Here is a 57,486-nt window from a genome sequence, read left to right as displayed (position 1 = left end):
GCCATGTTAGGAGATCTCAGTACTTATACTGTGACAGCTTTTCAATTAGCTCTGGCATTTCCGACTGAGGTTGGAGGAGTTGTAGCATCATTTATCAAATTTGCTGGGATTTTCTCTTTCACACAAATTCCTTTAGCAGTGAGTGAGGGGCTATTAACAGTAGTAGTTATGAACTTGCTTGCAAAATACAATGTTCGAGAATTACAGCTATTAAATGTTCCAGTAGTTAGAATGAGTTCAAAAAAGGCTTAGAACAACAAGGTAGTTGAGCAAAAAGAGAAGTAACTCAATTAGTTATGCTACAGCCATTGTTTCACTTACATTTGAGTAACTGATATGTATGAAATGATTTTTATAGACTTTAACAAAGAAAAGCTGCTCTGAACTAATTATATTCTTGTTTAGCTTTTATTACGAAAAGCAACTATTAATGCGAAAACAGCTATTTGAAACAAGGAGGTATGTTAATTAATGAAAAATCTGATTTTGATAGTGTTGGTCATCTTGTTGGCTATTGTTCCTTTAGTAATACAGCGGGATGCTGAATTTGGTGGGGCAGATGGACAAGCTGAAGAAGCGATTGGTGAAATAGCACCTAATTATGAGCCTTGGTTCAACGTATTATGGGAGCCACCAAGCGGTGAGATAGAAAGCTTGCTATTTTCCTTACAAGCGGCCATAGGTGCAATTATAATCGGCTATGTTATCGGCTATGGTAGAGCACGAAAAAAATTCTCCACTGAATCTTCTAGTGAGGTGAAGCATGCTTCGGATTGACCAGCTTGCTTATTTGAATCAGCTACGACATGTTCACCCTATTGAGAAAGCAGTTTTCACATTTTTATTTTTGTTTTTCTGTCTTATTACAAAAAGTGAAGTTATTGCTGTTATAACTTTGTTAATCATGAGCATGGCAATAGTTTTTGGTGCGAAAATCTCAGTACGTGATTATATAAAACTACTTTTATTACCATCATTTTTTTTGGTTTCAAGTATTATACCTATTCTTATTTCGGTTGCACCGTATGACTACAAAGTAATTGATTCTTTATGGTCAATGACTTTTGGTACGTGGCAGTTGTATATATCTACAGATAATATATCAATCGTTACAAGCTTATTTTTTACCGTTTTCTCAACTGTAAGTTGCATGTATTTCTTAATATTATCTACGCCGCTTCATGATATTTTATGGCTTCTACAGAAAATGAAACTACCAACACTATTTATTGAACTCGTTGCATTCACATATAGATTTATTTTTGTACTCTTAGATAAAGCTCAAGAAGTCTATATCGCACAAGCTTCTAGACTTGGCTATCAACATTACCGTCTATCAATTTATTCTTTAGGTCAGCTAGTAGTAGGGGTGTTTGTAAAGTCTATGAAGTACGCAAAAGAACTACAAATAGCTGTAGATACACGTGGTGGACAAGATGGTAATTATGAAATTGAAAGCAGCTATAAATATCATCCACTGAACTGGGGGATCGTAGCGATATCAATGCTGACGCTTACATTCGTAGCATCAGCTATGTAAAAGGAGTTCTGTTTAATGAGTACACCAATTATAGAGCTTGAAAACATTACATACCAATATCCTGATGGGACTGATGCTATAAACAATATTTCTCTATCTATTGAACAAGGAAAGAAAATTGCTTTGTTAGGAAATAACGGGGCTGGAAAGTCAACATTGTTTTTACATTTCAATGGGATTTTACAACCGACGAGTGGTTCCATCTGTTTTCAAGGTGAAACGTTACGGTACAAGCGCAAAGAGATAAAGAGATTACGTCAACAGGTAGGGATTGTATATCAGGATTCTGACTCTCAATTATTCTCATCTAGTGTTTATCAAGATATAAAATATGGACCTAAAAATATGGGGCTTTCTGAGAGCGAAGTGGAGCTAGCTGTGGACAAGGCAATGGTGTTAACGGAAACGACTGCATTAAAAGAAAAGCCACCTCATTTTTTAAGCATTGGCCAAAAAAAACGAGTTGCCATTGCGGGAATTGTGGCCATGGAGCCGAAGCTCATGGTATTAGATGAACCGACAGCAGGGCTAGATCCATACTATGCTAAGAAAATTATGAATGTATTACATGATATTCAAACAGAGAACAAAACAATGATTGTGTCTACACATGATGTGAATTTAGCTTATGAATGGGCTGATGAGATCATTGTAATGAATGAAGGGAGGATCATAGCCCAAGACAAACCTGATCAAGTATTTCGAGACGATGCGATTTTACAAAAAAGTCACTTAGAGAAACCGTGGATCATTGATGTCTTCGAACAATTAAGAGTGAAAGATGGATTTAATTCATGCACTATTCCAAAAACAAAAAATGAAATAATGAAGCTTTTAGCAAAAATATAGAACTTTACATCTTTATTGAAGGGAGAGGATGAAATTGACGACATGGAATTTACAAGGGACGAAACACCACGTGTTGATATGTAATGGTTCAAGCTGTATGAGAAAAGGTGGTGAAGAAGCTACAGTAGCTATTCGTGAAGAAATTGAAAGACTAGGTCTCGATTCAACTGTTCATACGACAAGAACGAGGTGCAATGGTAGATGTAAGGATGCGTGTGTAGCAATCGTCTATCCAGAGGGTACGTGGTATGAGAAGGTTACACCAGAACTAGGTCGCCAGATTGTTTCCGAACACCTTGCGCAAGGACAGCCCCTTGCACATGCGATGAGCTATACAACAACAAATACGGGGATGCAGTTACAAGGTGATCGTCCACTTGGGATTTCGAAAGAAAAAGCAGTGGTAAATAAGTAAATGAAAAAGGAGGGGTTAGCTTGAAGGGAAAATTACTCATTGTCGGTTTCGGGCCAGGTAGTGAAGCCCATATAACTAACAGGGCCAAGGAAGCCATCGCTGAAAGTGATTGTATTATTGGTTATAAAACATATGTAGATCTTATTTCAGATCTTATAACAGATCAAGAGATAGTAAGCACAGGCATGTCAGAAGAAGTAAGTCGTGCACAAGCAGCGGTTAAGTTAGCGGAAGAAGGAAAATATGTAGCTGTAATTTCAAGCGGAGATGCTGGAGTATATGGCATGGCTGGCTTAGTATACGAGGTGTTAATTGAAAAAGGATGGTCAGAACTTGATGGAGTTGAGGTAGAGGTTGTTCCAGGGATTTCTGCAATTAATTCATGCGCGTCGTTGCTAGGTGCTCCTGTTATGCATGATGCTTGTACGATTAGCTTAAGTGATCATTTGACTCCTTGGGAGCTTATCGAAAGAAGAATTGAAGCAGCCGGTCAGGCTGATTTCGTCATCGCTCTTTACAACCCAAAGAGTGGGAAGCGAACGAGACAAATTGTTGAAGCGCAACAAATTCTATTAAAATACCGTTCTCAAGACACACCAGTTGGTTTAGTAAAAAGTGCATACAGAGATCGACAGCATGTCGTTATGACGACCTTACAGGATATGCTTGATCACGATATTGGTATGTTAACAACTGTGATTATTGGGAATTCCACTACGTTTATGTATGATAACAAAATGATTACGCCAAGAGGTTACCAAAGAAAATACACATTGCAAACACAAGAGCAGAAGTTGAAACCACATGAACGGCTAAAAAGAGAGAACGAGCCTTGGGCATTGCACGGAGGTAAAGAAGAGTCTCCTTCAGCGTTAGATATGGCAAATAAGGCAATTGCGATGGTTGATCAAGACAAAGGGGTAACGAATGAGAGGTCAACATATGTAGGAACAAATATTGAGTCAATTTTTGAAGTAGCTGTCAGTCCAGGTGTCGTTAACAAAAAGTTTACGCCGCAGCAAATGCTTGTTCTTGCAGATGTTGTCGGTGATAAAGGAACGATGGAGTATACAATCAATCACCAGATTTTACTTCATATTCCTACTTCAAGCCCTGAAACAGTCACAAATAAACTAACGGATGTTGGTTTTTTACTTGCACCGGTTGGTGATGTAGCGACTATGAAGGCATGTGATTTTTGTGATGGAGAGAAATTTGACTCCATACCGCAGGCTGAGGAAATACAAGCATTAATAGGTGGTATTGATGTTCCAAAGGAGCTTCATATCGGTTTTAACGGCTGTGCGATGGCTTGCTATGGTGCAGTGAATGATGATATTGGCATCGTATTTCGCAAAGGCAAATTCGATCTCTTTCTCGGGGCGAAAACCGTTGGTAGAACTGCTCATGCTGGACAACTAGTCGCAGAAGGGATTGAACCTGAACGTCTGGTTCCATTAATACAAAATATCGTAGGAGAGTATAAGGAGAAGGGGCATCCGAACGAGCGTTTTAACAAATATTATAAACGTGTAAAGGAAATACAGGGTTACCAGTATAAAGATGTGTCACCAGATCTATCAATTGAACCGGTACCGTGTGCTGATTAAAAGGAGGAATATCAATGAAGGCAGTGTTATTTGTTGGTCATGGAAGTAGAGATCCAGAAGGAAATGAACAAGTATTAAAGTTTATAGAAAATATGAAACCTAGTATAGATGATAGTTTATTAGTAGAAGCGTGTTTTCTAGAGTTTGAGTTACCAAATATACTTCAAGGGCTGGAAGCTTGTGTGAACAAAGGGGCATCGCATATTGTTGTCATTCCAATTATGCTACTTCCAGCGGGCCATTCAAAGATTCATATCCCTGCAGCAATTGATGAGGCAAAAGAGAAGTACCCTCATATTGCTTTTACATACGGTAGGCCGATAGGTGTTCATGACTTAGCACTAGACATCTGTATTAATAGATTGGTAGAGGCTGGAGAGAAGATAGATGATCCTAAAGAGCATACAGCAGTAATTTTGTTAGGTCGAGGAGGAAGCGACCCTGATGCGAATAGTGATTTGTATAAAATTACAAGACTGCTGTGGGAACGACTTAAATATAAGATTGTAGAACCTGCTTTTATGGGCGTCACTGATCCTCTTATTCGTGAAAGTATTGAACGATGTATAAAGCTAGGAGCCAAAAGAGTTGTTGTCGTACCATACTTTTTATTTACAGGTATATTAATTAAACGTCTTGAGCGGTTGATGGCAAATTTTCAAACAGAATTCCCATCAGTAGAATTTGTGTTAGCAGAATATTTTGGGTTTCATCCAAAACTTGAATTGATTTTGCATGACCGCATAGCTGAGGCGTTAAAAGATGAAGTTAAGATGAATTGCGATACGTGTCTGTATCGTTTAGAGGCGATGGAACATATTGATCATCACCACCATCACGATCATGATCAGGGTCACCACCATCATCACCATCATGACGTGAAAACGGAGCATGTTAAATGATTTTATGTTTAGCCGGTACTAGTGACGCAAGAGAACTTGCGATATCTATGAAGAATGACGGATACTCCCTGCTTACAACGGTTGTCACAGATAGTGCAGCGATAGAGTTAAGAAAAGCTGGACTTCCTATAAAGGTCGGGAGGTTAACTGCAGAAGAGATGGTAGAAGTTATTCAACAACAAAACATTGAAACGATTGTGGATGCTAGTCATCCATTTGCAGAGGAAGCATCTAGAAATGCTATACAAGCAGCTAGAGCTGCGAATATCCCGTATATAAGGTATGAGAGGCAGCCAGAGCTTGTTAAGTCAGAAGAAGTCATCTCAGTCGAGAGCTATGAACAAGCAGCAGAGGTTGCTGCTAGCAAGGGTGGCGTGATTATGCTCACGACGGGGAGTAAAACATTACAAGTTTTTTCTCAAAAGCTATTAAATTTACCAAATACTCGCTTGATTGCTAGAATGCTACCGCGCAAAGATAATATGGAAAAGTGTGAGCAGCTTGGTATTCCTCAGAAGAATATTGTCGCCATTCAAGGTCCGTTCACGAAAGAGTTTGATATAGCACTTTATAAACAATACGGTGTTACATTGATGATTACGAAAGAGAGTGGAAAGGTTGGGTCTGTTGATGAAAAGCTAGCTGCAGCTGCTGAGCTAGACATAGAAACAATCGTGATCAAACGACCAAGCATTGAGTACGGCCTTACTTTTTCATCTTTTGATGAAGTATTAAGGCAACTAAAAGAAATGGAAGTGCAGAACATATAAGGAGGACGATTTAATGGATTTTCGCACTGAATTTAAACCGGAAACTGTTCAGCCACAGCAAATCGAAGGAAGAAGCTTTGAAATGATCGATGAGGAGGTAGGGGAGCACCAGTTTTCCGAAGAGCAATACCCTGTCGTTCAACGTGTCATTCATGCTTCGGCTGACTTTGAACTAGGGAAAAGTCTTGTGTTTCATAAAGATGCTATTGGAGCAGGTATTCAAGCCATTCGGAGCGGTAAGAAAATTGTTGCTGATGTACAAATGGTACAAGTGGGTATTAGCAAGCCGCGCGTAGAAAAATATGGCTGCGATATTAATGTATATATATCAGATGCTGACGTGATGGAAGAAGCGAAAAGGCTTAACACAACACGGGCAATTATTTCTATGCGCAAAGCAATTAAAGAAGCTGACGGAGGCATTTATGCCATTGGAAATGCGCCAACAGCGCTATTAGAGCTTATTCGCCTAATAAAAGAAGGCGAGGCGAAACCGAGGTTAATTATCGGTTTACCAGTAGGTTTTGTTTCAGCTGCTGAATCAAAGGAGGAGCTGGCTAAGTTGGATGTTCCATTTATTACGAACATAGGTCGGAAAGGTGGAAGTACCGTTACCGTTGCAGCATTAAACGCAATTTCAATTCTTGCTGATAGAGGATAAGTATGAAAGATCAGAAACAGTCTACGGAAAAAAAATTACGACAAGGTTATACGACTGGATCGTGTGCTACAGCAGCTACGAAAGCAGCACTCACAGCATTAATTACGAAGGAAGAGCAAATCGATGCAACGATTTATCTTCCGGTCGGAAAGTTTGTTACCTTCCAAATGGAGCATTGTGATTTTCATGAGAACGGCGTAACTGCAGGTGTGATTAAAGATGCTGGTGATGATCCAGATGCAACTCATGGTGCCTTAATACAAGCAACAGTGAGCTGGAAAAATACCGCTGGAATTGAGTTGGACGGTGGAGCAGGCGTTGGTAGAGCAACAAAACCAGGGTTACCTATCGAAGTTGGAGAAGCGGCAATTAACCCTGTTCCAAGAAAAATGATCCGATCCACAGCTGAAGAAGTGTTAACCCAATTTCACATTCACCAAGGAATAAAGGTCGTTATATCAGTACCTGATGGTGTTGAAATAGCCAAAAAAACACTTAATGGAAGACTTGGAATTTTAGGTGGTATCTCTATTTTAGGTACAAGAGGGATCGTTGTACCGTTTTCTACTGCTGCTTATAAAGCGAGTATCGTACAAGCGATAAAAGTAGCTCGTGCAAGCGATTGTGAGCATGTTGCAATTACAACAGGCGGGCGTAGTGAAAAATATGCGATGCAACAGCTTCCTAATTTATCAGATGAGGCTTTTATTGAAATGGGTGATTTTGTCGGCTTTACCCTGAAGCAGTGTAAACGTCTAGGGATTAAGAAGATCTCTATGGTTGGCATGATGGGAAAATTCTCAAAAGTCGCCCAAGGAGTGATGATGGTTCATTCGAAAAGTGCACCTGTCGATTTTGGCTTTTTAGCACAAGTTGCATCCGAGGTGGGTGTGAAAGGGGAATTAATTGAAGAAATTGAACATGCAAACACCGCTTCACAAGTTGGGGATATGATGGTCGAGAATGGGTTTCATAGTTTTTTTGAAGTTCTTTGTAATTATTGTTGTCAGCAAGCTCTTCAAGAAATGTCCGGTGGAGTAGATGTCGATACAACTTTGTATACATTAAAGGGTGATCTGTTAGGAAGGGCGGAATGCTATGACGAGAGCGATTAAGATGATTGGTATAGGGGATGAAGGGAAACAAAGTCTCCTTTCTACATATGAACAATGGATTTATGAAAGTGAAGTGCTTGTTGGCGGAGAAAGGCAGCTCGTATTTTTTCCTGATTACTGTGGAGAAAAGGTAGTGATTAAGGGAGGGTTACGTTCACTTGTTGAACGCCTTGAAAGTGAATCGAGACGTATCGTTATACTCGCCTCGGGTGATCCGTTATTTTATGGTATCGGCAGTTATTTGGCAAAGAAACTTCAGCTAGAAATTTATCCATATGTTAGTTCAGTGCAGCTTGCATTTGCGAGAATGGGTGAGAGCTGGCAGGATGCATATATAACAAGCTTACATGGAAGAAAGATGCAAGGTCTAGCACAAAAAATAGACGGCAAAGACAAAGTAGCTATTTTGACAGATGAAACAAATACGCCTTCAGCCATAGCTACGTACCTACTTTTTTACAACATGGTAGAGTATCGTGCTTTTGTAGCTGAAAACCTTGGTGGAGAGTCGGAAAGGTGTGGCTGGTATGATCTTCATGAGCTCCATGACATGGTGGACAATGTTTTTTCACCTCTTAATATTGTCATTCTGAAAAAGGTGGCAGAAAGCCCCGCTTGGAGCTTAGGAATTAATGATAATGAGTTTGCCCAACGAAAGCCTGAAAAAGGGTTAATTACGAAAAAGGAAATCAGAACGCTAAGTGTAAGTGCACTACAGCTTAAACTAGATAGTGTCGTTTGGGATATTGGGACTTGTACTGGGTCAGTTGCTATCGAAGCTGCGAGAATTGCTCGAGAAGGGCAAGTGTTTGCGCTTGAGAAAAATGAAGCTGATATAGAAAATTGTTTGTTGAATATACGTAAATTCCGTACAGATATAACAGTAGTCAACGCAAAAGCACCTGATGGCCTCGATTCTTTCCCTGATCCTGACGCTGTTTTTATTGGAGGGACAGCTGGTGGCATGCGTAACATACTACAAATTTGTTGTAATAAATTACGAGAAGATGGAAGAATTGTGCTTAATGCTGTGACAATTGAGAACTTATCAGAAGCAAATGCCTTGTTTAACGAATATGGCTTTCATACTGAAATTATTTTGGCACAAGTCTCAAGGAGCAAGCCGATTTTGAACTTAACGAGATTCGACGCATTAAATCCAATATATATAATTACGGCTACAAAGAAGAAAGGGGCTTAAAGCTTATATGAATGGAACATTATACGGACTAGGAGTAGGGCCAGGTGACCCTGAGTTGATTACGGTAAAAGCTTTTCGTACTTTGCAGGAATCGCCAGTAATCGCTTATCCAAAGAAACGCAAAGGAAGTAAAAGCTATGCTCATCAAATTATCGATGTGTATGTGAATCCGAACGAAAAGGAAATGCTTGGGTTAGTTTTTCCTATGACAAAGGATAAGAGCATTTTAGAGCGTGAATGGAATTTAACAGCGGAAAAGGTATGGGAAAAGCTACAACAAGGAAAAGACGTCGCTTTTGTAACAGAAGGAGATCCGCTTTTATACAGTACTTTCATTCAAATGTTGAATGTGATGAAGAAACGATATCCAGAAGTAAAAGTTCATACGGTACCTGGTATTTCATCAATTAATGGTGCAGCTTCTAGGCTTGGTATTCCATTAGCTGAAGGAGATGATCATGTAGCAATCATCCCTGCTAGAGATGACTATGAAGCGATGAAAAAAGTGATTGAAGAAAATGATTGTGTCATATTTATTAAGGTTGCAAAAGTGATAGACCTTATGATCAACGTGTTAAAGGAATTGCAACTGTTAGATAAAGCTTCAGTGGTGACGAAGGTAACCTCAAATGAAGAAATTATTTGGAATGTAGAAGAACTCGAAGGTGTAGATCTTGAGTATTTAACGTTAATGGTGGTGAGAAAATGAAGCTATATATCGTTGGAGCAGGACCTGGTGCAAGTGATTTAATAACTGTCAGAGGCTTAAGGCTACTTCAAGAGGCAGATGTTGTTTTGTATGCTGATTCGCTAGTTAGTGAAGAGTTAATAAAGGAATCGAAGCCTACAGCAGAAGTGCTCAAAACAGCTGGTATGCATTTGGAAGAAATGGTAGATATCATGGTAAGCAGGTTGAAGCAAGGAAAAAAAGTAGTAAGGGTTCACACAGGAGATCCAGCCGTGTACGGAGCGATAATGGAACAAATTTCACTTTTAAAAAGTGAGGGAGTGGAAATAGAAATCGTTCCTGGTGTAAGCTCTGTTTTTGCAGCAGCTGCTGAATTAGGTGCCGAGTTGACAATACCGGATTTAACACAAACGGTTATTTTAACTAGGGCAGAAGGAAGGACACCTGTACCTGACCGTGAAAAATTACAAGATTTAGCTCGCCATCATTGCACGATTGCCTTCTTTTTAAGCGCAACATTAACTAAAAAGGTTATAAATGAACTACTAGAAGCTGGCTGGAGCAAAGCGACACCTGTTGCTGTAGTATACAAAGCAACATGGCCTGATCAAAAGATTGTTCGATCAACGCTGGAGCATCTTGATGAAGATATGAAAAAGAATGGTATAAGAAAACAAGCAATGATTTTAGCAGGCTGGGCGCTCGATGAGCATATACATGAAAAAGACTACCGATCAAAGCTATATGACAAAGAATTTTTCCACGGATTTCGCCCGGGGGTGAAATCGTGATTTTGTCGTTAGCGGAAGACAAGCTTCCAGTTATTAAGCATGTGAATACATATGCTGTTGTTGCTATAACAAAGCATGGGGTTGATCTAGCTAGAAAGCTCGCTTCTTCATTCTCAAATACGGATGTTTACTATATGAGTAAATTTGCAAAAGGGGACGAGGAGCAGCTAAACATTCAAATGTTTCAAGGTAGCGTAAGGCTGCTTCTTCCCTCACTATTTCAAGCTTATCAAGGAATTATCATGATTATTTCATTAGGTGCTGTCGTGCGAATGATTGCCCCACTTTTGAAGGATAAAAAAACAGACCCCGGTGTTGTTGTCATCGATGATAAGGGTGAGCACGTGGTCAGTGTGTTATCAGGTCATTTAGGTGGTGCAAATGAATTAACGAAAGAGGTAGCTGCTGTGCTTCAAGCTACACCAGTAATTACAACAGCTTCAGATGTTCAGCAAACAATTCCAGTTGACTTATTTGGAAAGCGGTTTGGTTGGCAATGGGAATCAGCAGAAAAGCTCACACCTGTAAGTGCTTCTGTCGTAAATGAAGAACAAGTAGCAGTTGTGCAAGAATCAGGTGAAAAGAATTGGTGGAACTACGACAAGCCCATACCCAATCATATTTCTATTTATTCGGACATAGCTCAAGCCTTAGCGAGTAATCCAGCAGCAGCCCTTGTCATTACTCATCGGCTGCTCACAACTAAAGAGCAGGCAATTTTAAAAAATGGCGTATTGTATCGCCCTAAAGTTGTTGTCTTAGGGATGGGATGTAATCGAGGGACTAGCTATGATGAAATAGAGCAAGTCATAGATGATACATTAGTAGAATTACAGATTTCAAAAAAAAGTGTTAAAGCAATTACCACAATTGATTTAAAAAAAGATGAAGTAGGCTTGTTGGAGGTTGTTGAAAAAAACCATTGGGATTTTACCTATTATACAGCTGAGCAGTTGAATAATGTATCAATCGAACAGCCATCAAATACAGTATTTAAATATACTGGGGCATACGGTGTTAGTGAACCTGCAGCAAAGCTGTATAGCGGAGCCGAGGAGCTACTATTAGTAAAGAAAAAATCAGGAAATGTGACGATATCAGTCGCAATTATTCCACATTGATTGATATGATGGCTAGTAATCTTGTTTTCCTAGCTTGTGAGTAGAATCATTAGGTTAAGACAGTAAAACCAAGAGTTCGGATAGTAAACAGAGTTAATTGGATAGTAAAGCAGAAGTTTGAATAGTAAATAGAGTTAATTGGATAGTAAAGCAAGAAGTTCGGATAGTAAATAGAGTTAATTGGATAGTAAAGCAAGAAGTTCGGATAGTAAATAGAGTTAATTGGATAGTAAAGCAAGAAGTTTGGATAGTAAACAGAGTTAATTGGATAGTAAAGCAGAAGTTTGGATAGTAAATAGAGTTAATTGGATAGTAAAACAAGAAGTTTGGATAGTAAAGCAGAAGTTTGGATAGTAAAGCAGAAGTTCGGATAGTAAAGCAAGAAGTTCGGATAGTAAATAGAGTTAATTGGATAGTAAAGCAAGAAGTTCGGATAGTAAATAGAGTTAATTGGATAGTACAGCAAGAAGTTCGGATAGTAAATAGAGTTAATTGGATAGTAAAGCAAGAAGTTTGGACAATAAATAGAGGTAATTTGATAGTGAAGCAGAAGTTCTGACAGATACATTCTTCCACAGTTGCTCACAGAATGTGGGCAAGTGTGGAATCGGGGTGCCTTTTGCATTTCTTATAAGGAGGCTACAAAATGAGCAAAAGATTTGTCATTGCTGGAACGGGAAGTGGAGTTGGTAAAACGACCTTAACGATCGGTTTGATGGCTGCCTTTCAGCAAAGAGGATTGAATGTACAAGGTTTTAAGTGTGGACCTGATTACATCGATCCTACGTATCATACCGCTGTTACAGGCAGACCATCAAGAAATTTAGATAGTTGGATGCTTTCTCATGAAGTCGTTCGTGAAATTTTCAGTCGTGGGAGTGATGACGCTGATATCTCAATTATTGAAGGTGTGATGGGTTTTTACGATGGCAAAAATCCACAAACGAATGCAGGGAGTACGGCAGAAATAAGTGTGATTACAAATACACCAGTTATACTCGTTGTCAATTGTGCGAGTATGGCTAGAAGTGCGGCAGCTATTGTGAAAGGTTTTCAAGTCCTTTCTCCAGAGCCGAATATTGTAGGTGTTATTGCGAATAGAGTAGGTAGCGAAGGTCATTATAAACTTGTGAAAACGGCGATAGAGCAAGAGTGTCATATTCCAGTAGTTGGCTATTTAAAAAGAGAGGATAATATTGAAATTCCAGAGAGACATTTAGGGTTAGTGCCGTCCATAGAAAGGGGAGAGCTGGATCATTTTTTCGCAATCTTAGGGAATCTTGTGTCAGAGACAATAGACCTTGATCTACTGTATGAGCTTGCTGAATCAAAAGGAATTGATCATCACCCGACTGGAATATTTGATATACAGCATACTCAAAGTGTTAAGATTGCCGTTGCGAAGGATGAAGCTTTTAATTTTTATTATCAAGAAAATTTAGATATTTTAAAAGCCTATGGAGCTGAGCTCGTCTTTTTTTCTCCGTTAAGAGGTGACCACTTACCTGAAGGGGTTTCTGGTTTATACATTGGAGGAGGCTTTCCTGAAGAATTTGCTAAGCAATTATCAGAACAAGCTGCAGTCAAAGATTCGATCAAACGTGCGATAACTAGTGGGATACCAACATTAGCAGAATGTGGTGGATTTATGTTTTTAACAGACATGATAGAATCTACAGAGGATGAGCGTTTTGAAATGGTCGGTATTATCCCTGGCAAAGTAAAAATGCAGCAAAAGCTTGCAGCACTTGGCTACCGTGAAATAAGTGGTGCACCAGGTAATTACCTATTACCAAATCACTTACATGCAAAAGGCCATGAGTTTCATTACTCGACCTTTTCATCAGCCACTAATGTACAATATGCCTATGAAACAAAGGGTATGCGAGGAGTGAAAAAGGAAGGCTTTATGAATAGTAATGTTGTAGCAGGCTATACTCATTTTCACTTTGCTTCATGTCCAGAAATGGTTCATAATTGGGTGACTAAATGTCGACAATGGGAGAAAGATAATTAGTCATACTATGGCAACAATAAGCAACATTAATTATGTGAAGAAAATCACAAAAAATACAAGTATGCTTTTTGATAGATAGAGGTTTGTCGTACAAGATGTCACTCTCATTTAGCTATTCAAATGTAAAAGGCTGTTTTCGCATTAATTGAGTTTTTTCGTAACACGTATACATCTTATCATTCGTGGCATCATTTGTTGTTATATAATAATGTCAACTAATGAAAAGTTATTTACTGTTATTTTAATTTTGTCACAATAGCTCAGTTTACGAACAGAGCTTTACATATAAACAATTCAAGGAGGTTTCATTATTATGTCTATTCATGTGACGATTCCACCATTAGCGAAGCAAAAAGGAACAGAAGTAAGTAGGTATGTTGATACATTAACAAAACCTCAAGGTAGTCTTGGTAGATTAGAAGAAATAGCGATTGCACTTGCTGAAATGACAGGAGAATCTTTTCCAACGGTAATGCCTCCTGGTGTGATCGTCTTTGCAGCAGACCATGGGATTGCCAAGGAGGGTGTATCTGCGTTTCCTCAAGAAGTAACATCTCAAATGGTTTACAATTTTCTAACAGGTGGAGCGGCTATAAATGTCTTTAGTAGACAAATAGGAGCAAAGTTTAAAATTATAGATATAGGAGTAGCAAATGATATTAATGGTGAAGGGTTAGTAAATAGAAAAATAAAGTATGGCACAGCGAATTTCCTACAGCAGGATGCAATGAGTCGTTCGGAAGCCGAGCAAGCTGTCAAGGTTGGCTATGAAGAGGCTGAGAAGTTTATAAAGGATGGGGTAAAATGTCTCATCTTAGGTGAAATGGGTATAGGAAATACAACAACAAGCAGTGCAATATTGGCTGTATTATTGGATGAGAATGTAGCTGAAATTGTCGGTCATGGTACGGGTATTTCAGATGATGGGAAAATTAAAAAAATTGAGGCAATTAAGCAAGCAATAGTGAAACGAAACCCAAATTCAACTGAAGTATATGATATACTGTCTAAAATAGGTGGATTAGAGATTGCTGGAATGACTGGTGCAATGCTTGCAGCTGCTCATCATCGAGTTCCAATTCTAGTTGATGGCTTTATTTGTACGATTGCAGCATGTCTTGCTAAAGTAATTGATCCTGCAGTTGTGGATTATATGATAGTTGGACACCAATCGGTTGAGCCTGGGCACAAAATTGCAATTGAGTTTTTAGGAAAAAAACCTTTGGTAAATCTTGGACTTCGGTTAGGTGAAGGAAGTGGAGCAGCAGTTGCATTTCCAATCGTAAAATCTGCCACACTAATGTTAAAAGAAATGGCCACCTTTACTCAAGCAGGTGTGTCTAATAAAGAAGAGTAAAGCTAACATAGTGGTACTATGTGAAGAATGACAATGGGGAGTCATGTGGAGGTCTGCTGCACATGAATGTAAGGTTCCACACAAAATGAGGTGTGAGTCTTAACCCCTTTATACAATATTTAAGATAAAGGGGAGACATCTATGAAAAAGGGAAAAGTGTATATAGTAGGAGCTGGTCCAGGAGACCCTAAACTTATTACTTTACGTGGATTAGAGTGTATTCAAGAGGCAGATGTGATTGCTTATGATCGCTTAATTAGTAATGAGCTTTTAAAGCATGCAAAAGATGGTGCAGAATTGATTTTTTGCGGCAAGCTTCCTGGCAAGCATGAACTAATTCAAGAGCAAATAAATGAACTTCTCGTTGAAAAAGCACTTGAAGGGAAAGTTGTAACTCGTTTGAAAGGCGGAGATCCTTTCGTCTTTGGTAGGGGTGGAGAAGAGGCAGAAGTGTTAGCCACAAATGACATTCCTTACGAGGTTGTTCCAGGGATTACATCTGGTATTGCGGCACCTGCTTATGCTGGAATTCCTGTTACTCACAGAGATCATGCATCATCATTTGCGATTGTAACTGGCCATGGTCGAGAAAGCAAAGGACAAGACATGATTAACTGGCAGGCGCTTGCTCAAGGAATTGATACGATTGCATTTTATATGGGTGTAGGTAATCTTAAACATATTTGTACACAATTAATAAATAACGGGAAAGATCCTTCAACACCGGTTGCCATGATTGAATGGGGAACAACAGCGGAACAAAGAACAGTAACTGGAGAATTACATTCGATTTTTGAAATCTCTCAAAAAGAGAATATTACTCACCCAGCTGTTGTACTCGTTGGTAATGTCGTTGGTATGAGAGAAAAAATTAAGTGGTTTGAAGCTATTAAATAATAGTGTTGTCTGCAGTCACTAGCTTTGTATATAACTTCTTGTGAATACAGTAATAAATACAAATTTTCATATGTAGTTAGAAGCCCCATAAACAGTCGTTTATGGGGCTTCGTATGTTCATTAAAAAAGTTTTAAGTTATGTTTAAAACTTTTATGCTGTCGATTTCGTTTAAGTTTATAGGTAAATACTAGTGATAAGTGAGGGTGTGAAAATTAGCGTGAAAATGAATAAAAAGTCTTTTATATATATTAGCATTGTCTTAATAGTAATCTTTTTTAGCTACTCTGTTTACACGAATGAAAATAACAATCAAACGTTAGTACAAGAATGTAAAGATAGGGGGATGTATCCTGAATATGAAAGAGGTTTTTTAACTTTTTCTTCTTCTGTTTCTTGTTTAGATAGGCTATCAAAATAAACTATAAATATTTGAAGTATTTCTATCGTAAAAACATATAATAAGAAGGCCAATTTCTCATTTAAATCTTGAGAGGTTGGTCTTTTGTTTTTACTTAATTATTTGCAGAACTTACATCATTTATTTCAAATAACAATTAACATCCTATTATTTACAATTATCTTTTTAAAACTTTTTTTATTATCATTTCGTTTAACTAACCGAGGTAACAAATACGAAGGACTAGTATACTACTAAAGTCATTTTTATCTGCACTGCAACATTGGTCAATATAAAGTTTGAAAGGTGTTTCACTTGAATTTAACAATTGAAAATATCTAACAGGTTTGGAGATAATTTTGCAGTAAATGATGTTTCATTTGAGTTATTAACACCGAACCTTGAAAATTTCTATTTATTCGAACAGGAGGCAGTACGATGAAACAACTAGTGAAATTTGAATTATATAAAATATTTAGACAAAAAGGGATATACATTTCGATGATACTTATGCTTCTCCTTTTTGGTATGATCATGTTTAACGAATCGAGAATCCCTAATAATTTAGATACTTCTGCTGTAGATATTAAGGAGGAACTGCAAGTAGTTGTAAAAAAGTGGGAGGGAAAGATAACAGAACAGAAGATAGAAGATGCCTCGGAAATTTCACAATCTCTTGAGGCCAAAGTACAGCAAAAATATGATGAAAATTACAGTGGAGTAATGACGGAATTAACATCAGAAGAAGTTGCTGAATACTTTATCTTAAATAGAATAAGTATTGCAAGATCATATTTAGAAGATTATAAGATCACTCTGAAAGAATTCGATGATAAATTAAATACATTAAATAAAGGTGATTTTTCTTATAAGGAAGCATTGTTAGAAAAGGAAATGTTAGAAAATTTGGTTGTAGATACTTTTAACTATAATGAAGGACCAAAAAATACAATTGGTTTCGCCAGTGATTATGCAGCTTATTTTACAGGATTAATTATGCTAGTTGGACTAGCTTCAGTTTTTGTAAATGAAACAAGTACTGGAATGGACCAATTGATATACAGCACACGCCATGGACGCAAAATAATTGTTACAGCAAAAATAATTGCTGCAACGGTTTTGATCTTAGTTATTACAATGTCATGGGTTATTTTTGATGTGTTAATGAACACATACATTTATGGAACTAGTGGATGGAGTTCATCTATACAAAATTTAGGATATCCACAATCACCTTATAGCCTAACGGGTCTAGAGTATTTTGGTATTCAAATCGGTGCTCACATACTCTCTGCATGTGCTTTTATGGCTTTTATATTCGCGGTGTCTGCAGTATCGAAAAATGTACTCGTATCTTTTATTATTAGTGCAATAGTCTTCATCTTGCCATCTATCTCTATGCCGACTCCATTATGGGAATATGTGAAGAAGTATAGCTTTGGAAGTTTTATGTCTGCTTCAGAATTTATAAACCCATTTCATGCAATAAATGTTGTAGGAGTTCCAATATTAGATCCCATTGTTCACTATCCACTCGTTGCACTACTAGGAATCATTTTCACTATTGTAGTTTACAACACGATTCGAAGAAAACAAGTTGCATAAGGAAATGGTCACAAAATAATGATTATGTAACTGGAAAACCAGCTAATGATTACGAGATTAGCTGGTTTTAGTTGTCCAATTATGAATGGGATAAGCTATTCTTCCTTAACATGATTGGTATCTTCTTGTGCTTTATGAATAATTCCGCTAATGCCAGCTGCAAGTTTTGAATCAACTATTTCAGCATCTTCAATATGCATGAGAATCGTTTCATTAATTTCATCAAAAACAAACTTAGTGTCATTTATTTGCTGAATGACCTCTTTAGAAAAGGCTGTTTGTTCATTAATTGCTTGAAGTACGTTATTGACTTCTTCTTGTTCTTGTTCCATTATTAGTAAATTATTGTTTATCTTTGAAGTTGTTTCAGCACTTAGTTCAATTCCTTTATCAACTAAAGAGGAGCTCTTTGTCGTTTCATTTAAAGCACTACTTATCTCGCCTTGTATATGACTCGTAAGTTCAGCAATGTTTTTAGTACTTAACGCTGTGCTTTCAGCTAGTTTTCTAACTTCTTCTGCCACGACAGCGAAGCCTTTACCTTGTTCACCAGCACGTGCTGCTTCTATAGATGCATTTAACGCAAGTAAATTTGTTTGATCGGCAATATCGTTTATGACATTGACGATATTTTCAATTTCTTTAGATCGAATACCAAGCTGTGTCATACTCTCAGAAGCATTATTCGTCTGTTCTCCCAATTGTTTAATTAGAGCTTCTACTTCAATTACTGAATCTCTACCTATTTTTGACTGCTCGACCATTTTGGTTGTTGAGGCAATAAGTGATTCGCCTTTATCGATAACAGATGTAGAGATATCGTTGGATTGAATGCTTAAATTTTGAACTTGTTCAAAACGGCTTTTTATTGTTTTTACTAAAGAATCTAATACCTGATGTTGATCATTCACCACTTGATGCTGATCAACCGTCGCAACCAAGTCTGTTTGTAATTGTGTTAGAAACTCATTTGTCATCAATTCTCGTTGTTGTTTTTCTAATTCTAGCATTCTTACTTTTTCTTCAAGTTCATCTATGTGTTTTTGTAAATCTTTTGTCTTTTTCGTTTTTATTAACATATCGGTGTGCCTCCTGAGCTTTTTTCCTACTAAGTTATATTTTGTCATATTATGTGTGATTTTGTCGAGATTAAGAGAACATGTAATTTTAATTTAAATGATTTTGCATGAAGGGAATATTTATAAATTGGAGAAAATGTCATAAAGAAGTAGTGATGAATAAGCTAACATGAAAATTGAACTTGTAAAACATTTTATGAAAGAGCAAGAGGGTTCAGGTTCACCATCAATCGAGTTTACGGTAATTATTACAGTCAATGCTAGTGAGGACAACGAAATAATCAAGCTAATTGAATGATGTAATTAGCTAATAAGCTTATAATGATATGAATTAAAACAGAGAGTAGCAAATTCACTAGGGGAGCTGTGGTGGAACTCTTTAGAGTCAAGAAGGGGTTTGGCAACCTGGTTAGAGGAATAATAGGGTTTATCGATGAGTTTAGCACATACCGATTTGGAGGCTAACGATCACTCAAAAGGGAACTTTGGCAAAGAGTTTAACTCTAATGAAGTGATGAGAGCTAAACTCTTGATCTTCCCCTGCATACCTTTTGGGAGATTTTTTATAGTTAAAACAAATCTCGTAAACTTATTTTTTATTAAAAATGGACGATTGATGAGTTTTACATGAGCTCAATAATTGTAAAGGTAGCAAGATGCAAGAACGCTAGTCGTATACTATACCTTAGAATAAAAAAGCAACAATTAATTTGAACTTATTTTTATGGAGTGAACTGAATTTCCTATATTTGTTAAATGATCTTCGTTCTTAAATACAACACATGCATTTTCGTCAATCCCATAGCCAAATGGAATGGAAGTCTGATTCAAAGCACTATGCAAATATGGTTCCTGCTTGTCCTCTGTATAATGTACACTGATAAGGATATTGGAAAGTAGACCAATACCTTTAATCATTTCAATCTCCTTAGTTTTAGATTCGTCAGGTGAGATAAAACTTTCTGTTAATGAAATGAGTGCACCAGCAGAACAGGCTGCGACAGGAACGCCATTGTAATAATGTTCTTTTATTAGCTGTTTTATTGGTGACTTTGTGTATTGTTTATGGTATTCGTATGTACTTCCACCACCTATGAAAATCCCCGTAGATTGAGTTAATGTATTTGTAGCTTGATCGTAATCTAGTTGATTATTTTCGTCTGGCATAATGACAGAATAGCTATTAATACCTATCTCCTCCCAAGTCTGAACGTAGAACGGTAAGTATTCTTTCCACTTAGGAGAATAAGTGATCAATAATGCAATATGAGCTTTTTTGCCCCCACATTTTTGAACAAACGTTTGATTAGCTTGTAATAATGAAGGGTTTCCACCAAATAAAAATAAATATCTATCTTTCATTATATTTTCACTCCGAGCTGGGTGTGTTTTTTACTAGGCTATTTACGTAAATTTTGTTGCGTAAACAACCTTTTACTAAGACTCTTTTCGTAGACTTTGTTGCTATTGAGATTAATTTAAGACAGCAATATTTTAAATGAGAAAAGGTGCCACGAGTACGAACAGTCTTTATTAAATAAGATATTTTTTTCTGTAGAGAAAAATATCAATTAAACATCCAAATAAATGTTGCTTCATCTATCGTAACATAGCCATATCATCCTATGGCTACTTACTCTAAAGGTATATGTCGTTTAAATCGCCAAGGATTTTTTTCATTTCTATCATTAGTTCCTCTGGTCCTTCAACTCGCGCGTGTTTACCTAAACTAATAAAAAAAGAAGCGTAATATTCTAGATCAGGTTTGGTGATTTGAGTATATAAGCGACCGATGCCATCTTGTTCTACGACAATACTCTGTTCTAAGAATGGGTCGTTTTTACAAATTTTCACACCTTCACGACTAAGCTTTACTTTGAGTGAAACCTTTTCAGGCTCTTTCCCCATATATGACCAATTGTGAATGTTGAACTTACTTAAGTTCACACCCTCATGTTCTTCAACGATGGTTGCATTTATCATGCGATCAGCTCTAAATAAGCGTGTATCTTCTCTCTTGAAGCAATAGGCAGGACAGTACCAATGCCCGTTTTGTGAAAAAACACCAACTGGCTGAATTGTTCTAGTTGATTTTCCTTTAATTGAATCATAGGTAATTTGAACAACCTGTTGATTAATGGAAGCATCTAGTAGTAATTGTAAGCAAGGAGATGACTGCTGTCTTTGTTGTGTATAAAAGACAAAACGTTGTTCCATTTCCTCAATTCGTTTTTTAACATCACTCGTTAAGTAATGATGAAACTTGTTTAATGCAGATTTAGCATCTGTTTCAAAGGGAAGATCGTTATAGTATTGGAGTGACTGGTTTGCAAAGAACATTGCAATCGCTTCATTTTCTGTAAAGGCAATTGGAGGAAGAATGCGTTCTTTGATAATTTTGTATCCTCCTCCTGCACCAACTTCTGAATATAGTGGGACACCTAGCTCTTGTAGATCAAGTAAGTCCCGTTGAATTGTACGAAGTGATACGCCAAATTCATCTGCTAACTCCTTTGCAGTAAATACCCGCTTGGAGTTAATGACCATCATTAATTCGACTAACCTCTTCGATTTATTCATTTAATACAGCCCCCTGATTAGTCCCGCCTTTATATGCTTAATATATCATATTAATACGTCAATAATTGTCGTAATTATAAGATAAGATCTAAATGAAGGGAGATAAATATATGTATTATATAGTAGCAAGGAGTCATAAAACGAATTATCCCAAGCCTATTACTTTGATGAAGGGTCAGGCAATTATTGTAAGTGAAAAAAGAGAGGGATATTGGATCTATTGTAAAACTACAGACGAGGCAATGGAAGGATGGGTTCCAGAAAGCCTTATTAAAATTGATGGAAACACAGCATTTGCCTCGGAAAATTATACAGCAAGGGAACTAAATATAGACGTAAATGAAAAGGTTATTGGAATAAAAGAACTTTATGGCTGGTTATGGTGCCGTAACGTTAGCAATGATGAAGAGGGTTGGGTGCCAATTGATCATCTAAAACCAATAGTTTAAAAAACTATTAGTCTGTTGGATTCGTACAAAGTGCTACTCTCATATTAATTTTCACATAAGTCGTGGCATCTTTTCATCTTAAACACGAGAAAATCGAGATTAGTTAGTGAACATAGTAGCAAAGTTAAGTAAACAACTTCTTAAAAGCTTGTTATTAATAATGGGTCTAAAGTTAAAATCCTTATATGTCTATCTGCACATAGTCACAACGTGCCTTCATGTGGAGTGTCTCCAGTGTTTGTCTCGGATAACTTAAATGAGGGGTCTTTGCTTACGGCTTAAGATGAATAAGGGAATTAATCTTAATGTTAATATTTATTGTTTTTTCACGTTATTTTGAGTAACTGATATGTATTATGTAATTAGTCTTTGGAGAAAAAGGTGCCCTAAATATTAGTTTGCCACTTTTAGAGATATGAAGCTAATAAATAATTTGGAAAAATATAATAAATACGACATTAGATGTCGCTATTATTAACTAAGATGAAAGTGTAAAAGAAAAGGAGGAATAAATAATGAATAATAAAACGAATGAAATGAAGCTTGAACCGACAATTAAAGAGATGGACGAGATGGTGGTTGTAGGACTAGAATGTCGTACTTCAATGACTGAAATGCAAAAAAATAATCCGATTCATGGTTTATGGATGGATTTTATGTCTTTGGAAAATAGTATTCCTTTCCGAAAAGACAATAATGTGACGTATGGCGTTTGCTATGATGAAAATAAAGAAACAGGTGAATTTGTTTACGCTGCCGCTGTTGAAGTAGAAAAGGTGGATCAATTGTCAGATAAGCTAGTGACAAAAACAATTCCTGCGCAACGTTATTTAGTCTTTACTCATAAAGGGCTAATTAGTGAGCTTGGTAAAACATTTGGCTATATTTTTGAAGCTTGGCTGCCGCAATCTAATTATGAAGTCGTTAGCTCAGCTTCATTTGAGTTATATGGTGAGAGATTTCTTGGGCCGGATAATGATCAATCGGAGACAGATATTTACATCCCGATAAAATAGCAACATTTGTATGAAGTAATGATCATGAAAAAATATATGTTGTTTATCTTACTAATAAACAAGTAGAGCTGATGATTGCACAGCTCATCATTGCCCATGTTGACTATTTAAAGAAGCTAAAAATAGATGGAGTCTTATTATTTTGTGGTCCTCGTATTGATGGTACTGCTTTAATGGTTATTAAAGCTCGCTTCAAATAGAAAAAAAATATGTAGAAGAAGACCCGTTTTCAAAAGAAGATTACTATTTGAAGTTGATGAGGCAAATGCGCACAATAACTTTCTGTTAAATGATGTGTTCGCAAATTTGTCTTCAAAGAGATCGGGATCAAGTACATTTGATATCGATGAATCAGCTGAAGGTTTGTAATTGTCAATATCAATTATAGAGTTAAGGGGCTTTAAGCCCTTAATAGCCGAAGATCTACAACAAGGGTGACTCACATAAAGATAACTAATTTGAGTCACCCTTATGCTATGAAAGGAAGGTTATAATATGAAAACAGAAACTATCAATGAGCGCATCAACAGTTTTGAAGAGTTTATTCATTTTGTAGAATCCTTACGGAATATGGAGAATGGGAAGTGGGAGCTGCCGATTGCTGAGGGAAAGTGGACTGTGAGAGACATCATTGCTCATATTATGCTTTGGGACAAATATTTTCTTGAGAATGCTATACGTAAGATAAAATTACAACAACCTTTAACTAGTCGTCATGTTAATTTTGATGAATTTAATAATAATGCGGTTCAATATGGGAAGACTAAAGATAAAGATACACTTATTAGTGAGACAATAAGTTATCGTCGAGAAATTATTGATCATTTAACTTCCATACCACGTGAAAACTATGAAAACAAGTATGTAGATGAAGACGGGAATCATTTTACTATCAAAAGCTATCTCGATGGCTTTATCCCCCATGATAGCCACCATAAATCTCAAATTGAACAATATTTAAATAAACCATAATTAATATCTCTGTATAAATGAGGTAATACTGTAAAACACCTATTGTTAGATCACACTTATAATATTTAGATAGAGGAGGCTTTTTGATGTCTAACACACTTACAAAAAGTAATGTTATAGCAAGAGAAGGTTTTGATTTCGTAGGCAATTGTACAAGAACAACTAATAAAGTTGAAATGACAGCAGATAGACGAATCCCTAAACTATGGGACGATTTTTACAAAAATGAAGTTTTAGAAGCTATTACTCATAAGAAGAATTCGAATGTATTAGCAATCTATACTGATTACGAGACAAATGAACATGGTGCTTATACATTTGCATTAGGAGCACAAGTCAGGGACAACAATCTAGTGCCGAATGGGATGGAATCAATACAAATTCCTGATCAAAAATATATTGTATTTACAACTCGAAAAGGTCCTTTACCGGGAGTAATCATAGAGGCTTGGGAGGAAATTTGGAAATGGTCGGAGAAGCGTGAAAGAGCTTATGGAGCTGACTTTGAACTATACGACGAAAGAGCAATGGACCCAAATAATGGTCAGGTTGATATTTATATATCTGTGAAATGAACTACAAAACACTTAACTAGTATTGAAGAGGGAAACTAAAAGCTTACGTAACTAGCAGTTAAGAAGTTGCTCTTTATAAAATAAGACTTGTACGTACATTCCCACGTTCTCTACTTTAGCTTGGTCTTCAGACCTTTGGTGAGCGTGGGTGAAATCCTACAACACACCTTCATAGCTTCAGTTCTGAATGAGTAATCTGTAATGATAGGCTGAAGTAAATATTTATTCTCCTTTTATACATCTGTGCACTCCGTATTGTTTCCGATTTAAATTGAGGTTAAAATGACAAAAAAATGATAAAATATGGTAACCTAATATATATAGGAATTTATTAGTACTAGTATTTTCAAACGAGAGGTATAGATAATGATATTGTTAGAACATGAAATATAACAACTTTGTTGCTATCCTAGAGGACCTCCTCCCTAAATTGTAATACTGTTAAATTTCGAAAATTTAGGAGGAGAAATAATGGTGGCAGTAAAATTTGAAGAATATATAAACGACGTGAATGAGAATTTTTCGGGTTGGGATTTTTCCTTTATAACTGGAACTGGGCGAATGAAAAGCAATCTACTTTCCTGGTCTTATGGAAGCATGGCTAGACAATTAATAAAGCATGCAAATTCTATGTTAGATATGGGCACAGGTGGTGGAGAATTTTTGTCAAAGCTTCAACCATTTCCTGAGACAGTTTATGCTACAGAAGGGTACAAACCAAATATTCCGATCGCAAAAAAACATTTAGAGCCTATAGGAGTTAAAGTGGTTTCAGTTGAAGAAGATTCCAATTTGCCATTTAACGATAATCAGTTTAATGTCATTTTAAATCAACATGAATCTTATGGTCCTGAAGAAGTTAGAAGAATAATAAATTCTAATGGGGTATTTTTAACTCAACAAGTCGGTGGCTTGGATTGTTTAGGGATTAATGAAGCGCTAGGGTCTTCGGTAAATAATGAATTTAAAGACTGGAATCTGACTACGGCAATGAGTGACTTGGTGAACAATCATTTTGAAATTTTGTATTGTAAAGAAGAATTTCCAACACAGCGTTTTTTTGATATAGGTGCCCTTATGTATTACTTAAAAGCAGTACTGTGGCAAGTACCAGATTTTAGTGTGGAACAATACTATGAAAATTTATACACCATTCATAAACATATACAATCTGAAGGTTTTTTTGATGTAAACCAGCATAGATTTGTCATTAAAGCTCTTGCAAAATAAAAAATATAAGTTTAATAGTATATTTGCTGTTACACAAGGTCTTCTTAATAAGAAGACCTTGTTATATATTCAGAAACTCCTTCAACAAAGGGTAGTGTACAGGGAGCATAATAAATAAAGGAATGTAATAATCATTCTACAGAGGAAGGTAATGAATGTTAACTAGAGCTTATAAAGTATGGAAGGCTGATCTTGAGAATTTTTTGCTAAGATTAACTGGAGGGCAGCATCAAAACTCCTTAGAAATTGCACATCCAGCTACAGAAGATGAAATAAAGACTATAGAGCAACAATTGGGGAAACTTATTCCACTGGATTTTCGGCATGTATTGCTTCATTTTTCTAAACACCTTCACTTTTATTGGTTTTTGAATAATATAACCTATCCAATAACACAACAATCAAATTACATTGATAAGACCTTCTTTAATATGGGGAATGTAGACCAACGTATTATTGATTGTGGAGGGATATTTGACAGTCCATTGTGGTCCATACAAAACCTTTTAAGCTATGAAAATGACAGAGAGACATACGAGTTTTTAGATGACGATGATGCATTCGAAAAAAAATATTGGGAAAATTGTTTACTGTTTACATCGTTTGGAAATGGTAGTTACTTAGGAATTGATCTAAAGTATAATGTTGGTGAAATTATCTATTTAACGACTAGTTATCATATGCATGGCTTAAGGTTAGGTGGAAATTTCTATAAGTTTTTTAATAACTGGATAAAACTAGGTTGTGCAGGACATTGGGGAGAAGATTTTTACTTATTTAGTACAAAAGATAAGCCATATGTAAATGAACAATCTGTAAATGCTACTGGATGGAAAAAATGGATAGGTATCATTTAAGAAGCTATTAAGGAGTTGAGCTAAATGGCAGTATCATTAGATCCGGTTTTGCAAGAACAAAAGCACGTATTAAAAAATCTCTATTCACTCTACCTACATGATTTATCAAAATTTACTTCTAGTTTAAATATTACTAGTGACGGAATATTTGAGATGGAGGAGTTGAATATATTTTGGGATACAGCTGGGTTTTCTCCATTTTTTATAAAACAAGATGAAATGACTATTGGTTTCGTTTTACTTTTAGAGAGGCCTTTTTTAAAAGGACAATACGATTACTGTATTAATGACATCTTTATACTTAATAAATATAGGGGAAAAGGAGATGGAATAAATGTAGTAAAAGAGCTTTTTGAGCAGAAGAAAGGGAAGTATTATGTAATTGAGCTTGTTAGCAATGAATCAGCTGTATCTTTTTGGAAGGGTATTTATAACAAGATGAATATTAAATATGAAAACAGCAGAGATTTGATAGATGATGAGGAATGTTTTGTTCAAACTTTTCAAGTTTAAGAAAATACTTGTTAAGTTCAGATAGGGCAAAAGTCTTGAAAAAATTATTATTAATATTTTCAGAATATAAATCTTTTATGGTTATAACCTTAAATTTGGTATTTTACTACTTAAATAGTAGTGTTTTTTTTGTTTATATTGACGGAATTTTTGTATTTTTATAAAATTTATTCATAGGTTTATACATTTCGGCCGAGATGTATTTTTATTTTTTTGCTTTAATATAACTATTTCTATGAGAAAACTATACTTTCGAACATAAAAACTAGAATACAAAGAGGTGTAAGGATGAAAAATAAGAAAAAATTAATGACTACTGTATTAGCAAGTTCATTAGCATTAGGCACTTTTGTTGCGCCTACGGTAAGCTATGTATCAGCAAAGTCTATTAATCAAGTAGAAAAGGCCGCTGAAAAGGTAAACTGGAGTGAGAAAGTTAATGCACCTGAATTCATTTCTGGTAAATTGACAGAACCTTCTAATAATAATTCAGAAGATATACTTTTTAGCTATATTGATAGTAAGAAAGATATTTTTAAAATTGATGCTGTAGCGAAGAATTCGTTTATCGTTAAAGAAAGTAAGAAGGATGATTTAGGCTACACGTTTATCCGTTTGCAACAAGTATTTAAAGGTACGCCAGTATTTGGTGCTACGTTGACAGCACATATTGATCAAGATGGTGTTTTGACAGCAATTTCTGGAACCGCACTTCCAGAGCTAGAAAAAAAGAATTCATTAAAAAAAGAGCAAAAAGTAGCTAAAAAAGACGCGGTTGCGATAGCGGAAGAGAACTTATTAGCATCCTTAGCTGACGCACCTGAATACGAAAAAAACCCGAAGGCAGAACTAGTCATCTATTCTGATGGTGAGATTGCTAACTATGCATATGCAGTAAACTTCCTTTTCTTTTATCCTGAGTTAGGAAACGTTGATTATTTTGTAGATGCTGTTACAGGTGAAGTGTTAGCGAAGCATAATAATATTCATACTGCAGAAGATTCTGTTGGAACTGGTGTAGGTGTGTTGGGGGATCAAAAGTCTTTAAATACTTCTTTTGATGGAACTGCATACTCATTAATTGATAATACCCGCGGTAATGGAATCTTTACCTATGATGCTGAAAATAAAATTAATGACAAAAACTATAGAGCAAAGCTCCCTGGTAGTCTTTGGGTAGATACTGATAATTTATTCACAGATAGTTATGACAGCGCCGCAGTTGATGCCCATTATTATGCAGGTATCACTTATGATTATTTTAAAGATGTCTTTGGAAGAGACAGCTATGATGGAAACGGTGCACCAATAAAATCGACAGTACATTTTGGTAGAAATTATAATAACGCTGCTTGGGTAGGCACCCAAATGATTTATGGAGATGGTGATGGAAGGCAATTCCTACCTCTATCAGGGTCACTTGATGTAGTTGGACATGAGTTGACACATGCAGTAACGGATTTTAGTGCAAATTTAATTTATCAAAATGAGTCTGGCGCAATTAATGAATCAATGTCAGATGTATTTGGAACATTAGTCGAATACCATGTAGGCTTGAACCCTGATTGGGATATGGGTGAAGATGTTTATACTCCAGGGGTAGATGGGGATGCATTACGTTCAATGTCAGACCCTACTAAATATGGTGATCCAGATCATTATGCAGACAGATATACTGGTACAGGGGATAATGGTGGTGTTCACATTAATAGTGGTATTGCTAACAAGGCGGCATATTTAATAAGTGAAGGTGGAACACACAGCGGAACGACAGTTACAGGTATTGGGAAAGATAAGCTCGGTCAAATTTATTATCGAGCGCTTACACAGTATTTAACTGAATCATCTACATTTAGTCAGTTACGTTCATCTTTAATCCAATCTGCTACTGACTTGTATGGAGATAATGGTTCTGAAGTTGCAGCAATATCAGCAGCATTTGATGCAGTAGGAGTACAATAAATTATAAGTTGAGGCTCATTTCGAAAACTTCGTTGCTATTGTCAGTAATAAAAACGGTTTAAACGATTGACATCGTTTTTCTGCAGAAAAGATACTAAGAACGATGGTGATGTACGTATTTATTACTCGATTCGAAAAACAACAATTAATACGAAAACAGCCTAAATAACAAATAGAGGATAGCTTAAAAGGGTAGGGCTATATGTCCAACAACTTCTTAAGTATCCTCTTTTTTGTGTGTAATATCCTCGTTATATCGTTTTATTAGTGGGGGGCATATTGTGCTTTTTATAAATAGCATATGAACCTAATAGCATAACGAGAAGTATCATGCCTAGGACGATAAAAAATGTGATTAGTAGTACTTTTGGTGTTAAGAAAATAAGAGGAAGCATGAGTATTCCTCCCACGAAGAGAACTTTTGCTAGAAAAAATCGAATGTTATTCCATGATTCATTTATAGCTGAATTTAATGGTGACACATTGTCAGTGTTCATTTTAAATTGTTGAATGACATTTCCAGTTACGATAAAAATGAACGCTAAACATAAAGGTAATAGGAATAAAATGTTAACTTCATACCCTAAACCGTTTACGACCACTCCGATATAAACAGCAAAAACAATAAGCATCACTACCATTAAAATCTTTTCAACGTTTTGTTGAAATCTTCTGTATTGAGATTTTTTTTGTAAAACCCATGAACTAATAATAGCTGACATATAAACGGTGATGACAGATATTATTAAGCCAAACATGACATTGATTGTTGAAGTATAACTACTTGGTGTTCCAAAATTGTTAAATTTATTAGGTAGCTGTTCTGGTAAATATGGGTAAAGTAAAAAACTTGATCCAATTACCACAATAACGACAACTCTTGTAATCCATTTACTCATCGTTTAATCCTCCTTGTTTTGAAATTGTAAAACCCATTTCATTAAATCTTGAAAGACAGTCGTGTTAAGTGAATAAATAATGTACTGGCCCTTTCGTTCATCCCATACTAGGTCTGCTTGCTTTAACAAATGCAAATGACGTGAAATGCTTGGCTTAGTCATATTAAAATGTTCAGCAATCTCTCCGGCTGTTAAGTCTTTGTTTTTTAGTAAATCTAAAATTTTTCGGCGGGTAGGATCAGACAAAGCTTTGAAGGCCAAATTTAGAGACATAGAAGTTCCCCCAAGATTGGTTTTTATTTTAACATTTAACTAATTAGCTAAATGTTAATTTAAATTCTACTGTAATTGGATTTATTTGTCAACGTAAAATAGAAAAAATTTACTTTTTGTAAAGGGTGAATAAACAGATAGGCTTAAATGAATCATGAATCAAAGCTACAAAATTTAATAGCATAATAGCTTTGATCCAGGACAGATTTAGAGGACCGTTCATATGGATTTTATAATGTTGTTGTCTCTTTATCGTGGATTATCGTGCCACATTGAAAGCCCTCGCATATTTTCTTCATAGAGCCTACTTGATCAAAATTAAATATGTGTACAGGTAGATGGTGGTCTCTTGCTAACAGCAATGCGGATTGGTCCATTACTTTAATGTCTTTTTTGACGATATCATTGTAGTTTAATGTGCGGAACATTTTAGCTTGTGGATTGGCGTTCGGATCTGAATCAAAAACGCCTGAAGTACCTTGCTTTGCTACTAGTATGGCATCACTATTCATCTCAATAGCTCTTTGTACACTCGGATAATCGGTCGTAACAAACGGTTGGCCGTTTCCACCTCCAAAAATAATAATATAACCTTTATTTAAATGCTGGAGTGCGCGCAACCTTATATATGGCTCAGCAACCGATGTTACAGGAATAGATGTCATAACCCTCACTTCTTTGTTCGTAGTCGATGTCAGAACTCCACGTAGCATTAGACTATTAATAATTGTTCCTAATGTTCCTATATTATCTGCTTCCACACGGTCAATTCCCCACACATCAGCTAAGTGACCACGGAAGATGTTTCCTCCACCAATCACAATGGATACCTCAATGCCCATATTTACAATACTTAATACTTCTTTAGCAATATGATTTAATTTTTCAATGGAAAAGTTTTCACCATTATTATCGCTAAGTGCTCCTCCACTTAATTTTAATAGTACTCTATTGTAATTGTTCAACTCATCAATCCCCCAATATAAATAATATAGCTTGATTCTTTAAAGAGCACATCTACGTTAGAATTTTAAGTTGTAATTATGGTGATCCAGTTAATACGGTTTTCTAAGTCATTCAATTTAAACTTAAAGTTTTTCCAATTAATATTTGTTCCACAAAAGGAAGCCCTCCGTTAATAATCGATTTAATAGTTTCTTCTGACATTTGTCCACCATCTTTACTAGCAGTTACTAACATCACTCCAGAATTGGTACTGTCAGCCATTATTTTAATAAATTCAACTTTCGTAATGAGAGCCTCTTGAATATATGATGGAAAAACCAATGAGAAATAATAATCTTCATCTGTATAATTATTAATTTCAAATTGGAATTCCAGCTGTATTCGGTCATCGAACTCTGTTACTTTACTTTCTGTTTTTATGATTTCATAAGGTTTTTCTTCACCACAAGCTGTGAGAACAATACTAATTAAAAGAATTAATGGAAACAACAGGTGAATAGTCCTGTGCAAAACAATTTCTCCTCCCGAAATTAGTTTCTGAAACCTATGTTTTTGAAAAACTTCGTTTTAATGACGACGTGATGATTAATGTTGATAATCGTAGGGGGCATAGCTTAGTCATTTTGCTAGGTGTTCTTCGTGGAGATTATTTCCGGTTTTCGTAAATTAGGTTGCTATTGTTATCAAATTAGTACGATAAAAAGTGGTTATATAATGTTATGCATCGTTGTCCAGAAGAAAAGGAGCCACGAACGTTAGTTGTGTAGGTGTTCTTTTTTAATACGAAAAACAACAATCAATGCGAAAACAGCCTTAGAGAAAGAAAGGTTCCCAAAACGTTCATAGCTCTTATTACAAGGTTGTCTTTGTGTTTTTCGTACAAATAAGTAAACAGGGATCAAGCTATTGTTTCTTGCATCTAGTTTTCTATATATGATGATAATCACATAAGACTTCTTTTTTACTGGAGTAATTTTGTATTAATAACAACAAAGTTTACAAAAAGCAACTCTACGCGAAAACAGCCTTGTGTATTTAGCTCAAACTGTCTAAATTATACTATTTATGAAACGTATGTCAATATTTAGTCATCAACTAACTATTAATATTAAACATGGCAATATGAAATCGGAATCAGATAAACTGTAATTTAACGCTTAATGAATATATGACTACGATAAATTAAAATTAATTTTATAAAATTAAAACTGTCAAAGTTACTTAGCAAATGCATGAATGCATTTATGGAAGAGGTATACAAGAAAAAATGTGAAATCGTTAATAGTGGGTGACAATATAGAAACAAGTACATATACATAACAATGGCAAAGGGTTAATTAAGGGAGGACAAATGTAGAGATATACAATATATATATCAAAATGCAGTGGTGTAAGCTTGTACATGAGTATTTGAGTAATATGGAAAAGTATATTAGCAAATTTCTTTAGATGTTTTTCGTTAACTATGTTGCCTTTTTCACTAATATGATAATTTTTTGAGAAATTAATAACTGGTAGAAAAGATGCCACAAACGTTATATATATACGAGTTTATAACTAAGAACGAAAAGTAACATTCAATGCGAAAACACCCCTAATTTATGATAAAGCTATGTAATTTTATGAAGGGTTATATGAAATAATGAGTTGACGTATTTATATAAGCATTCTATTATATAAGCATATATTTATATTCTTATGATAACTAAGTTATGAAACTGAAAAAGTGATACACTTTGAATGATCTAGCTTAGAACAACAAATCGTTTAAACAAGAAAAAGTTCATACGTATTTCTCAGGATGAAAATAAAGCAACCTTTACTAAAGGGGGAGGACAAAATAGAATTACCTCATATTGAAATTGAGCATATGGCTAAGCAGATGAAATTGTTAGGTGATAAGACCCGCTTATCAATCATTGCACTTCTTTATCATGATGAATTTTGCGTATGTGAATTCGTAGATATTTTTGGAATGAGTCAGCCCGCAGTTAGTCAGCATTTGAGGAAATTAAAAGATAGTGGCCTTGTGAAAGAAAATCGAAAAAGTCAATGGATGATTTATTCTTTAAATACTGATAGTCAATACTATCCATTGATTCAAGATATAATGAAGTTCTTGCCCGATCAACTCGAAAAAATTAAAGAGCTTGAAAACAAGGGGTTACGCATATCATGTAAGTAGCCAAAAATGCATAGTAAAGGTAGTTGAAATATGAGAAAGAAGTTAATTTCAGAGTATTTAGGGACGTATTTTTTAGTATTTGCTGGGACAGGTGCCATCATCATTAATAGCATTACAAATAGTTTGACACATATAGGCATTGCGATTACGTTTGGGTTAGTAGTGATGGCATTAATTTATACGTTTGGGCACGTTTCTGGAGCACATTTTAATCCTGCTGTTACTGCTGCATTTATAGTTAATGGTGATATTGACTTACGAGAAGGGTTATACTATATCATTATTCAATTTCTCGCTGGGATCAGTGCGAGTGCATCGCTCTTATTGTTATTTGGGGATGTGGCTAATTTAGGTGCCACGCTTCCACATGGTTCAGCAACTCAATCTTTCTTATTAGAAATTATTTTAACCTTTTTTCTTATGATGGTTATCTTTGGATCTGCAATACATGGCAAGGCTGTCAAATCCTTTGCAGGTATTGCGATTGGAGCGACTGTTGGACTCGAGGCGATGTTTGCAGGTCCTATTAGTGGAGCCTCGATGAACCCTGCACGCTCTCTCGGTCCTGCATTAATTTCGGGAACATTTGATCATCTATGGGTTTATATCATTGCTACCACAATTGGAGCAATCGCTGCTGCAGTAGTATACAAAACAATTCACGAATAAAAGGAGATAATACAATGACTAAAAAAAAGATCTACTTCTTATGTACTGGTAATTCATGTCGTAGCCAAATGGCTGAAGGTTGGGGTAAAAAATATTTAAGTGACGAATGGGATGTATATAGCGCTGGCCTTGAAGCACACGGTTTAAATCCAAATGCGGTGAAGGCGATGAATGAAGTTGGGATAGATATTTCTGAACAAACATCTGATGTCATCGATACAGAGATTTTACATTCCGCTGATTTAGTCGTTACACTATGTGGTCATGCTGATGAGCATTGTCCAGTTACACCTCCTCAAGTAAAACGTGTTCACTGGGGCTTTGATGACCCTGCAAAAGCGGAAGGGTCAGAAGCAGAAAGATGGGCATTTTTCCAACGTGTCCGTGATGAAATAGGTGAAAGAATAAAACAATTCTCAGACGAAGGAAGATAAAAAAGCAGAGGGTCAGTCACCCACCACTTTAAAGCGGTGGGCGACTGACCTCTATTTTTAATTTCTTTAAGCCATATACGACGGGACTAATTATAGGTTCTATTGACATATCATCTGCAAAATTCATTTCTGGAAAATGCCTAATTAATTTAGTTAAAGCTATTCTTGCTTCCATACGTGCAAGAGGTGCACCTAAACAAAAGTGTACACCTTTTCCAAATGCTAGGTGAGGGTTTGATGAACGGTCTAGTAGGAACTGGTCAGCTTGAGGAAATTTAGTTTCATCTCGATTGGCTGAACCAATATGTGCAACAACATAATCACCTGCTTTTAACAATTGTCCATGAAGTTCGATGTCTTGTTTAACGATCCGTTCCATTGCTTGAACAGGGGATCTGTATCTTAACACTTCTTCTATCGCAGGTACGAGCAATTGCTCATTTTGTTTTAGTTGTTCAAAAATAGTTCGATCGTCAAGAAAACAATAAACTGCATTTGTAATAAGGTTCGTTGTAGTCTCATTTCCAGCAACGAGCAATAATATACAAAAACCAATCAATTCATTTTGTGTTAATTTCTTGCCATCAACTTCAGCTTGAAGAAGTATTGAAATAATGTCATCTGAGAAATTGTTTCGTTTATGGTTAATCATTTCTGCGAAGAAGCTCGTAAGGTCATTTATAGTTGAGGCATATTTTTCTTGCGCTGCCTTAATGGCTTCCTCTGACGTATCAGAAACCCCTTCAACGATATTATCCGACCATTCTTTAAATAAATGTAGTTCTTCAGTGGGAACACCCAGTATATTTGCAATAATAATAACAGGCAAAGGCATTGAAAATTCGTTGACGAGGTCAAAAGAATGCTTTCCATGTAAGTCTTCAATTAGCATATTTGAAATCCGTTCAATTTTCGACTCCCATGATTGCATTGCTTTAGGAGTGAATGATTTATTAACTAAATCTCTCATTTGTTTATGTCTAGGTGGATCGATAAAAAGTATACTTTCTCCGAAAGGGTCATTATCCTGCCCCTGATATCGAGCTGAAGAAAAATATTTATAATTACTTAATATAAAGCTTACATCATCATATTTAAACGCATCCCAATAGTTATACTCTGTATGTAAATGAATAGGATGATCTTTCCTCATTTTTTTGTACCATTCAAATGGCTCCCATTTTGTATACATCAAATGCTCAGTATCATTATTACCAATAACATTATCCAACTCAACACGCACCCTTCACTTTAAAATGGAAAATCTAAATATAATTATTCAAGTTAGAACTGTTATATACCTTCCTTCAAACAGTAATTCTTCAAGGGCAATATTAATTAGAAAATAATCATCGTTAAATATGGAAGTTGACAAATTACATTACATTATATATCGTAATATACAGATATATCGTATAATAAGATATTATAGAGGTGAACCTAAATGGATGAAGTAAAACGAGTGAATGATGCTTGGACAGATATATATTATTATATGCATATGACACATAAGGAATCGATCTCCCATCAAGCAATACGCATACTTCAGCATCTTGAGAAGAAGGGGAATTTGACAATAGGGGACATTTCGAAATATATGGAAATTAGTCATAATACTGCATCCGAGCATGTGAAGAGGCTAATTCATAAAGGGTATGTGAACAAAAAGAGAGATAATAACGATGAGCGTAGGGTGTATGTATTTCTTTCGAAACTAGGTCTGGATATTATTCATAAACATTCAAGACTGGATGAAGAAAAATTGACAGCTATCTTTTCATCTATTTCTCCAGAGCAGCTACAAGTGATTGATCAAGCTTTTACGATATTGCGGGAGGAGGCAGCTAAATGTACGTGATAGTAAAAATTCTAATTTCTGCATTAATTATTGGTATTGTGACTGAAGTAGCGCGCAAATATCCATCGTATGGAGGTATTATCGCTGCGTTACCTCTCGTAAGTTTACTTAGCTTAATATGGTTATCATTCCAAGGTGAATCGTTAGTGAACTTAAGCAAATTTACAACAGGTGTACTAATCGGCATACCAGCTACAGTCGTTTTATTAGTAATTGTTGGGATATGTTTAAAATTAGCAATGCCACTAGTGTTTTCAATTGGGTTAGGGGTTCTTGGCTGGGCTGGCTTCTTATTTGTACAACAGCTTGTTATGAAGGTAGTTTGAACACATTTTATGAATCCAAACAAAGCCAAAGATAACATACCTTTGGCTTTGTTGAAGTTCTTTCCATACTAACAAATAAGCATGTATCCTAGGCTTCGGGGCATTTTTTCTTTCAGCAACAGCGTGTACGGAAAGAGCGTTCCAATTAGTTAATTAGGAATTTTTATTTAAAGACTATCACTATTAGAGTTTATACTATTTAAGATGTCCTCTTTTAATAGTTCTTTAACCTCTTCAAGTGTTTTACCTTCTGTATCGATACCATGCTTTTCAGCTCGGTCATACAATCTATCTTGACGCTGTTCGAGCAATAAATCAACTATTTCTTCAGTTGTTTTACCTGTCGTATCTATGTCTAGTTCTGATGCACGCTCAAGTATTTTAGCTTCTTTCTCTTCATCAGTTAGAGTGTTCCATTTTTCAGCAAATTGTTCCTTGTTCATTCTTTTGCCATGTGCTTTCCCACTACGTTCACCACTAGGAGCCTGGTCTTTGAGTAACTCCTTTACTTCATCAGCAATTTTACCTTCTGTGTCAATTCCTTGTTCTTCTGCACGGTCAAATAGGCGCTGTTGGCGTTGTTCGTTAATTGAATCTATCACTTCATCAACAGTTTTTCCATCCGTATCAATCCCAAGCTCTGCTGCTCTTTCAAAAATCCTAGTTTCTTTTTCTTCATCAGATAGTTGACTCCATTTTTCAACGAAACTATCTTTATTCATCACTTGGTTTTGATTTTGTCCTCTTTGAAATAAACCACCGTTCTCATTAGCAAATGCATGACTAGCTCCTAGTCCACCTAAAGTTAACGCACCAGCAAGTGCAAATAATCCAATTTTTTTCACTTCTTTTCCTCCTCATCCGAGATATAATTATTGTTTCTACACTTATAGAATAGACAAGAATGATGTGTAAACTATGATAATTTTATGTTAAATTGTGTGATTAACTCGTTAGTGCACACAACAAGTATTATGAGGAAAATTGATATAAATTCATAACCACGTTATTATTATAGTTAAATATGTAAGATAAAAGGTGAGGAGCATGGAGAATACGAATATTAAGCTAATGTTAAAATTACAAAGCTGGGATCCATTAGGTTATGGTATTGGCTTTTATGAAACTGAAAATATAGATGTACTACAAGCCATACATGAGTTAAATGACAAAATTGTTTTGGCGAAACGCATTCAATCAATTTATGAAAATTCCTTTGAGGAGTTAATTCCGCTTAGTGAATGTGAAATCATGGCGCAGGAGCTTTTGCAGATTGCTAACACAGAAATTTGTGATTTGTAAATGGAACAATCATTGAATACACAGGGGATTTAATATTTATAAGCTTTTATACCTATTCTATTTCAGAGTAGGTTTTTTTGCTTTTGCTTTAAACGATGGTAGTTATATTGCCTTCATTTAAAATATTTTTTAAATAACTGAATAAATTGAAATATTTGTTAAGTTAAATACAACCCACAAAAACATATAAGTCAAAATGAACTACTATAGTAGGGTCACCGAAGAAAGGTGGTGAAAACGTGGACTATCGTATTGTTTCTTCTATAGTGTTCCTAATATCCTTATTTCTCGTCATACCTACATACGTGTCTGGGGCAAGCAATGGTAATGCTAACAAAGACCATAAAGTAGAGAGTGAAATAAAAATAACCAGCAAGAATAAAAATAACAACAAAGAAAAAGGAACGTATAACAGTCAGGCGCAAAAAGAAGTTTCAAAAACTAAGAAAAATGAAAAACAGAATCAAGCTAAGGATGATCATAAAAACATTCAGTCAACCAAGAAGACTAATAATGGTAAAAAGAACAAGGCTAACCAGCTGAAAAAGATAAAGGGTAGTCCATCTGATCAAGTTGTAAACCTTAGTGATGATGGACAGAAAGCCATTCAATTTAAGCAATCTATTATTAGGTCGACTAAAACTGAACAAAATATGCAAGAAAGAACAAAGTCAAGTACAACTAACTATGACTCAAGATCTGAAGAACAAAGTAAGAGAGAAATGCTACTAGGCTATATCTATGTTGTGGTAAATATTAACAACTTGCACAGTTCACCTAGCTCTTCTACTGATGGAGGAGGGCAAGGCTCTAACTTAAATCATCAATTACATGCGCTTGAATTAAATCAGCATAGATGGAAAATTTCACAGCAGACGGATTGTTTTTCAAATATCCAAGTCCTGAGCAATCAATGGATAAATGCGCCTCCTTCTCAACCGCCGGATTTATCTTCTTCTTGCTAATTATCAAAATAAATTTTAAAAGAAGAAGGAGAGATTATTAATGAAAAAGGTTGTTAAATCATTTGTTGTAGCGGGAGCAATTTCAGTGAGTCTATTAGTTGGAGCAGGTATGAGTGAAGCTTCAGAACAACAAGAAATAAGTGATATCCAAAGTGTTCAAAAATATGATGAGCGTGATGATATTGAGGAAGTAAAGACGAAGGAAAAAAACAATCCTTCTAAAGAAAATAAAGCAAACTCAAAAGCAAGTGAAAGAGCAAGTGAGAGAGCCAAAGAAAGGGCTTCAGAAAATTCAGCAGTGCATGCATCAATTGAGGAACATATTGAAAGTGATGATATCATAACAAAGCCTCAAAAAGATGAAGAAAGTATAAGAGATGATGATTCTGAGGATCAAGAAGTTAATCGTGAAGAAGATAGTCAGGATAATGAAAATGCTGAAGAAGTAGACGAAGAATTAATCTCTGATAAAAAGACAAATCCATCTTCACAGAATAAAGTAAACTCAAAGGCCAGTATTAGAGCTAATCAACAAGCTAAAATACATGCGTCAGTTAACTCTGCGGTACATGCTACAATAGAAGAAGTGACGAATGATGAAACTGAAGAAATCGCTAAAGAGCTTAAAGAACTAGCATTAGAAGAAGATGCTGAACAAGAAGTTACTGATGGAGAAAAGATAGATGAAGAAAATGTAGTAATAAATCACGTTGACAAAAAAACAAATCCATCTTTGGAGAATAAAGAAAACTCAAAAGCGAGTCATTCAGCAAGTGATTCAGCTAAAGAACATGCTGCAACAAACTCAGCCGTACATTTCATGTCATTAAAAGAAGAGGAAGAAATTGAGTAAATACATTTATGAAAGTTCTATCTGAAGGCTGAATAAATGAAAAAAAACAACGCTTGGTTATCCAGGCGTTGTTTTTAAGTTAATTAAAGAATAACATCTTTTAAAGGGAAGCGAGGTGTTGGATGAGCTGGTGCAGCTGCTTTACCTATAGAAATAAGCATCACAGGAATGTAGCGCTCAGGAACATTAAATTCTTCAACAAATTTTACTGAATCGTAACCACCCATTGGAACAGTGTCATATCCAAGTGACTTAGCAGCTAACATTAATTGCATCGCAGCTAATGATCCATTACGAATTGCTTCATCACGTGCTGCGTTCGGAATGCTAGCATATGCACCGTTAATTTGAGCGATTAATGTATTTTTAGCTTCTTCAGGCATAAAGCCTTTTTTAACTGCTTCGCCATAGACGATTTCTGCATTTTCATTCGCTTGTAAATCACCTAAAACTGCAACCGTTACACTGCTGTCAACAACTTGTTCTTGATTATAAGCGATTGGAAGTAGGCGTTGTTTATCTTCTTCTTTGTCAATAACGATAAATTTCCAATGTTGTAAGTTCCATGAAGATGGTGCTGTTACTGTTAAGTTAAGAATTTCTTCTAGGTCTTCCTTAGGCATTACATGTCCCTTTTCATATTTACGTACTGATGTGCGTGCTTTCATCACTTCTGATGCAGACATATCTTTTTTTGTAGTTGTCATGAGTTAAATTCTCCTAACCTATATTTAATGTAATTTTTTTTGTTACAATTAACTGTCAAAAAAGTTTAATCATTGGTGACAATTAATATTATACTGTAATTCTAGATGTTACAGTTAGAAAAGTCAATAAAAACTATTTAATATTTATAAACATTCTTCGTAACGCATATCCACTTGTTTTTTCGATCTGTATGATTGTATTGATGTTTTCAATTTTTGTAACAAATTTGTAGGCTGTGAAATTTGTTTGTCTAAATATTGATTAGACAACTCTTCAACAATATTTAAAGCAAGCTTAGGGTTATTTCCCATTAATTGAGCATAATTATAAGCATCAATTTGAAAGTATTCAGCATTAGACAAAGCTTTGGCACTTATATGCTTTGAAGAAAAAATTGATCGGTCACCAAAAAATTCGCCTTCATGAACTATTTTCTCAGTACCTTTTTCAGCATCTGTTAAAAGGATCGTTCCTTTTACTAAAAATAACACAGAATTGATAGGTGCTTGAGGACTATATATTACCGTTCCATGTTCGACATGATGGTTTTGTCCGTATGCTTGTAATTTATTTTGATCTTGAAAAATTTGTTCATTATTAGTTGTATAAGACACAACGTTCATATTCATATGATCCCTCCTGAACTGTAATTGTTTTTGCTACATTTAGACCAAATGCTTGGTCGAAACCAAGTCATTTGCTTATATATTTTGTGCATCTTTTTCTTTAATTTGAACTAATATATCAGCAATTGTAAATTGCCCTAAGAAATTACCTAAATGCTCTTCAGCGTCTTGGAAGATGGAAAAAAGCACATGCTTCATGTTTGCACCAATAATACATTGTTCATTTGCTTGGGAGCATTTTGGCTGCAGAGTTCCTTCAGAAGTTATAGAATAAATTTCTTTTAATGTTACTTCACTAGGTTCACAAGCAAGTATAAACCCTCCACCTGCACCCTCTTTTGATTTAATATAGCCATTTTTTTTGAGTAAACTGAGCATCTTACGTATTCTCACTGGATGAACTGAAGCGCTCTCGGCTAAATAGTCACTAGTAGCCATTTTGCCAGGTAATAACGCAAGATATGTGAGGCTATGCACGGCAAGTGAAAATTCACTGTTCATTTTTGTTTTTCTCCCTCCCTTAACTACATGTCAAAAAGGCAATTTCACCTTATTGTATGAACAAAGTTATTGACGGTTAAGTTCTCTATCGCTTACAGCTGTTGTAGCATTCTTTACGCGAACTAGTTCTTTGTTATTTTTGCGAATAGCATTTAGTTTTTTTGTTAGCTTCATGAAAGTTTCTTCATCACGTTCAATAAGTGCGATGTCAATTAAGTTTAACAGATAACCCTCTTGTTGTAAGTCTGAGTGTTGAATAATTGAAATAGTAGTTATTGGCATTTTAATGGATTGTCCTTCAAGTTCATGATTATCACTCTGAACAATACGAACGATTCCAGTTTGTCCTTCTAAAGATTCAATAAAACCATGAAATAGTTCATCATTCCGACTTGTACCTTTCACCCAATCACCGATAAGTAAAGGCTTCATATTTATTCCCTCCTTTGTAATTAATGCTCTTTAACTTAGTTGCAGTTGCTAAAGTGGCGCAGATCAAAGTAGTATTATACGATTTCATCAGCTTTTATTTTATGTGAAGTTTTTCTTGTATGAAAACAAATTAATAATAATAATTACTGTAATTATAAATGTTACAGTAGTGTTCGTCAAGAACTTGGTTTCTATTGGAAGAAGATTAGGTTATTGTATATAATAGGTAGAACATTTTTAATACTGAAAACAGTTATATGATTGAGTTGTTCAAATTTATTGTTAAGTGGAATTTAACTATTATGCGATAATAAATAGTGGTTTCATTAAACTTATGACATGGATATATGGGGATTATTTAGGAGGTAATGACTTTGATAAATTTTGATATGAAATTAGAAAAATACGCTGAGACTGTAGTACAAGTCGGTTTAAATGTTCAAAAGGGTCAAACTGTTTATATTAACACACCTATAGAGGCAACAGATTTCGTTCATAAAGTGGTGAAGCAAGCTTATAAAGCTGGAGCAAAGGATGTATTAGTCGAATACATAGATAGCCAACTAGATCTACTTAAATATGAACTAGCACCTGAAGAAGGGTTAAAGAGTTTTCCACAATGGAAAGTGAAGGGCTTATTAGATATGGCTGAGGATAATGTAGCGTATTTAAACGTTTATGCTCAAAACCCAGAACTTTTGAAGGATATTGATCCAAATCGTGTAGCGGTGGCAACAAAGGCTGCAAGAACAGCTATGAAAGAGTTTCAAGGTTATATAGGTGGGGGAAGAATAAGCTGGGCAATTGTATCAGTGCCTACACCTGAATGGGCGCAGATGATATTTCCGAACTTAAATAAAGAAGAAGCTGTTGAACAGCTTTGGGATCAAATTTTTGCAGTTACACGTATTAATAATAAAGAACCAGTTGAAATGTGGAAGGATCATATTAGCTCCTTAAATGAACGTGCGAATTATTTAAATAAGAAAAAATACAAAAAATTACATTACAGCGGGCCTGGTACCAATTTAACGATTGAATTACCAGATGCACATCAATGGTTATGTGCAAAATTCACAAACGACAAAGGAACAAATTTTGTTCCTAATTTACCTACGGAAGAAGTATTTACTATTCCTGTGAAAACGGGCGTGAATGGGAAGGTGTCGAGTACGAAGCCTCTTCATTATAATGGTACAATTATTAATAATTTTAGTCTGACATTCAAAGATGGGAAGGTTGTAGATTTTGCTGCAGAGGAAGGCTTTGAGGCATTGAAAGGTCTTTTAGAAACAGATGAAGGTGCTTCATACCTTGGGGAAGTAGCGTTAGTACCACATCGTTCACCAATATCTAATTCGAATCTAGTTTTCTATAACACTTTGTATGATGAAAATGCATCTTGTCACCTTGCATTAGGTAATGCATTGCCTATTTGTATTAAAAACGGAAAACAAATGAGTAAAGAAGAGTTACTACAAATCGGGTTTAACGACAGTATCACACATGTAGACTTTATGATTGGATCTGATAAACTTCATATAGACGGTGAAACTGCTGAAGGACTAGTTGAGCCGATTTTCCTTGATGGAAACTGGGTTATTTAACAGCTTGGAGGTAGTATGAGTTTAGAACAGTTTTTACATCGCAAAGTTAATGAATTGTTAATAAACCTTAAGAGTAAGCATATTGAAGTACAAGAAATACATGGTAAAGGGTCTTATTTACGTAGCAAGTGGGAGAAGACATTTGCGAATCATCTGAATGATAGTGAAAAAGTGAAGATATACCTAAACAGTATCGGAGGTTTTTTATGGCATCTTTTTAGCTTTAAGAAGGTGTCGTTTTTACAAGGAGAAGAAGCCGACCTTGTATTTAATAATGAACCTAAAGGGACATGTTATATATTTTATCAGCACATAGATTTGGTGTTACTCATAGAAAATGCTGCTCACATATGTGCGGATGATTTTAAAGATGAACAGGATGTTTATATAGTAGATGAACATTTTAGTTGGACATATGTTGTTACACATGAAAAAGGGGAATTAGGTCCGTATTTTAGTAGAAAAGAGTAACATAAAAGTAACAAAGAGGATTTTTGAATAAATCATAGAATAAAGTATGTGCATGCATTTTTTAAGCAGGAGGTTTTATCGTTGTTATTATATTTTTAATACCCATCTGTTAACAAATATTTTACTAATATGACAGATAGGGAGCTGGAAATTTTGAAATATACATCGTCATTTGATGGAGTTACTCATGAAATGTTGGAAGGTTTTTTTGTAGATTGGCCGAATCCGCCTAGTCCAGAAACACATTTAAGGTTGTTGATAAATAGCTATAAAGTTATCATTGCGATAGATGAAACAAATAATCAAGTTGTTGGATTTATTACAGCTATAAGTGATGGCGTTCTTTCTGCTTACATTCCTTTACTAGAAGTGTTGCCGGCATACAAAAACAAAGGGGTTGGAAAGGAATTAGTCACGAGAATGCTACAAGAGCTTAATGACATGTACATGATAGACGTGATGTGTGATGAGGACCTTCAGCCTTACTATGAAAAGTTTGGCATGACGAGATCTACCGGTATGATAATAAGAAACTATAATAAGCAATCAGGTAGAGGTTAATAAATTACATATGTTAAATGGAAAGAGGTTGGATGCTTATCCAGTCTCTTTTGTAAATTAGTGCTATTCATTGATCGAAAGGATCTTCGTTTACAGTTAAGGAGATATAACAGGCTATTTGCTTCATTAAAATGATAAGCCACTTTTTATGGTCCCAATTTGGTGATAATAGAAAAAATTTTACGAAAAGAGCCTTACAATAACATGACTATTGAGGTGTGATTTATATGGCTGATGAAGTTTGCATAAGACCAATAAAACGTGAAGAATTACAATCATTATTACATTTGTATACACATTTGAATTCAGATGATCCAGAACTATCTGCTACCGATATAGCACCTTTATGGAAACAAATTTGCTGTAACCCTCATACATACTATATCGTTGCAGATAAAAATGGTCAGCTAGTTGCATCATGTGTACTAAACATTATAATGAATTTGACGAGGAGCGCACGTCCTTATGGCTTAATAGAAAATGTGGTTACTCACAGTAATTATAGACGTAAAGGGTATGGAACGAAGGTATTGCAGGCAGCGTTGGACATTGCATGGGAACAAAACTGTTATAAAGTGATGCTCCTTACCGGCTCCAAAAAAGAAGAGACATTATCTTTTTACGAACGTGCAGGGTTTAAAAAAGGGATAAAAACTGGTTTTATCGCTACTCCTTGAAAACATCGCAAGATATCATTTTTAGCTTCATTTGTTGGAAATACAGACCTGAAATACATAATCCTCTAGTTTTCTTGCCTCAAAGCATATTTATGTAACTAGAAGGCTAAAATGAGCCTTCATGTATACAGTTGTATTTGAACTGCTTAGTAAAATCATCGTTTTAGTTTAAAAAGGATGATCCCTGATAGAATAATACATATGCCGACTACTTTATTCCATGTAATCGCAATTGTATTAAACCCAAACCAACCGAAGGTATCAATGAGAAGCGCTACAGTAAACTGAGATACTAAAACAACAGAAACAGCATAGGCTGGCCCAATATGTCGAATACCTTTCATAATACAAAATACAATTCCTACGCCAATTACTCCGCTAAAGAGATAGAGTTTGTTTATATTTTTCAATTGGAATAAACTAGTATCATTAGTCAAATAAAAGATGGGTAATGAGGCAATGAAGCCTAATCCTAGAACGAGTGTAGTCGTTGCCCAAGAACCTACACGTTCACTAACTCTTGCATTAAATACGGTTTGAATGCTAATCAATATACCTGTAATGATTGATAATATAACGCCTTGCATATTATTCCTCCCTAGTTATTCATAAATATTTCCTTCTGCTCGTTCACGTAATAGATTAAGGTTTTTTACGTAAATTGCACCTTTTCTACGCTCTATCACACCTTCTTCATCTAGTTTTTGAATGACACGATTTAAATGTCGATAGCTCGTCCCAATTAAATCAGCTAGCTCAGTCAAGTTCGATGTTCTCATTTCTTGATGAAATAATGAACCCTCTTCATCAGATGAAATCGATAGTAAATAGCTTGCAAGCCGCACTTCGACAGAGTAAAGTATATTTAAACTAGATGTTTGGGATTCAGTAAAAAATTTATGGGTCATTATTTCAAGTAAAAATTTCACAAAAGTGACTCGGTTCTCCTCTTTATTTCTAATTTGCTCATACGATACCCCGATTAAATAGCCATCAGAAGCAGCTTCAACCGTATAAATCACTTTGTTTTTTTTAATAAATTCTATATCTCCAATGATTGCAATAGGTTTTTTGAAGCGTACTATCCTTGTCTTTCCTTCAGGAGAAATCGTATATATTTTAATTTTTCCTTTTACTAGAAAATACATATGATTTAATGTATCTCCTCTTGTGCATAAAGTCTCTCCTTTAACGATACGATGTAATGTCATCTTCTTTTGGGTTTCTTGTGAAAAAACGGAATCCAACTGATGGTAATTAAGATATTGTATTAGTAAACTTGGATTATTAACCTTGTCCATCATGTATCACCAATCTTCATTAAATTTTAAAGACAATCACTCCACAAAACATTAAAGCAATTCCAAGCAATTTTGACCAAGAGATGCGCTGTTTTTGCTCTTCAAACAAACCTTTAGTCTCAATAATAAATGCTGAAAATAACTGAGCTATTAATAATACTGCAACAGCAAAGGTAGGACCTATAAGGTTGATTGCGGTCATTTGTCCGAATACGATCATAACCCCAAATGTTCCACCTAGAAGGTAAAGGAATGGTGTCTTTTGAAATCCACCTCTTTGTCCATCTCTCACAAACAAATAAATGACGAATGAAATGATAAATCCAATCAAATGAATGAGTGAGGTCGTATGCCATGGTCCCAGATCATCACTTAACCGGGCATTAAAAGCACCTTGTAAAGTTATAAAAATTCCTGCTGCTAGAGAATATAGCAAACCTTTCATGATATCCCTTCCTCTCAAATTCGTTATAAATTAATTAAAATATAAAAGTGAAGTAAGAAGAAAGGACATATGTCCTTATTTTAGTCATTTTCTTTCAATCATAATATTGGTGAAGTGGTTATAATCATTTGATTTGTTAATAAATTACTTCTTTAAATTAGTAATCGTATCTACGTCGCGCTATTGTCCTTTAGGAATTACAACATCGTTTCCAAAAGCGCCTAACAATTAAGATTGATGAGGTGAGAATAGCTAAAAAATTAATTCTAAATTGACATTACTTTATAATTAGATTAATATCTAATTAGATGTATATCTAATTGAAGTGGAAGGGGGATAAATCGTGCAATTAGAAAAAATTGTTCAGTTTCATAAAGTTCTTGGTGATCCGACAAGAATTCGTATTTTAGTGTTGTTGGCACAAGGGCCGTTACATGGTCAAGCAATAGCGGGAAAGTTAGGGTTAAGGCCACCGACGATTACTCATCATGTTACTAAATTAAGAGATCTAGGACTCATTAAAGAAAAAAGGGAGAAAAATACGATTTATTTTTACTTAATTAAGAAAGATCTAGAACATAAATCGCTAGCGCTAATAAATGTTATTAACGATAAGGGAGAAGTAGGTATGAGTCGTGATACAAATAATCAAGCAATACTAAACAACTTTGTTACGGGTGATGGGAAATTAAAAACGATACCTGCACAAAGAAAGAAGAAGTTAATTATCTTAGAATATATTATTAAAGGGCTAGAGCAGGGACGAAAGTACACCGAAAGAGAGATTAATGAACATATTAAACAATTTCATGATGATTATGCCACTTTACGTAGAGAGCTTATTATGGGACATTATATGTATAGGGAAAAAGGAATTTATGAATTAAATCCCCAAGAAATGTGGGCAAAAATTGATTAGGTTGAATGGCTCTTTTCGTAAACTATGTTGAAATTGTTATAAAAATTGTATAGAATAACTAAATTTTATGGTGTTTCATAATAAAAAAAGTAGAAAAGATGCCCCGAAGTGTATAGGAATAATACGTGCTTATAGCAAAGAATGAAAAACAGCAATCAATGTGAAGACAGCCTAGTGTAAAGAGACGTTTGTTGATTATAGAGGGGGATGTTTTATACGACACTCCTTTGGCTGTTGTAAGAGGTGAGGAAAGTGGAAGTGTCCCAGCTTTATGTGATCATTATAATGATGGTCATTGTAAGTTTCATTCTCATTGGGGGAGTAGTCTTGGAGGTTATTAGTACGCGGAAAAATTATGGCGTCGTAATGGACTCTAAGATTTTATTTCTCATGAATGTAGTTGTAACCATTCTATTTCCGTTTATTTTCCAAAAATTCGGCAATATTATGGAGAATATAAGTTTTTATCTAATTTTTGTTTTCTCCATTTTCGTCATCCTTTTTTTGAGATTTTATTATGGTGGAAGAAGTATAACAGTTTATGAGATTACACAGCAAGAGGTAAAAGCTATCATTAAAGAAGTGTTAGATCATTTGCAAATCGTATATGAAGAGAAGGAAGATGATGTGAATGATAAGTACATATTTGACTTAGTCAATGACCGAGCGAAAGTAGTGATGAGTTGGCACCCTCTAAGAGGTCATAAAAGGACGACGATAAATATATCTATTAAGCGGTGGTGGAGAATATCTCGTCATGAAGAGGTATTGCAAGACATGCTTCTAAAATTAAAGGCAAACAGACAAAAAAAGTGGTATTGGGAAAAGCATACTCTCATCTTTATCGTATTGTTAATCTATATTGTTTTTATAATTAATATTATTGCTAAAATCAACTCATGAAATTAAATTTGGCTACCAACCAATGTATTTATATGAACCGATACGGTTTTTGGATCAAGAATCGTATAGATGACTAGCGCAAAGAGCTTTATCAAATTTAGCAATTCAAACACCCCTCATACATAAATTTTAACTAGTATATGAACGTAAGGTTTATTTTGCTTGTGTATAAACAACATCTCAATGAAAATCATATGGAATATATGACGTATGAAATAAAGGAATTTAAGATCTAGCTCTATAGTAAATCGGGATAAAAGCATGAATGGGGTTAGGAGCAAGGCTATAATACAAAAATGCTTTTATAATATTGGAATATACATAAAATCAGAAGTAAACTGAATGAATTATGGTGAATAAGTATGAAATAATCCACATAAGTAAGCTAAAAAAATCTAGATCTAAAAATAGGGTTGCGTCTAAGTCGAATATTCGACTTAGACGCAACTCTTATTTATTCTTCATTAGTTTATTTTAATTGTACTTTAGCACCTTTATTAAAATTATTATTACATGATATACCATGAACTTTATGAACAATATTTCCTAAATAAAGTAAAAAGTTGTTATTTTTATAATATTCACAAAATAATACTCTTGCTTTTATAATTGAAAGCGTTATCAAACATAGGATAAGGGGGGATTTTGTGGTGAAAAGATTGTGGGCTTTGATGTTCTGTACATTTATATTACTGTTGGGTGCTTGTAGTAGTAATGCAAATAATGATGCGTCTACAGGTGAATGGCAACCAACTAAACCGATTGAAGTTATTGCTCCAGGTGGTGCTGGTGGTGGATGGGATACTACTGCACGTACTGTCTCAAAAGTTCTAGAACAAGAAGGGTTAGTAAGTGAACGTATGGCAGTTGTGAATAAACCTGGTGGTGGAGGTGCAGTGGGGTGGGCGTATGTAAACAAGAAAAAGGATGATAATCATACAATTTTCGTTACGTCACCACCTATTTTGTTTGTCCCATTAAATGGTCAATCAGATGTAGGTCATAATGATTTTACTCCCATTGCTGGGGTGATTGCTGATTTTGCAGCTTTTATTGTTCACGCAGATTCACCTTTTAATAATATGAATGACCTAGTGAAAGCCTTAAAGGCAGATCCCCAATCAATTTCTGTAGTTGGTGATTCTGCTCCAGGAAGCATGGATCATTTGCAGTTTGTAAAAGCTGTAAAGGCTGCTGGTGTTGATATAAAGCAATTAAAATATGTATCTGCACAGGATGGTAGTGGAATGAGCATGTTGCTTGGTAATAAGGTTGATGTGTATTCTACTGGATTGGCTGAAGCAGCTGAACAAGCGAAAGCAGGAAAGGTCAAAGTATTGGCGATAACGGCCCCAGAGCGTCTTGAAGGGGAGATTGTTTCGGAATTCCCAACATTAAAAGATCAAGGAATAGATGATGAGTTTGTAGTTTGGCGTGGCTTTATGGGAACACCTGATATGGACCCTATAGCAACAAAATATTATGAAACAGCTATTAAAAATATGATGGAGACTGAGGCTTGGAAGGAGCAAAGAGATAATTTTGGCTGGAAAGATAATTTTATGAGCGGTAAAGAATTTAAAGCATTTCTAGATAAAGAATATGAAACGATGGAAAAGCTTATGAAAGAAATTGGTCTTGCTAATTAGTAGTTGCAAGGGGTTGTTTTAAAAGGTCAGAATCTTAAATGTTAAAAAAAAATGTTGATATATCAACTTTCATTAACGTGGAGAGGGGTGTCTCTAAGCCGAAAAAATTCGACTTATCAGACAGCCCCTTTAATATAAATATTTAAACATTCGGTTGCTCATTTCTTATAAAAGTAGGTGTTTTATGTGTTCAAGACAATGGATCGTAAACTTTCATTGATATGTATTGCAATTGCTACTTGCTATTTGTTTTTAAGCTACCGGCTTCCAGAATATCCGTACGCTATTATGGATGCTGATGTCATTCCAAAAGGACTAGGGTTTTTGCTTGTCATTCTTGCTTTCTTGCTTTTTCTTCAAAATAAGCAAGAGACGGAACAAGAGCGGGAAAAGAGGAATGTTGATCCAAAGGAAATTCGCATGCTACTTGTTGTTCTTATCATCATAATTATTTATATTTTTTTACTCGAGATAATTGGATTTGTTATTAATACGTTTTTATTTTTGCTAGTACTCATACGGTTATTAGGATATAAAAAATGGTTAAGTAATACGCTTGTCTCAATCATTTTACCTATAGTCATTTATTTTGCATTTAATTACCTGCTCAAAATTTACTTACCTCAAGGAATCTTACCATTCTAGTGAGAGGAGATAATGTTTATGGAAGGTTTAGATAGCTTATTATATGGATTTGATGTAGCACTCTCATGGACGAATATACTATATGCATTTGTTGGTGTATTAGCAGGGACGATTATTGGTATGTTACCAGGATTAGGTCCTATTAGCGCCATTGCAATAATGATTCCTCTTAGTTATGGTATGGAAGCTGCATCTGCCTTAATATTGATGGCTGGCGTGTATTATGGAGCTGTATTTGGTGGCTCAACATCATCAATATTACTAAATGCTCCTGGCGTATCTGGAACAGTCGCAACATCTTTTGATGGTTACCCACTCGCAAAGCAAGGAAAAGCAGGAAAAGCCTTAGCAATTGCTGCAATTTCTTCTTTTTCAGGGGGGACGATGGGCGTTATTGCTTTAATGTTAATTGCTCCATTAATGGCACGTGTAGCAATTACTTTCGGACCAACTGAATATTTTGCATTAATGTTATTAGGATTGACAGCCATCTCAAGTTTATCAGAAGGATCAACAATTAAGGCATTAATTTCCGCAACAGTAGGTATGATGGTGGCTACGGTCGGCATGGAGCAACAAACCGGAACACAGCGCTTTACTTTTGATAGTATAAATCTAATAGAAGGGATCGACTTTCTTATTATAGCTTTAGGATTATTTGCTCTATCTGAAGTTTGTTCTTTAATTTTGTCACGACATCAAAAATCAAATGATAAAACGAGTGTCGGAAAATTAACGATAACAAAACAAGAGGCAAAAGAAATCTCGGGGCCAATTGCGAGACATTCTATACTTGGCTTTTTACTCGGAGTATTACCTGGCGCGGGGGCTACAATTGCTTCGTTCATGTCTTATATTACTGAGAAACGGATAGCGAAGAATCCCTCTTCCTTTGGCAAAGGGAACTTGAAAGGGATAGCTGCCCCTGAAACTTCTAACAATGCAGCAACGAGTGGTGCATTCGTTCCATTGCTAACGTTAGGAATCCCTGGGTCAGGTACAACAGCTGTTTTACTTGGGGCACTTATGGTAGTTGGTGTCCAGCCTGGTCCACTAATGCTACAAGATCATCCCGATGTCTTTTGGGGAGTTATAGCTAGTATGTATATTGGTAATATCTTTTTATTAGTATTAAATTTACCGTTAATTCCTTTTATCGCGAAAATTTTGTACATCCCAAAACAGATGCTAATCGCTTTGATCATTGTATTTTGTTTAATTGGTGTTTATGGGGTGAGTTTTAATACATTCGACTTATATTTACTAATTGCATTTGGTGTTCTTGGTTATATGATGCGTCTCTACTCTTTTCCAGCACCGCCGTTTATTTTAGCTTTTATATTAGGAGGGATGATGGAACAATATTTCAGTCAAGCATTGACAATTTCTAACGGACATTATAGTACTTTTATAGAAAGCCCGATAACAATCATTTTATTAAGTTTATCTTTGCTTTCGCTATGTATTCCATTTATTCAAAGTCGGGTGAAAAATAATTATAATGGCATAAATAAGGGTGTGTAAATATAGTTGTGTTTAATACTAAATAGTAAAATATCTACGTTCAGGCCTTCCAACAGTTCCATAGGTAAGGTCAGCCCTAACTTTATCAACAGAAACTAAATATTCTAAATATCGGCGAGCTGTCGTACGACTGACGCCGATATCTTGTCCTAATTCTTCGGCAGTTATTCCTTTATCATATGAGCCCACTTCATCCAACACTTTGGTTAGTGTTAAAGGATCTATTCCTTTCGGTGTTAATTGTTGTTGATCATCTTTTCTAATTGAACGAAATAAATCATCTACATCTTGCTGTTCAAACATAATAGTATTATCGATTTGTTGCTTATAAACTTTATATTTTTCTAATGTATCTTTAAATCTTGGGAAAATAATTGGTTTAATAATATAATCAATTGCTCCGCCTCTTATAGCATCCTGAACCTTTGCTGCTTCTTTTGCGGCCGTTATCATGATTACATCTGTATTTCGGTAATGTCTTCTAATATACCATAGCAAGTCCATTCCATCTTCTCCAGGAAAATAAACATCTAGCAAAACAAGATCTGGATGTAATATTTCTAATAATTCATAAGCTTCTTCCGAATTTGTTGCGATACCGCATACAATAAAATTTGAAATCTTTTCAGTAAAGCGTCGATTGATCTCTGCTATACGCGTATCATCCTCCACAATAAGTACCTTGATTTCACTCATGTTTTGTCTCCCCTTTGGCTTTTGGAACAACGACTGTAAAGTTTGCCCCACCTAAGTTGCTTTTTGACAAAGTTATATACCCTTGTAAATTGTCCACGGCTTTTTCTACTAAGTGTAAGCCGTAACCTCTGTTTGAATTCTTTTTTGTACTAAAGCCTTTAGTGAAAATTTTCTCCTCCATATTTTTTGGTATGCCATTTCCTGAGTCTTCAACTTCAAAAATAATATCGTGTCCAATATCTGTCATAAATAATTGTACGACTCTGTCTTTTGGAGGTAATTCAAGAACTGCTTCGAAGGAATTTTCAAGTAGGTTACCTAAAATGGTAACTAATTTTTCTTTCTGAATGGTAGTAGGGATATCTTTTAAACTACTATCATTATGAACTACAAAATTTACTTTCAACTCATGCGCCCGATTATACTTTCCTAGAATTAAAGCTGATATAAGAGTATTAGGAACCGCTTTCATTAAAAAGTGAACTAAATTTTGGTACCCTGACGTCTCCGACTGTATTAAATCAAGTGCTTCTTGATGTGATTCCAACTGAATTAATCCTGCTATTGTATAAAGTTTGTTTGAATACTCATGAGTTTGTGCACGAAGTATTTCCGTATACTGTTGAACTTGAGAGAGCTCATTCGATAATTGGTCAATTTCGGTTTTTTTTCTGAAACTTGCGACAACTCCACTTATATGATTGTTAGTGAAAATAGGTATTCTATTAACAATCGTATCATAATTTCCAATTTGTAATTCATCATTATAGTGACTTTCACTTGTTTCAAGTACTTCCAGCATTTTTGTATGTGGTAAAACTTGTTGAATTTGTTTTCCTACTATTAGTTCAGATGGAGGTAAAGCTAAAATTTGATACGCCTTTTGATTGGCTAATGTGATTTTCCCTTCATGATTAATTGCTATAATACCTTCATGTATTGATTCGAGGATGGCATTCTTTTCTATAAATAACTGTGCGATCTCTCTTGGCTCTAAACCAAAAATTTGGTTTTTGAAATTTGTAGCGATAGAAACTGCACCTAAAATACCAATTGCTAGCACGATAATAATTAAAATGATCACTTTTGTTTTATACTCTTGGATAATAACTTGTACGTCTTCGGTTAAAAAACCTACAGACACAATTCCTATAACAGAGCCATCTTCATCAACTATGGGGACTTTACCTCGGATGGAAGGACCTAATGTCCCTACTGCTTGAGAAACATAAGATTCTCCAAGTAGTAACGCGCGATCATTATCACCACCTACCATATGTTTCCCAATTCGATCTTGAATTGGATGGGAGTAACGAATACCATCCTGATTTCCTACTACTATGAATTCAGCACCAGTTTGTACTCTAATATTTTCTACAAGTGGTTGAATGATAATAGAAGGATTCTCAAGCTCAAAAGCATCAGAAATTTTCTGGATAGATGAAACTGTTTTAGAGACAGCCAATGCTCGTTTCCCAATTTGGCTTTCTATACTTTCTGACAACATCGAATTAAATAAGGCGCCGGCAATGATTAGAATAAACATTAATAATAAAACAATTAATAAAGCCATTTTTGTTTGAAGTTGAAGTGACTTTATCGATTTCATCCCATATGTCTCCTTTGTAGACATTCTCTAAACCTATTATAACGTTTTCTAAAGTTATTATAATAATAAATTAAGATAGTAAAACATTTTACTTTTGCTAAAATATAGATATTGAATATAGTTCTTGGGAGGATCAAATTATGTCTACATTACAAAAAGCAATTAAGCTGAGGGAAGAAGGTCATTTAGAGTCTTCAAAGGAGTTAATGCTAAAGCTTGTTGATGAAGAGCCTAACAATCCAACAGTGCTATATCAATGCGCTTGGTCACATGATGTACTTGGACTTGAAGTTGAAGCGGTCCCTTATTATGTGAAAGCACTAGAAACTGGTTTAACTGGCGAAGACAAAAGGGGAGCATTGTTAGGGTTAGGGAGCACATATAGAACGATAGGTGAATACCAGCTAGCAAAAGAAACGTTAGAAAATGGCTTAAAAGAATTCCCACATGCAAATGAGTTTTATCCTTTTTATGCTATGGCTTTACACAATTTGGGACATCACAAAGAATCAATGGAAGTATTATTGCGTAACTTGGCTGAATTAACGAATGATGAGGGTATTAAGCAATATCAAAAGGCAATTCTCTTTTATGCAGATAAACTAGATAAAGTATGGACCTGATCATTTAATTAAACGTTTGTTGAAATTTCCCCCATTCGATTGCTATTGTACTTATATAGGAACATTAAGGTGAGGTTATTTAAGACAAAGATAATAACTTTGTTGCTTATTCGACAAAGATAAAAATGCTCTGTTAGTTAACTTTGTTGTTTGAATTTGAGTAACTAATGTGTATGCTATGGATTATAGAAGAGAGAAGAGAAGGTGCCCTGATCGTTAGTTATACTCGTGTTTAGCTCTTATTAAAAAAGCAACAATTAAGGCGAAAACAGCCAAGTACAAAGAAAAGTTATCACAAAAGTTTGCTTTTATTATTGCTAAAATTAAGATAGGAAACAGCTTCTAATTATAGCTTACTATTAATTGTATGTAGTTTATTATATAGAAGGTTAGTAAAAATGAACAAAGCCTGTACCGTTGTTGAACTAAAGGTACAGGCTTTTCATATATTACGAAGAATGATTTTTTATCTCTTTTATCGTCTGTATAAATTGTTGTTTTTCTTTCTTGGAGACATCTACTTCTCCGTATCGTGCTTTTTTATAAATCGCTTCAAATTCTGCTACGTGAATATGATTGATGTCTAGACGGTGTAGCCATTCATGGACAGTTTCATTGACTTTTCGACCTCTTCCTTTTTTAGCCATATGATGTTCAAGACGGTCAAACCTTTTCCGAATCATTCGATTTCCATGAGATGAATACATTCCTCTCCCATACATAATGGTTGTATGACTAACGTCGTTATTAATGGCTAGCGGTTGTACTTTATGAGAAGGGTCATTTGTAGCATGAGCTTTTCTTTTGAATAAAAGATAAATAACTAACCCTACAATAATAACAATCAAAACATACATAAAAGTGTTATTTCCAGTAGCGTCTTGATTAATACTATTTTGCACGAGCTGGACTAATGTTTCTTCCTCTTTACCTTCGGTCTCGAATAGTTCTGGAATTGTCAACGGAGGTAATGGTAATTTCGAAACGATCCATGATATTGCAATAAAAGCTCCGGTAGCAACATATGCAATGACAAGCGTCACTACTTTATAAATCATCGGAATAATAATTTTACCAACAAAAACGATCGTAATTACGATTAATAGAGAAAGTAATCCCCATAACCGGTTCGCCGTCTGACCTCCTGACAGTTCATTATTTTCCCGCCTAACGATTGGGAAGAATAATACCTGTACTACTAATAAATACAACATTTCGGGTTTGTTTAATACTAATACAATAGGGATGACTAACATCGAAACGATCATATGCTTTTCAAAACTTTCCCATTTTCTTAATTTAAGATGAACTAGAAGCCTCCAAACAGAAACGATAGAGATTGCAGCTGCTTCAATTACTGGGATATTAAGAAATAAGGCAACAACAAATAGAAATGGGATGTATAATAAGGCGCCTTGATTAAAGGCTTTTCCCTCCATTTTATATATGATCATTGCAGTTGGGATTGCACCCACGACATATAGTAAAAAAAATAAACTTACTGGTACAATCTCATTAGTGATTATAGATAATAAGACTATACAGAAATACACGATCAAACTTTCGTAAAGATAATTTATAAAAGGGACGTAATTCGCTTTAAACCAGTTAAGCAAGTGCATCACTCCTTAACTTGAATGGTTGTAAATATCCATATTCTTCATTGTTTTCCACATTAAATAGTGACAT

Annotated in this window: 66 protein-coding genes (2 of these 66 only partly in view); 46 read left to right on the top strand and 20 right to left on the bottom strand. The window is 35.2% G+C overall.

From position 1 onward, the window contains the following. From V1503_RS08855 to V1503_RS08770, 18 genes are all read left to right on the top strand, one after another. Positions 1 to 252, top strand: partial view of an energy-coupling factor ABC transporter permease gene (locus tag V1503_RS08855; protein WP_320259333.1) — the end only. It extends 522 nt beyond the left edge of the window; the window shows 252 of its 774 coding nt (coding positions 523–774); its start codon lies beyond the left edge, outside the window; the stop codon is at positions 250 to 252. A gap of 219 nt (positions 253 to 471) precedes the next feature. Next, entirely contained in the window at positions 472 to 777 is a 306-nt protein-coding gene (locus tag V1503_RS08850) for an energy-coupling factor ABC transporter substrate-binding protein (RefSeq protein ID WP_410626359.1), read from the top strand. After that, complete coding sequence (gene cbiQ, locus V1503_RS08845) at positions 764 to 1,540, top strand: cobalt ECF transporter T component CbiQ (RefSeq protein WP_320259335.1); 777 nt, start codon at positions 764 to 766, stop codon at positions 1,538 to 1,540. Before V1503_RS08850 ends, cbiQ begins: the two co-directional genes overlap by 14 nt. Positions 1,541 to 1,555: 15 nt before the next feature. After that, complete coding sequence (locus tag V1503_RS08840; RefSeq protein ID WP_410626357.1) at positions 1,556 to 2,389, top strand: energy-coupling factor ABC transporter ATP-binding protein; 834 nt, start codon at positions 1,556 to 1,558, stop codon at positions 2,387 to 2,389. Between the two features lie 34 nt (positions 2,390 to 2,423). Next, positions 2,424 to 2,804, top strand: a complete 381-nt coding sequence (locus V1503_RS08835) for a (2Fe-2S) ferredoxin domain-containing protein (RefSeq protein ID WP_410626355.1) — start codon at positions 2,424 to 2,426, stop codon at positions 2,802 to 2,804. Positions 2,805 to 2,824: 20 nt separating this feature from the next. Continuing rightward, complete coding sequence (gene cobJ / locus V1503_RS08830) at positions 2,825 to 4,414, top strand: precorrin-3B C(17)-methyltransferase (protein WP_410626353.1); 1,590 nt, start codon at positions 2,825 to 2,827, stop codon at positions 4,412 to 4,414. A 14-nt stretch (positions 4,415 to 4,428) separates the two neighbouring features. Continuing rightward, a complete protein-coding gene (locus V1503_RS08825) occupies positions 4,429 to 5,316 on the top strand; it encodes a sirohydrochlorin chelatase (protein ID WP_410626351.1) in 888 nt (295 codons plus the stop codon). After that, the gene (gene cobK / locus V1503_RS08820) at positions 5,313 to 6,086 is read left to right on the top strand and encodes a precorrin-6A reductase (protein ID WP_410626349.1); all 774 of its coding nucleotides are present in this window, start codon (positions 5,313 to 5,315) and stop codon (positions 6,084 to 6,086) included. The genes V1503_RS08825 and cobK overlap by 4 nt, the downstream gene beginning before the upstream one ends. Before the next feature lie 13 nt (positions 6,087 to 6,099). After that, a complete protein-coding gene (locus tag V1503_RS08815; RefSeq protein WP_410626347.1) occupies positions 6,100 to 6,747 on the top strand; it encodes a precorrin-8X methylmutase in 648 nt (215 codons plus the stop codon). Between the two features lie 2 nt (positions 6,748 to 6,749). Then, a complete protein-coding gene (locus V1503_RS08810) occupies positions 6,750 to 7,862 on the top strand; it encodes a cobalt-precorrin-5B (C(1))-methyltransferase (protein WP_410626345.1) in 1,113 nt (370 codons plus the stop codon). After that, positions 7,846 to 9,063 carry a precorrin-6y C5,15-methyltransferase (decarboxylating) subunit CbiE gene (gene cbiE, locus V1503_RS08805; protein ID WP_410626343.1) on the top strand — a complete coding sequence of 406 codons (1,218 nt, stop codon included), beginning with the start codon at positions 7,846 to 7,848 and terminating at the stop codon, positions 9,061 to 9,063. The genes V1503_RS08810 and cbiE overlap by 17 nt, the downstream gene beginning before the upstream one ends. A gap of 7 nt (positions 9,064 to 9,070) precedes the next feature. Then, positions 9,071 to 9,772, top strand: a complete 702-nt coding sequence (gene cobI, locus V1503_RS08800; protein ID WP_410626341.1) for a precorrin-2 C(20)-methyltransferase — start codon at positions 9,071 to 9,073, stop codon at positions 9,770 to 9,772. Continuing rightward, positions 9,769 to 10,542, top strand: a complete 774-nt coding sequence (cobM, locus tag V1503_RS08795) for a precorrin-4 C(11)-methyltransferase (protein ID WP_214484389.1) — start codon at positions 9,769 to 9,771, stop codon at positions 10,540 to 10,542. Before cobI ends, cobM begins: the two co-directional genes overlap by 4 nt. Beyond that, on the top strand, positions 10,539 to 11,663 hold the full coding sequence (locus V1503_RS08790; protein ID WP_410626339.1) for a cobalt-precorrin 5A hydrolase: 1,125 nt from the start codon (positions 10,539 to 10,541) through the stop codon (positions 11,661 to 11,663). Before cobM ends, V1503_RS08790 begins: the two co-directional genes overlap by 4 nt. A gap of 646 nt (positions 11,664 to 12,309) precedes the next feature. After that, entirely contained in the window at positions 12,310 to 13,680 is a 1,371-nt protein-coding gene (locus V1503_RS08785; RefSeq protein ID WP_410626337.1) for a cobyrinic acid a,c-diamide synthase CobB, read from the top strand. A 313-nt stretch (positions 13,681 to 13,993) separates the two neighbouring features. Beyond that, a complete protein-coding gene (gene cobT, locus V1503_RS08780) occupies positions 13,994 to 15,037 on the top strand; it encodes a nicotinate-nucleotide--dimethylbenzimidazole phosphoribosyltransferase (RefSeq protein WP_410626335.1) in 1,044 nt (347 codons plus the stop codon). Positions 15,038 to 15,178: 141 nt separating this feature from the next. Then, a complete protein-coding gene (gene cobA / locus V1503_RS08775) occupies positions 15,179 to 15,934 on the top strand; it encodes a uroporphyrinogen-III C-methyltransferase (protein WP_320259348.1) in 756 nt (251 codons plus the stop codon). Positions 15,935 to 16,770: 836 nt separating this feature from the next. Then, entirely contained in the window at positions 16,771 to 17,937 is a 1,167-nt protein-coding gene (locus V1503_RS08770) for an ABC transporter permease (protein WP_410626332.1), read from the top strand. Between the two features lie 95 nt (positions 17,938 to 18,032). Here V1503_RS08770 and V1503_RS25175 read toward each other — a convergent pair whose 3' ends face one another. After that, positions 18,033 to 19,016: a methyl-accepting chemotaxis protein gene (locus V1503_RS25175; RefSeq protein WP_496113363.1), complete on the bottom strand. Its 984-nt coding sequence runs from the start codon at positions 19,014 to 19,016 to the stop codon at positions 18,033 to 18,035. 169 nt (positions 19,017 to 19,185) lie between these two features. Between V1503_RS25175 and V1503_RS08760 the strand changes: the two genes are divergently transcribed. Next, a complete protein-coding gene (locus V1503_RS08760; protein WP_410626330.1) occupies positions 19,186 to 19,314 on the top strand; it encodes a hypothetical protein in 129 nt (42 codons plus the stop codon). A gap of 407 nt (positions 19,315 to 19,721) precedes the next feature. Here the strand turns inward: V1503_RS08760 and V1503_RS08755 are convergent, their stop codons facing one another. Next, entirely contained in the window at positions 19,722 to 20,378 is a 657-nt protein-coding gene (locus V1503_RS08755) for a Type 1 glutamine amidotransferase-like domain-containing protein (protein ID WP_410626328.1), read from the bottom strand. A gap of 276 nt (positions 20,379 to 20,654) precedes the next feature. Then, positions 20,655 to 21,596 carry a helix-turn-helix transcriptional regulator gene (locus tag V1503_RS08750; RefSeq protein ID WP_410626326.1) on the bottom strand — a complete coding sequence of 314 codons (942 nt, stop codon included), beginning with the start codon at positions 21,594 to 21,596 and terminating at the stop codon, positions 20,655 to 20,657. A 110-nt stretch (positions 21,597 to 21,706) separates the two neighbouring features. On the opposite strand from V1503_RS08750, the gene V1503_RS08745 reads away from it, so the two are divergent. From V1503_RS08745 to V1503_RS08710, 8 genes are all read left to right on the top strand, one after another. Next, complete coding sequence (locus tag V1503_RS08745; protein WP_410626324.1) at positions 21,707 to 22,045, top strand: SH3 domain-containing protein; 339 nt, start codon at positions 21,707 to 21,709, stop codon at positions 22,043 to 22,045. A 515-nt stretch (positions 22,046 to 22,560) separates the two neighbouring features. After that, positions 22,561 to 23,061, top strand: a complete 501-nt coding sequence (locus tag V1503_RS08740; protein WP_410626322.1) for a GyrI-like domain-containing protein — start codon at positions 22,561 to 22,563, stop codon at positions 23,059 to 23,061. Between the two features lie 495 nt (positions 23,062 to 23,556). After that, positions 23,557 to 24,033, top strand: a complete 477-nt coding sequence (locus V1503_RS08735; RefSeq protein WP_410626320.1) for a DinB family protein — start codon at positions 23,557 to 23,559, stop codon at positions 24,031 to 24,033. Positions 24,034 to 24,119: 86 nt separating this feature from the next. Further along, positions 24,120 to 24,608 carry a GyrI-like domain-containing protein gene (locus tag V1503_RS08730; RefSeq protein WP_410626318.1) on the top strand — a complete coding sequence of 163 codons (489 nt, stop codon included), beginning with the start codon at positions 24,120 to 24,122 and terminating at the stop codon, positions 24,606 to 24,608. Positions 24,609 to 25,079: 471 nt separating this feature from the next. After that, positions 25,080 to 25,838 (top strand): methyltransferase domain-containing protein, encoded by a 759-nt coding sequence (locus V1503_RS08725; protein ID WP_410626316.1) that lies wholly within the window; start codon positions 25,080 to 25,082, stop codon positions 25,836 to 25,838. Positions 25,839 to 25,993: 155 nt separating this feature from the next. Then, the gene (locus V1503_RS08720) at positions 25,994 to 26,695 is read left to right on the top strand and encodes an SMI1/KNR4 family protein (protein ID WP_410626314.1); all 702 of its coding nucleotides are present in this window, start codon (positions 25,994 to 25,996) and stop codon (positions 26,693 to 26,695) included. Between the two features lie 24 nt (positions 26,696 to 26,719). Beyond that, positions 26,720 to 27,208 (top strand): GNAT family N-acetyltransferase, encoded by a 489-nt coding sequence (locus V1503_RS08715; RefSeq protein WP_410626312.1) that lies wholly within the window; start codon positions 26,720 to 26,722, stop codon positions 27,206 to 27,208. Positions 27,209 to 27,496: 288 nt separating this feature from the next. Then, positions 27,497 to 29,170 (top strand): M4 family metallopeptidase, encoded by a 1,674-nt coding sequence (locus tag V1503_RS08710; RefSeq protein ID WP_410626310.1) that lies wholly within the window; start codon positions 27,497 to 27,499, stop codon positions 29,168 to 29,170. 251 nt (positions 29,171 to 29,421) lie between these two features. Here V1503_RS08710 and V1503_RS08705 read toward each other — a convergent pair whose 3' ends face one another. The 4 genes from V1503_RS08705 to V1503_RS08690 form a co-directional block, all read right to left on the bottom strand. Continuing rightward, complete coding sequence (locus V1503_RS08705; RefSeq protein ID WP_214484796.1) at positions 29,422 to 30,069, bottom strand: SdpI family protein; 648 nt, start codon at positions 30,067 to 30,069, stop codon at positions 29,422 to 29,424. A 3-nt stretch (positions 30,070 to 30,072) separates the two neighbouring features. Beyond that, the gene (locus V1503_RS08700) at positions 30,073 to 30,342 is read right to left on the bottom strand and encodes an autorepressor SdpR family transcription factor (RefSeq protein WP_410626308.1); all 270 of its coding nucleotides are present in this window, start codon (positions 30,340 to 30,342) and stop codon (positions 30,073 to 30,075) included. Positions 30,343 to 30,572: 230 nt separating this feature from the next. Continuing rightward, positions 30,573 to 31,307, bottom strand: coding sequence for a UMP kinase (pyrH, locus tag V1503_RS08695; RefSeq protein WP_410626307.1), 735 nt, complete (start codon positions 31,305 to 31,307; stop codon positions 30,573 to 30,575). Positions 31,308 to 31,419: 112 nt separating this feature from the next. Further along, positions 31,420 to 31,818 (bottom strand): hypothetical protein, encoded by a 399-nt coding sequence (locus V1503_RS08690; RefSeq protein ID WP_410626305.1) that lies wholly within the window; start codon positions 31,816 to 31,818, stop codon positions 31,420 to 31,422. Positions 31,819 to 33,109: 1,291 nt separating this feature from the next. Between V1503_RS08690 and V1503_RS08685 the strand changes: the two genes are divergently transcribed. The 3 genes from V1503_RS08685 to arsC are packed head-to-tail and all read left to right on the top strand — an operon-like array spanning position 33,110 to position 34,596. Further along, positions 33,110 to 33,493 (top strand): ArsR/SmtB family transcription factor, encoded by a 384-nt coding sequence (locus V1503_RS08685; RefSeq protein ID WP_250886860.1) that lies wholly within the window; start codon positions 33,110 to 33,112, stop codon positions 33,491 to 33,493. A gap of 30 nt (positions 33,494 to 33,523) precedes the next feature. Next, positions 33,524 to 34,162 carry an aquaporin gene (locus V1503_RS08680; protein WP_214484792.1) on the top strand — a complete coding sequence of 213 codons (639 nt, stop codon included), beginning with the start codon at positions 33,524 to 33,526 and terminating at the stop codon, positions 34,160 to 34,162. Positions 34,163 to 34,176: 14 nt separating this feature from the next. Continuing rightward, complete coding sequence (gene arsC / locus V1503_RS08675) at positions 34,177 to 34,596, top strand: arsenate reductase (thioredoxin) (RefSeq protein WP_320210911.1); 420 nt, start codon at positions 34,177 to 34,179, stop codon at positions 34,594 to 34,596. Between the two features lie 28 nt (positions 34,597 to 34,624). On the opposite strand, the gene V1503_RS08670 is transcribed toward arsC, so the two are convergent. Then, on the bottom strand, positions 34,625 to 35,827 hold the full coding sequence (locus V1503_RS08670) for a cytochrome P450 (protein ID WP_410626302.1): 1,203 nt from the start codon (positions 35,825 to 35,827) through the stop codon (positions 34,625 to 34,627). A gap of 213 nt (positions 35,828 to 36,040) precedes the next feature. On the opposite strand from V1503_RS08670, the gene V1503_RS08665 reads away from it, so the two are divergent. Both V1503_RS08665 and V1503_RS08660 read left to right on the top strand, forming a co-directional pair. Then, on the top strand, positions 36,041 to 36,454 hold the full coding sequence (locus V1503_RS08665; RefSeq protein WP_214484789.1) for a MarR family winged helix-turn-helix transcriptional regulator: 414 nt from the start codon (positions 36,041 to 36,043) through the stop codon (positions 36,452 to 36,454). Next, positions 36,445 to 36,780 carry a DUF3147 family protein gene (locus tag V1503_RS08660; RefSeq protein ID WP_410626299.1) on the top strand — a complete coding sequence of 112 codons (336 nt, stop codon included), beginning with the start codon at positions 36,445 to 36,447 and terminating at the stop codon, positions 36,778 to 36,780. The genes V1503_RS08665 and V1503_RS08660 overlap by 10 nt, the downstream gene beginning before the upstream one ends. 167 nt (positions 36,781 to 36,947) lie before the next feature. Here the strand turns inward: V1503_RS08660 and V1503_RS08655 are convergent, their stop codons facing one another. Then, the gene (locus tag V1503_RS08655) at positions 36,948 to 37,625 is read right to left on the bottom strand and encodes a hypothetical protein (protein ID WP_410626298.1); all 678 of its coding nucleotides are present in this window, start codon (positions 37,623 to 37,625) and stop codon (positions 36,948 to 36,950) included. Between the two features lie 202 nt (positions 37,626 to 37,827). Here V1503_RS08655 and V1503_RS08650 point away from each other — a divergent pair, with 202 nt between their 5' ends. The 3 genes from V1503_RS08650 (at position 37,828) to V1503_RS08640 (ending at position 39,900) form a co-directional block, all read left to right on the top strand. Beyond that, entirely contained in the window at positions 37,828 to 38,082 is a 255-nt protein-coding gene (locus tag V1503_RS08650; protein WP_214484786.1) for a DUF1871 family protein, read from the top strand. A 239-nt stretch (positions 38,083 to 38,321) separates the two neighbouring features. Next, the gene (locus tag V1503_RS08645) at positions 38,322 to 39,047 is read left to right on the top strand and encodes a hypothetical protein (protein WP_410626296.1); all 726 of its coding nucleotides are present in this window, start codon (positions 38,322 to 38,324) and stop codon (positions 39,045 to 39,047) included. Between the two features lie 40 nt (positions 39,048 to 39,087). After that, a complete protein-coding gene (locus V1503_RS08640; RefSeq protein ID WP_410626294.1) occupies positions 39,088 to 39,900 on the top strand; it encodes a hypothetical protein in 813 nt (270 codons plus the stop codon). A gap of 83 nt (positions 39,901 to 39,983) precedes the next feature. Here V1503_RS08640 and V1503_RS08635 read toward each other — a convergent pair whose 3' ends face one another. The 4 genes from V1503_RS08635 to V1503_RS08620 all read right to left on the bottom strand — a co-directional run bounded on the left by V1503_RS08635 (position 39,984) and on the right by V1503_RS08620 (position 42,167). Further along, on the bottom strand, positions 39,984 to 40,607 hold the full coding sequence (locus tag V1503_RS08635; protein ID WP_320259368.1) for a nitroreductase family protein: 624 nt from the start codon (positions 40,605 to 40,607) through the stop codon (positions 39,984 to 39,986). A gap of 144 nt (positions 40,608 to 40,751) precedes the next feature. Next, on the bottom strand, positions 40,752 to 41,237 hold the full coding sequence (locus V1503_RS08630; RefSeq protein WP_410626292.1) for a Crp/Fnr family transcriptional regulator: 486 nt from the start codon (positions 41,235 to 41,237) through the stop codon (positions 40,752 to 40,754). A gap of 72 nt (positions 41,238 to 41,309) precedes the next feature. Beyond that, positions 41,310 to 41,735 (bottom strand): RrF2 family transcriptional regulator, encoded by a 426-nt coding sequence (locus V1503_RS08625; protein WP_214484412.1) that lies wholly within the window; start codon positions 41,733 to 41,735, stop codon positions 41,310 to 41,312. Between the two features lie 66 nt (positions 41,736 to 41,801). Further along, on the bottom strand, positions 41,802 to 42,167 hold the full coding sequence (locus V1503_RS08620) for an IDEAL domain-containing protein (protein WP_410626290.1): 366 nt from the start codon (positions 42,165 to 42,167) through the stop codon (positions 41,802 to 41,804). A gap of 368 nt (positions 42,168 to 42,535) precedes the next feature. Here V1503_RS08620 and V1503_RS08615 point away from each other — a divergent pair, with 368 nt between their 5' ends. The 4 genes from V1503_RS08615 (at position 42,536) to V1503_RS08600 (ending at position 45,483) form a co-directional block, all read left to right on the top strand. Then, positions 42,536 to 43,774, top strand: a complete 1,239-nt coding sequence (locus V1503_RS08615) for an aminopeptidase (RefSeq protein ID WP_410626288.1) — start codon at positions 42,536 to 42,538, stop codon at positions 43,772 to 43,774. A gap of 15 nt (positions 43,775 to 43,789) precedes the next feature. Then, on the top strand, positions 43,790 to 44,245 hold the full coding sequence (locus tag V1503_RS08610) for a DUF4275 family protein (RefSeq protein ID WP_410626286.1): 456 nt from the start codon (positions 43,790 to 43,792) through the stop codon (positions 44,243 to 44,245). Positions 44,246 to 44,437: 192 nt separating this feature from the next. Beyond that, positions 44,438 to 44,806 carry a GNAT family N-acetyltransferase gene (locus tag V1503_RS08605; protein ID WP_410629417.1) on the top strand — a complete coding sequence of 123 codons (369 nt, stop codon included), beginning with the start codon at positions 44,438 to 44,440 and terminating at the stop codon, positions 44,804 to 44,806. A 227-nt stretch (positions 44,807 to 45,033) separates the two neighbouring features. Next, a complete protein-coding gene (locus V1503_RS08600) occupies positions 45,034 to 45,483 on the top strand; it encodes a GNAT family N-acetyltransferase (protein ID WP_214484417.1) in 450 nt (149 codons plus the stop codon). Between the two features lie 155 nt (positions 45,484 to 45,638). Here the strand turns inward: V1503_RS08600 and V1503_RS08595 are convergent, their stop codons facing one another. From V1503_RS08595 to V1503_RS08585, 3 genes are read right to left on the bottom strand one after another with little or no spacing between them, the layout of a single operon-like run. Next, positions 45,639 to 46,070 carry a DMT family transporter gene (locus V1503_RS08595; protein ID WP_410626284.1) on the bottom strand — a complete coding sequence of 144 codons (432 nt, stop codon included), beginning with the start codon at positions 46,068 to 46,070 and terminating at the stop codon, positions 45,639 to 45,641. 15 nt (positions 46,071 to 46,085) lie between these two features. Continuing rightward, on the bottom strand, positions 46,086 to 46,784 hold the full coding sequence (locus tag V1503_RS08590; protein WP_410626282.1) for a Crp/Fnr family transcriptional regulator: 699 nt from the start codon (positions 46,782 to 46,784) through the stop codon (positions 46,086 to 46,088). Between the two features lie 19 nt (positions 46,785 to 46,803). After that, positions 46,804 to 47,229, bottom strand: coding sequence for a DMT family transporter (locus V1503_RS08585; protein ID WP_410626280.1), 426 nt, complete (start codon positions 47,227 to 47,229; stop codon positions 46,804 to 46,806). Between the two features lie 343 nt (positions 47,230 to 47,572). On the opposite strand from V1503_RS08585, the gene V1503_RS08580 reads away from it, so the two are divergent. The 6 genes from V1503_RS08580 to V1503_RS08555 all read left to right on the top strand — a co-directional run bounded on the left by V1503_RS08580 (position 47,573) and on the right by V1503_RS08555 (position 52,869). Then, positions 47,573 to 48,148: a DUF2087 domain-containing protein gene (locus V1503_RS08580; RefSeq protein WP_410626278.1), complete on the top strand. Its 576-nt coding sequence runs from the start codon at positions 47,573 to 47,575 to the stop codon at positions 48,146 to 48,148. A gap of 191 nt (positions 48,149 to 48,339) precedes the next feature. Then, positions 48,340 to 48,489, top strand: a complete 150-nt coding sequence (locus V1503_RS08575) for a hypothetical protein (RefSeq protein WP_410626276.1) — start codon at positions 48,340 to 48,342, stop codon at positions 48,487 to 48,489. Then, a complete protein-coding gene (locus tag V1503_RS08570; RefSeq protein WP_410626274.1) occupies positions 48,476 to 49,051 on the top strand; it encodes a hypothetical protein in 576 nt (191 codons plus the stop codon). The genes V1503_RS08575 and V1503_RS08570 overlap by 14 nt, the downstream gene beginning before the upstream one ends. A 671-nt stretch (positions 49,052 to 49,722) precedes the next feature. Beyond that, positions 49,723 to 50,700: a tripartite tricarboxylate transporter substrate binding protein gene (locus tag V1503_RS08565; protein WP_410629416.1), complete on the top strand. Its 978-nt coding sequence runs from the start codon at positions 49,723 to 49,725 to the stop codon at positions 50,698 to 50,700. 186 nt (positions 50,701 to 50,886) lie between these two features. Beyond that, positions 50,887 to 51,345 carry a tripartite tricarboxylate transporter TctB family protein gene (locus V1503_RS08560; protein ID WP_214484423.1) on the top strand — a complete coding sequence of 153 codons (459 nt, stop codon included), beginning with the start codon at positions 50,887 to 50,889 and terminating at the stop codon, positions 51,343 to 51,345. A gap of 18 nt (positions 51,346 to 51,363) precedes the next feature. Continuing rightward, a complete protein-coding gene (locus V1503_RS08555) occupies positions 51,364 to 52,869 on the top strand; it encodes a tripartite tricarboxylate transporter permease (RefSeq protein WP_410626272.1) in 1,506 nt (501 codons plus the stop codon). Positions 52,870 to 52,887: 18 nt separating this feature from the next. Here the strand turns inward: V1503_RS08555 and V1503_RS08550 are convergent, their stop codons facing one another. Both V1503_RS08550 and V1503_RS08545 read right to left on the bottom strand, forming a co-directional pair. Beyond that, positions 52,888 to 53,565, bottom strand: a complete 678-nt coding sequence (locus V1503_RS08550; RefSeq protein WP_410626270.1) for a response regulator — start codon at positions 53,563 to 53,565, stop codon at positions 52,888 to 52,890. Beyond that, positions 53,558 to 55,174, bottom strand: a complete 1,617-nt coding sequence (locus V1503_RS08545; protein ID WP_410626268.1) for an ATP-binding protein — start codon at positions 55,172 to 55,174, stop codon at positions 53,558 to 53,560. Before V1503_RS08545 ends, V1503_RS08550 begins: the two co-directional genes overlap by 8 nt. A gap of 140 nt (positions 55,175 to 55,314) precedes the next feature. Here V1503_RS08545 and V1503_RS08540 point away from each other — a divergent pair, with 140 nt between their 5' ends. Then, a complete protein-coding gene (locus V1503_RS08540) occupies positions 55,315 to 55,797 on the top strand; it encodes a tetratricopeptide repeat protein (RefSeq protein ID WP_410626266.1) in 483 nt (160 codons plus the stop codon). Between the two features lie 449 nt (positions 55,798 to 56,246). On the opposite strand, the gene V1503_RS08535 is transcribed toward V1503_RS08540, so the two are convergent. Then, complete coding sequence (locus V1503_RS08535; RefSeq protein ID WP_410626264.1) at positions 56,247 to 57,413, bottom strand: hypothetical protein; 1,167 nt, start codon at positions 57,411 to 57,413, stop codon at positions 56,247 to 56,249. Further along, a protein-coding gene (locus V1503_RS08530) for a DUF58 domain-containing protein (RefSeq protein ID WP_410626262.1) crosses the window boundary here: on the bottom strand, positions 57,406 to 57,486 show its 3' portion. It continues 1,137 nt past the right edge of the window; 81 of the gene's 1,218 nt are visible here — the last part of the coding sequence; its start codon lies off the right edge, out of view — the gene reads right to left on this strand; it ends in the stop codon at positions 57,406 to 57,408. Before V1503_RS08530 ends, V1503_RS08535 begins: the two co-directional genes overlap by 8 nt.

Origin of the sequence: Nanhaiella sioensis (genome assembly GCF_046557775.1) — a bacterium.
GTDB classification, from domain to species: Bacteria; Bacillota; Bacilli; order Bacillales; family SM2101; genus Nanhaiella; species Nanhaiella sioensis.
Note: the sequence above shows the minus strand (reverse complement) of the source record. Positions and strands in the feature narration are given on the sequence as shown.

Bases quoted from the DNA above. Each gene is read 5' to 3' on its own strand.
- V1503_RS08700 (WP_410626308.1), bottom strand. From the start codon at position 30,342: ATGTCTCTAAATTTGGCCTTCAAAGCTTTGTCTGATCCTACCCGCCGA.
- cobM (WP_214484389.1), top strand. From the start codon at position 9,769: ATGAAGCTATATATCGTTGGAGCAGGACCTGGTGCAAGTGATTTAATA.
- V1503_RS08710 (WP_410626310.1), top strand. From the start codon at position 27,497: ATGAAAAATAAGAAAAAATTAATGACTACTGTATTAGCAAGTTCATTA.
- arsC (WP_320210911.1), top strand. From the start codon at position 34,177: ATGACTAAAAAAAAGATCTACTTCTTATGTACTGGTAATTCATGTCGT.
- V1503_RS08745 (WP_410626324.1), top strand. From the start codon at position 21,707: ATGTATTATATAGTAGCAAGGAGTCATAAAACGAATTATCCCAAGCCT.
- V1503_RS08770 (WP_410626332.1), top strand. From the start codon at position 16,771: ATGAAACAACTAGTGAAATTTGAATTATATAAAATATTTAGACAAAAA.
- cbiE (WP_410626343.1), top strand. From the start codon at position 7,846: ATGACGAGAGCGATTAAGATGATTGGTATAGGGGATGAAGGGAAACAA.
- V1503_RS08785 (WP_410626337.1), top strand. From the start codon at position 12,310: ATGAGCAAAAGATTTGTCATTGCTGGAACGGGAAGTGGAGTTGGTAAA.
- V1503_RS08595 (WP_410626284.1), bottom strand. From the start codon at position 46,070: ATGCAAGGCGTTATATTATCAATCATTACAGGTATATTGATTAGCATT.
- V1503_RS08725 (WP_410626316.1), top strand. From the start codon at position 25,080: ATGGTGGCAGTAAAATTTGAAGAATATATAAACGACGTGAATGAGAAT.
- cobK (WP_410626349.1), top strand. From the start codon at position 5,313: ATGATTTTATGTTTAGCCGGTACTAGTGACGCAAGAGAACTTGCGATA.
- V1503_RS08665 (WP_214484789.1), top strand. From the start codon at position 36,041: ATGGATGAAGTAAAACGAGTGAATGATGCTTGGACAGATATATATTAT.
- V1503_RS08680 (WP_214484792.1), top strand. From the start codon at position 33,524: ATGAGAAAGAAGTTAATTTCAGAGTATTTAGGGACGTATTTTTTAGTA.
- V1503_RS08660 (WP_410626299.1), top strand. From the start codon at position 36,445: ATGTACGTGATAGTAAAAATTCTAATTTCTGCATTAATTATTGGTATT.
- V1503_RS08715 (WP_410626312.1), top strand. From the start codon at position 26,720: ATGGCAGTATCATTAGATCCGGTTTTGCAAGAACAAAAGCACGTATTA.
- V1503_RS08615 (WP_410626288.1), top strand. From the start codon at position 42,536: ATGACTTTGATAAATTTTGATATGAAATTAGAAAAATACGCTGAGACT.
- V1503_RS08720 (WP_410626314.1), top strand. From the start codon at position 25,994: ATGTTAACTAGAGCTTATAAAGTATGGAAGGCTGATCTTGAGAATTTT.
- V1503_RS08825 (WP_410626351.1), top strand. From the start codon at position 4,429: ATGAAGGCAGTGTTATTTGTTGGTCATGGAAGTAGAGATCCAGAAGGA.
- V1503_RS08750 (WP_410626326.1), bottom strand. From the start codon at position 21,596: ATGAATAAATCGAAGAGGTTAGTCGAATTAATGATGGTCATTAACTCC.
- V1503_RS08850 (WP_410626359.1), top strand. From the start codon at position 472: ATGAAAAATCTGATTTTGATAGTGTTGGTCATCTTGTTGGCTATTGTT.
- V1503_RS08545 (WP_410626268.1), bottom strand. From the start codon at position 55,174: ATGAAATCGATAAAGTCACTTCAACTTCAAACAAAAATGGCTTTATTA.
- V1503_RS08735 (WP_410626320.1), top strand. From the start codon at position 23,557: ATGAAAACAGAAACTATCAATGAGCGCATCAACAGTTTTGAAGAGTTT.
- V1503_RS08705 (WP_214484796.1), bottom strand. From the start codon at position 30,069: ATGAGTAAATGGATTACAAGAGTTGTCGTTATTGTGGTAATTGGATCA.
- V1503_RS08635 (WP_320259368.1), bottom strand. From the start codon at position 40,607: ATGACAACTACAAAAAAAGATATGTCTGCATCAGAAGTGATGAAAGCA.
- V1503_RS08650 (WP_214484786.1), top strand. From the start codon at position 37,828: ATGGAGAATACGAATATTAAGCTAATGTTAAAATTACAAAGCTGGGAT.
- V1503_RS08685 (WP_250886860.1), top strand. From the start codon at position 33,110: ATGAAAATAAAGCAACCTTTACTAAAGGGGGAGGACAAAATAGAATTA.
- V1503_RS08590 (WP_410626282.1), bottom strand. From the start codon at position 46,784: ATGGACAAGGTTAATAATCCAAGTTTACTAATACAATATCTTAATTAC.
- V1503_RS08730 (WP_410626318.1), top strand. From the start codon at position 24,120: ATGTCTAACACACTTACAAAAAGTAATGTTATAGCAAGAGAAGGTTTT.
- cobT (WP_410626335.1), top strand. From the start codon at position 13,994: ATGTCTATTCATGTGACGATTCCACCATTAGCGAAGCAAAAAGGAACA.
- V1503_RS08585 (WP_410626280.1), bottom strand. From the start codon at position 47,229: ATGAAAGGTTTGCTATATTCTCTAGCAGCAGGAATTTTTATAACTTTA.
- V1503_RS08555 (WP_410626272.1), top strand. From the start codon at position 51,364: ATGGAAGGTTTAGATAGCTTATTATATGGATTTGATGTAGCACTCTCA.
- V1503_RS08840 (WP_410626357.1), top strand. From the start codon at position 1,556: ATGAGTACACCAATTATAGAGCTTGAAAACATTACATACCAATATCCT.
- V1503_RS08610 (WP_410626286.1), top strand. From the start codon at position 43,790: ATGAGTTTAGAACAGTTTTTACATCGCAAAGTTAATGAATTGTTAATA.
- V1503_RS08810 (WP_410626345.1), top strand. From the start codon at position 6,750: ATGAAAGATCAGAAACAGTCTACGGAAAAAAAATTACGACAAGGTTAT.
- V1503_RS08625 (WP_214484412.1), bottom strand. From the start codon at position 41,735: ATGAACAGTGAATTTTCACTTGCCGTGCATAGCCTCACATATCTTGCG.
- V1503_RS08755 (WP_410626328.1), bottom strand. From the start codon at position 20,378: ATGAAAGATAGATATTTATTTTTATTTGGTGGAAACCCTTCATTATTA.
- V1503_RS08550 (WP_410626270.1), bottom strand. From the start codon at position 53,565: ATGAGTGAAATCAAGGTACTTATTGTGGAGGATGATACGCGTATAGCA.
- V1503_RS08760 (WP_410626330.1), top strand. From the start codon at position 19,186: ATGAAAATTGAACTTGTAAAACATTTTATGAAAGAGCAAGAGGGTTCA.
- V1503_RS08620 (WP_410626290.1), bottom strand. From the start codon at position 42,167: ATGAAGCCTTTACTTATCGGTGATTGGGTGAAAGGTACAAGTCGGAAT.
- V1503_RS25175 (WP_496113363.1), bottom strand. From the start codon at position 19,016: ATGTTAATAAAAACGAAAAAGACAAAAGATTTACAAAAACACATAGAT.
- cobA (WP_320259348.1), top strand. From the start codon at position 15,179: ATGAAAAAGGGAAAAGTGTATATAGTAGGAGCTGGTCCAGGAGACCCT.
- V1503_RS08640 (WP_410626294.1), top strand. From the start codon at position 39,088: ATGAAAAAGGTTGTTAAATCATTTGTTGTAGCGGGAGCAATTTCAGTG.
- cbiQ (WP_320259335.1), top strand. From the start codon at position 764: ATGCTTCGGATTGACCAGCTTGCTTATTTGAATCAGCTACGACATGTT.
- V1503_RS08540 (WP_410626266.1), top strand. From the start codon at position 55,315: ATGTCTACATTACAAAAAGCAATTAAGCTGAGGGAAGAAGGTCATTTA.
- V1503_RS08565 (WP_410629416.1), top strand. From the start codon at position 49,723: ATGTTCTGTACATTTATATTACTGTTGGGTGCTTGTAGTAGTAATGCA.
- V1503_RS08815 (WP_410626347.1), top strand. From the start codon at position 6,100: ATGGATTTTCGCACTGAATTTAAACCGGAAACTGTTCAGCCACAGCAA.
- V1503_RS08630 (WP_410626292.1), bottom strand. From the start codon at position 41,237: ATGAATATGAACGTTGTGTCTTATACAACTAATAATGAACAAATTTTT.
- V1503_RS08605 (WP_410629417.1), top strand. From the start codon at position 44,438: ATGTTGGAAGGTTTTTTTGTAGATTGGCCGAATCCGCCTAGTCCAGAA.
- V1503_RS08740 (WP_410626322.1), top strand. From the start codon at position 22,561: ATGAATAATAAAACGAATGAAATGAAGCTTGAACCGACAATTAAAGAG.
- cobI (WP_410626341.1), top strand. From the start codon at position 9,071: ATGAATGGAACATTATACGGACTAGGAGTAGGGCCAGGTGACCCTGAG.
- V1503_RS08600 (WP_214484417.1), top strand. From the start codon at position 45,034: ATGGCTGATGAAGTTTGCATAAGACCAATAAAACGTGAAGAATTACAA.